58 protein-coding genes and 2 pseudogenes (2 of these 60 only partly in view) are annotated in these 57,671 nt (G+C 32.8%); 13 read left to right on the top strand and 47 right to left on the bottom strand.

Going from position 1 to position 57,671, the window contains the following annotated elements; genetic code table 11:
- The 5 genes from H9L18_RS06335 to H9L18_RS06315 all read right to left on the bottom strand — a co-directional run.
- Positions 1–263, bottom strand: the 5' end (the start) of a protein-coding gene (locus tag H9L18_RS06335) for an alpha/beta hydrolase (protein WP_126791751.1). It extends 469 nt beyond the left edge of the window; 263 of the gene's 732 nt are visible here — the first part of the coding sequence; the start codon lies at positions 261–263; its stop codon lies off the left edge, out of view.
- Entirely contained in the window at positions 260–1,282 is a 1,023-nt protein-coding gene (locus H9L18_RS06330; RefSeq protein ID WP_246433319.1) for a FecCD family ABC transporter permease, read from the bottom strand. Before H9L18_RS06330 ends, H9L18_RS06335 begins: the two co-directional genes overlap by 4 nt.
- Positions 1,275–2,273 (bottom strand): FecCD family ABC transporter permease, encoded by a 999-nt coding sequence (locus H9L18_RS06325; protein WP_246433318.1) that lies wholly within the window; start codon positions 2,271–2,273, stop codon positions 1,275–1,277. Before H9L18_RS06325 ends, H9L18_RS06330 begins: the two co-directional genes overlap by 8 nt.
- A 16-nt stretch (positions 2,274–2,289) precedes the next feature.
- Positions 2,290–3,261 carry an iron-siderophore ABC transporter substrate-binding protein gene (locus H9L18_RS06320; RefSeq protein WP_126791753.1) on the bottom strand — a complete coding sequence of 324 codons (972 nt, stop codon included), beginning with the start codon at positions 3,259–3,261 and terminating at the stop codon, positions 2,290–2,292.
- 113 nt (positions 3,262–3,374) lie between these two features.
- Positions 3,375–4,052 carry an AAA family ATPase gene (locus H9L18_RS06315; protein WP_185847402.1) on the bottom strand — a complete coding sequence of 226 codons (678 nt, stop codon included), beginning with the start codon at positions 4,050–4,052 and terminating at the stop codon, positions 3,375–3,377.
- A 45-nt stretch (positions 4,053–4,097) separates the two neighbouring features.
- Here H9L18_RS06315 and H9L18_RS06310 point away from each other — a divergent pair, with 45 nt between their 5' ends.
- On the top strand, positions 4,098–4,988 hold the full coding sequence (locus tag H9L18_RS06310; RefSeq protein ID WP_126791756.1) for a LysR family transcriptional regulator: 891 nt from the start codon (positions 4,098–4,100) through the stop codon (positions 4,986–4,988).
- A gap of 60 nt (positions 4,989–5,048) precedes the next feature.
- Here H9L18_RS06310 and H9L18_RS06305 read toward each other — a convergent pair whose 3' ends face one another.
- From H9L18_RS06305 to H9L18_RS06290, 4 genes are all read right to left on the bottom strand, one after another.
- Positions 5,049–6,605, bottom strand: a complete 1,557-nt coding sequence (locus H9L18_RS06305; RefSeq protein ID WP_126791759.1) for an acyl CoA:acetate/3-ketoacid CoA transferase — start codon at positions 6,603–6,605, stop codon at positions 5,049–5,051.
- An 11-nt stretch (positions 6,606–6,616) separates the two neighbouring features.
- Positions 6,617–7,810: an enoyl-ACP reductase FabV gene (gene fabV / locus H9L18_RS06300; RefSeq protein ID WP_126791761.1), complete on the bottom strand. Its 1,194-nt coding sequence runs from the start codon at positions 7,808–7,810 to the stop codon at positions 6,617–6,619.
- 8 nt (positions 7,811–7,818) lie between these two features.
- Entirely contained in the window at positions 7,819–8,259 is a 441-nt protein-coding gene (locus tag H9L18_RS06295; RefSeq protein WP_246433317.1) for a MaoC family dehydratase, read from the bottom strand.
- Positions 8,260–8,468: 209 nt separating this feature from the next.
- A complete protein-coding gene (locus tag H9L18_RS06290; protein WP_126791763.1) occupies positions 8,469–9,374 on the bottom strand; it encodes a LysR family transcriptional regulator in 906 nt (301 codons plus the stop codon).
- Between the two features lie 227 nt (positions 9,375–9,601).
- Between H9L18_RS06290 and H9L18_RS06285 the strand changes: the two genes are divergently transcribed.
- The 5 genes from H9L18_RS06285 (at position 9,602) to H9L18_RS06265 (ending at position 14,341) form a co-directional block, all read left to right on the top strand.
- Entirely contained in the window at positions 9,602–10,792 is a 1,191-nt protein-coding gene (locus H9L18_RS06285) for an acetyl-CoA C-acetyltransferase (RefSeq protein WP_126791765.1), read from the top strand.
- A 22-nt stretch (positions 10,793–10,814) separates the two neighbouring features.
- The gene (locus H9L18_RS06280; RefSeq protein WP_126791767.1) at positions 10,815–11,465 is read left to right on the top strand and encodes a CoA transferase subunit A; all 651 of its coding nucleotides are present in this window, start codon (positions 10,815–10,817) and stop codon (positions 11,463–11,465) included.
- 3 nt (positions 11,466–11,468) lie between these two features.
- On the top strand, positions 11,469–12,128 hold the full coding sequence (locus tag H9L18_RS06275; protein ID WP_126791769.1) for a 3-oxoacid CoA-transferase subunit B: 660 nt from the start codon (positions 11,469–11,471) through the stop codon (positions 12,126–12,128).
- A 25-nt stretch (positions 12,129–12,153) separates the two neighbouring features.
- Positions 12,154–12,933: a 3-hydroxybutyrate dehydrogenase gene (locus tag H9L18_RS06270; RefSeq protein WP_126791771.1), complete on the top strand. Its 780-nt coding sequence runs from the start codon at positions 12,154–12,156 to the stop codon at positions 12,931–12,933.
- A 76-nt stretch (positions 12,934–13,009) separates the two neighbouring features.
- Positions 13,010–14,341: a GntP family permease gene (locus H9L18_RS06265; RefSeq protein WP_126791773.1), complete on the top strand. Its 1,332-nt coding sequence runs from the start codon at positions 13,010–13,012 to the stop codon at positions 14,339–14,341.
- Positions 14,342–14,383: 42 nt separating this feature from the next.
- Here the strand turns inward: H9L18_RS06265 and H9L18_RS06260 are convergent, their stop codons facing one another.
- The 7 genes from H9L18_RS06260 to H9L18_RS06230 form a co-directional block, all read right to left on the bottom strand.
- Positions 14,384–17,227, bottom strand: a complete 2,844-nt coding sequence (locus H9L18_RS06260) for an endo-beta-N-acetylglucosaminidase (RefSeq protein WP_126791775.1) — start codon at positions 17,225–17,227, stop codon at positions 14,384–14,386.
- A 212-nt stretch (positions 17,228–17,439) separates the two neighbouring features.
- Positions 17,440–17,820, bottom strand: a complete 381-nt coding sequence (locus tag H9L18_RS06255) for a VOC family protein (RefSeq protein ID WP_126791777.1) — start codon at positions 17,818–17,820, stop codon at positions 17,440–17,442.
- Positions 17,817–18,452, bottom strand: coding sequence for a GyrI-like domain-containing protein (locus H9L18_RS06250; protein ID WP_126791779.1), 636 nt, complete (start codon positions 18,450–18,452; stop codon positions 17,817–17,819). The genes H9L18_RS06255 and H9L18_RS06250 overlap by 4 nt, the downstream gene beginning before the upstream one ends.
- 4 nt (positions 18,453–18,456) lie before the next feature.
- A complete protein-coding gene (locus H9L18_RS06245) occupies positions 18,457–18,834 on the bottom strand; it encodes a DUF3224 domain-containing protein (protein WP_185847403.1) in 378 nt (125 codons plus the stop codon).
- Between the two features lie 66 nt (positions 18,835–18,900).
- On the bottom strand, positions 18,901–19,146 hold the full coding sequence (locus H9L18_RS15585; protein WP_126791783.1) for a WCX domain-containing protein: 246 nt from the start codon (positions 19,144–19,146) through the stop codon (positions 18,901–18,903).
- Positions 19,147–19,170: 24 nt separating this feature from the next.
- Positions 19,171–19,824, bottom strand: coding sequence for a helix-turn-helix transcriptional regulator (locus H9L18_RS06235; RefSeq protein WP_126791785.1), 654 nt, complete (start codon positions 19,822–19,824; stop codon positions 19,171–19,173).
- Between the two features lie 21 nt (positions 19,825–19,845).
- Positions 19,846–21,564 carry a sensor histidine kinase gene (locus tag H9L18_RS06230; protein ID WP_185847405.1) on the bottom strand — a complete coding sequence of 573 codons (1,719 nt, stop codon included), beginning with the start codon at positions 21,562–21,564 and terminating at the stop codon, positions 19,846–19,848.
- A 114-nt stretch (positions 21,565–21,678) separates the two neighbouring features.
- Between H9L18_RS06230 and H9L18_RS06225 the strand changes: the two genes are divergently transcribed.
- Positions 21,679–22,380, top strand: coding sequence for a response regulator transcription factor (locus H9L18_RS06225; RefSeq protein WP_126791789.1), 702 nt, complete (start codon positions 21,679–21,681; stop codon positions 22,378–22,380).
- Here the strand turns inward: H9L18_RS06225 and citG are convergent.
- From citG to H9L18_RS06165, 12 genes are all read right to left on the bottom strand, one after another.
- Entirely contained in the window at positions 22,373–23,230 is an 858-nt protein-coding gene (citG, locus tag H9L18_RS06220) for a triphosphoribosyl-dephospho-CoA synthase CitG (RefSeq protein WP_126791791.1), read from the bottom strand. The two genes, H9L18_RS06225 and citG, sit on opposite strands and share 8 nt — an antisense overlap.
- Positions 23,217–23,924 (bottom strand): GntR family transcriptional regulator, encoded by a 708-nt coding sequence (locus tag H9L18_RS06215; protein WP_126791793.1) that lies wholly within the window; start codon positions 23,922–23,924, stop codon positions 23,217–23,219. Before H9L18_RS06215 ends, citG begins: the two co-directional genes overlap by 14 nt.
- 117 nt (positions 23,925–24,041) lie before the next feature.
- Positions 24,042–25,433, bottom strand: coding sequence for an oxaloacetate decarboxylase subunit alpha (locus H9L18_RS06210; RefSeq protein WP_126791795.1), 1,392 nt, complete (start codon positions 25,431–25,433; stop codon positions 24,042–24,044).
- Positions 25,426–25,977 (bottom strand): citrate lyase holo-[acyl-carrier protein] synthase, encoded by a 552-nt coding sequence (gene citX / locus H9L18_RS06205; protein WP_126791797.1) that lies wholly within the window; start codon positions 25,975–25,977, stop codon positions 25,426–25,428. Before citX ends, H9L18_RS06210 begins: the two co-directional genes overlap by 8 nt.
- Positions 25,970–27,502 (bottom strand): citrate lyase subunit alpha, encoded by a 1,533-nt coding sequence (gene citF / locus H9L18_RS06200; protein WP_126791799.1) that lies wholly within the window; start codon positions 27,500–27,502, stop codon positions 25,970–25,972. Before citF ends, citX begins: the two co-directional genes overlap by 8 nt.
- A 1-nt stretch (position 27,503) precedes the next feature.
- Positions 27,504–28,391, bottom strand: coding sequence for a citrate (pro-3S)-lyase subunit beta (gene citE / locus H9L18_RS06195; protein ID WP_126791802.1), 888 nt, complete (start codon positions 28,389–28,391; stop codon positions 27,504–27,506).
- Entirely contained in the window at positions 28,379–28,693 is a 315-nt protein-coding gene (citD, locus tag H9L18_RS06190; protein WP_126791804.1) for a citrate lyase acyl carrier protein, read from the bottom strand. The genes citE and citD overlap by 13 nt, the downstream gene beginning before the upstream one ends.
- Before the next feature lie 2 nt (positions 28,694–28,695).
- Positions 28,696–29,691: a [citrate (pro-3S)-lyase] ligase gene (gene citC, locus H9L18_RS06185; RefSeq protein WP_126791806.1), complete on the bottom strand. Its 996-nt coding sequence runs from the start codon at positions 29,689–29,691 to the stop codon at positions 28,696–28,698.
- A gap of 17 nt (positions 29,692–29,708) precedes the next feature.
- Complete coding sequence (locus H9L18_RS06180) at positions 29,709–29,852, bottom strand: OadG-related small transporter subunit (protein ID WP_126791808.1); 144 nt, start codon at positions 29,850–29,852, stop codon at positions 29,709–29,711.
- Between the two features lie 38 nt (positions 29,853–29,890).
- Entirely contained in the window at positions 29,891–31,012 is a 1,122-nt protein-coding gene (locus tag H9L18_RS06175; protein ID WP_126791810.1) for a sodium ion-translocating decarboxylase subunit beta, read from the bottom strand.
- 30 nt (positions 31,013–31,042) lie between these two features.
- Positions 31,043–31,441: an acetyl-CoA carboxylase biotin carboxyl carrier protein subunit gene (locus H9L18_RS06170; RefSeq protein WP_126791812.1), complete on the bottom strand. Its 399-nt coding sequence runs from the start codon at positions 31,439–31,441 to the stop codon at positions 31,043–31,045.
- Positions 31,435–31,770 (bottom strand): hypothetical protein, encoded by a 336-nt coding sequence (locus tag H9L18_RS06165; protein WP_126791814.1) that lies wholly within the window; start codon positions 31,768–31,770, stop codon positions 31,435–31,437. The genes H9L18_RS06170 and H9L18_RS06165 overlap by 7 nt, the downstream gene beginning before the upstream one ends.
- 348 nt (positions 31,771–32,118) lie before the next feature.
- Between H9L18_RS06165 and H9L18_RS06160 the strand changes: the two genes are divergently transcribed.
- Entirely contained in the window at positions 32,119–33,465 is a 1,347-nt protein-coding gene (locus H9L18_RS06160) for a CitMHS family transporter (RefSeq protein WP_126791816.1), read from the top strand.
- A gap of 68 nt (positions 33,466–33,533) precedes the next feature.
- Here the strand turns inward: H9L18_RS06160 and H9L18_RS06155 are convergent, their stop codons facing one another.
- From H9L18_RS06155 to H9L18_RS06130, 6 genes are all read right to left on the bottom strand, one after another.
- Positions 33,534–34,226, bottom strand: coding sequence for a putative ABC transporter permease (locus H9L18_RS06155; RefSeq protein ID WP_126791819.1), 693 nt, complete (start codon positions 34,224–34,226; stop codon positions 33,534–33,536).
- A 42-nt stretch (positions 34,227–34,268) separates the two neighbouring features.
- Positions 34,269–35,450 (bottom strand): iron-containing alcohol dehydrogenase, encoded by a 1,182-nt coding sequence (locus tag H9L18_RS06150; protein ID WP_126791821.1) that lies wholly within the window; start codon positions 35,448–35,450, stop codon positions 34,269–34,271.
- Positions 35,451–35,508: 58 nt separating this feature from the next.
- Positions 35,509–36,396: an oxamate carbamoyltransferase subunit AllH family protein gene (locus H9L18_RS06145; protein WP_126791823.1), complete on the bottom strand. Its 888-nt coding sequence runs from the start codon at positions 36,394–36,396 to the stop codon at positions 35,509–35,511.
- Positions 36,397–36,542: 146 nt separating this feature from the next.
- Entirely contained in the window at positions 36,543–37,481 is a 939-nt protein-coding gene (locus H9L18_RS06140) for a 2-dehydropantoate 2-reductase (RefSeq protein ID WP_126791825.1), read from the bottom strand.
- 36 nt (positions 37,482–37,517) lie between these two features.
- Positions 37,518–38,570 (bottom strand): PTS sugar transporter subunit IIC, encoded by a 1,053-nt coding sequence (locus H9L18_RS06135; protein ID WP_126791827.1) that lies wholly within the window; start codon positions 38,568–38,570, stop codon positions 37,518–37,520.
- A gap of 371 nt (positions 38,571–38,941) precedes the next feature.
- A complete protein-coding gene (locus H9L18_RS06130; protein ID WP_126791829.1) occupies positions 38,942–39,883 on the bottom strand; it encodes a 2-dehydropantoate 2-reductase in 942 nt (313 codons plus the stop codon).
- Positions 39,884–40,087: 204 nt separating this feature from the next.
- Here H9L18_RS06130 and H9L18_RS06125 point away from each other — a divergent pair, with 204 nt between their 5' ends.
- On the top strand, positions 40,088–40,984 hold the full coding sequence (locus H9L18_RS06125) for a LysR family transcriptional regulator (protein WP_126791831.1): 897 nt from the start codon (positions 40,088–40,090) through the stop codon (positions 40,982–40,984).
- Between the two features lie 17 nt (positions 40,985–41,001).
- On the opposite strand, the gene H9L18_RS06120 is transcribed toward H9L18_RS06125, so the two are convergent.
- The 11 genes and pseudogenes from H9L18_RS06120 to recQ all read right to left on the bottom strand — a co-directional run bounded on the left by H9L18_RS06120 (position 41,002) and on the right by recQ (position 52,758).
- Positions 41,002–42,054, bottom strand: a complete 1,053-nt coding sequence (locus H9L18_RS06120; RefSeq protein ID WP_126791833.1) for a PTS sugar transporter subunit IIC — start codon at positions 42,052–42,054, stop codon at positions 41,002–41,004.
- A 143-nt stretch (positions 42,055–42,197) separates the two neighbouring features.
- Positions 42,198–43,136 (bottom strand): annotated as a pseudogene (locus H9L18_RS06115) (dihydrolipoamide acetyltransferase family protein); the annotation flags it as partial.
- A 183-nt stretch (positions 43,137–43,319) separates the two neighbouring features.
- Positions 43,320–43,490, bottom strand: a pseudogene (locus H9L18_RS15560) (biotin/lipoyl-containing protein); the annotation flags it as partial.
- A gap of 29 nt (positions 43,491–43,519) precedes the next feature.
- Complete coding sequence (locus H9L18_RS06110) at positions 43,520–44,506, bottom strand: alpha-ketoacid dehydrogenase subunit beta (RefSeq protein WP_126791838.1); 987 nt, start codon at positions 44,504–44,506, stop codon at positions 43,520–43,522.
- Positions 44,507–44,536: 30 nt separating this feature from the next.
- Entirely contained in the window at positions 44,537–45,523 is a 987-nt protein-coding gene (locus H9L18_RS06105; RefSeq protein ID WP_126791840.1) for a thiamine pyrophosphate-dependent dehydrogenase E1 component subunit alpha, read from the bottom strand.
- Positions 45,524–45,540: 17 nt separating this feature from the next.
- The gene (lpdA, locus tag H9L18_RS06100; RefSeq protein ID WP_126791842.1) at positions 45,541–46,953 is read right to left on the bottom strand and encodes a dihydrolipoyl dehydrogenase; all 1,413 of its coding nucleotides are present in this window, start codon (positions 46,951–46,953) and stop codon (positions 45,541–45,543) included.
- Between the two features lie 14 nt (positions 46,954–46,967).
- A complete protein-coding gene (gene buk, locus H9L18_RS06095) occupies positions 46,968–48,050 on the bottom strand; it encodes a butyrate kinase (RefSeq protein ID WP_126791845.1) in 1,083 nt (360 codons plus the stop codon).
- Positions 48,051–48,068: 18 nt separating this feature from the next.
- Complete coding sequence (locus H9L18_RS06090) at positions 48,069–48,893, bottom strand: phosphate acyltransferase (RefSeq protein ID WP_126791847.1); 825 nt, start codon at positions 48,891–48,893, stop codon at positions 48,069–48,071.
- Between the two features lie 328 nt (positions 48,894–49,221).
- On the bottom strand, positions 49,222–49,899 hold the full coding sequence (gene deoC, locus H9L18_RS06085; protein ID WP_126791849.1) for a deoxyribose-phosphate aldolase: 678 nt from the start codon (positions 49,897–49,899) through the stop codon (positions 49,222–49,224).
- Positions 49,900–49,972: 73 nt separating this feature from the next.
- Positions 49,973–50,920, bottom strand: coding sequence for a DNA-binding transcriptional repressor DeoR (gene deoR, locus H9L18_RS06080; RefSeq protein WP_246433316.1), 948 nt, complete (start codon positions 50,918–50,920; stop codon positions 49,973–49,975).
- 80 nt (positions 50,921–51,000) lie between these two features.
- Positions 51,001–52,758 carry a DNA helicase RecQ gene (gene recQ, locus H9L18_RS06075; RefSeq protein ID WP_126791851.1) on the bottom strand — a complete coding sequence of 586 codons (1,758 nt, stop codon included), beginning with the start codon at positions 52,756–52,758 and terminating at the stop codon, positions 51,001–51,003.
- 153 nt (positions 52,759–52,911) lie between these two features.
- On the opposite strand from recQ, the gene H9L18_RS06070 reads away from it, so the two are divergent.
- Positions 52,912–54,441 (top strand): AMP-binding protein, encoded by a 1,530-nt coding sequence (locus H9L18_RS06070; RefSeq protein ID WP_126791853.1) that lies wholly within the window; start codon positions 52,912–52,914, stop codon positions 54,439–54,441.
- Positions 54,442–54,493: 52 nt separating this feature from the next.
- On the opposite strand, the gene H9L18_RS06065 is transcribed toward H9L18_RS06070, so the two are convergent.
- Positions 54,494–54,961, bottom strand: coding sequence for a YehS family protein (locus tag H9L18_RS06065; RefSeq protein WP_126791855.1), 468 nt, complete (start codon positions 54,959–54,961; stop codon positions 54,494–54,496).
- Positions 54,962–54,975: 14 nt separating this feature from the next.
- A complete protein-coding gene (locus H9L18_RS06060) occupies positions 54,976–55,425 on the bottom strand; it encodes a YaiI/YqxD family protein (protein ID WP_126791857.1) in 450 nt (149 codons plus the stop codon).
- Between the two features lie 130 nt (positions 55,426–55,555).
- Here H9L18_RS06060 and H9L18_RS06055 point away from each other — a divergent pair, with 130 nt between their 5' ends.
- The 3 genes from H9L18_RS06055 to H9L18_RS06045 all read left to right on the top strand — a co-directional run.
- Positions 55,556–55,759 carry a YwbE family protein gene (locus H9L18_RS06055; protein ID WP_126791859.1) on the top strand — a complete coding sequence of 68 codons (204 nt, stop codon included), beginning with the start codon at positions 55,556–55,558 and terminating at the stop codon, positions 55,757–55,759.
- 2 nt (positions 55,760–55,761) lie between these two features.
- Positions 55,762–56,181, top strand: coding sequence for a GNAT family N-acetyltransferase (locus H9L18_RS06050; protein WP_126791861.1), 420 nt, complete (start codon positions 55,762–55,764; stop codon positions 56,179–56,181).
- A gap of 532 nt (positions 56,182–56,713) precedes the next feature.
- Positions 56,714–57,671, top strand: the 5' end (the start) of a protein-coding gene (locus H9L18_RS06045; RefSeq protein ID WP_126791863.1) for a SpaA isopeptide-forming pilin-related protein. 1,820 nt of this gene lie beyond the right edge of the window; the window shows 958 of its 2,778 coding nt (coding positions 1–958); the start codon lies at positions 56,714–56,716; its stop codon lies beyond the right edge, outside the window.

Raw genomic sequence — 57,671 nt, 5'->3', positions numbered from 1 at the left:
GGTTTCTCCTTTTTAGGTGTAAAATCTAAGAAACGACGATCTCTTGAGAAGCTATCTTGACTATGATAAGAAATACCTACTATTAATGTTGGTTCTACACCTGTTTTTGGAGAATTTCTCATTTGAAGTTTCACAGCTTCAGCAATCATCGTTGAAAAAGCATCTCCATCTAAAACATAAAGTAAGTTAATTTTTTCATTCTCAGAAATACCCGATGGTTGGTGAATATCTAAAAAGATATTTTCAAATGGTACAGATTTCACGACTTAAGCACACCTTTCCTTGATTGATAAACGAGATAAATTAAATACGGTACACCAATAATACCTAACATGGCATTTAATGGTAACTCATTTGGAATGAACAATGTTCTAGCTAGTAAGTCACAGATAAGTAATAAACTCATTCCATTTAAACAAACACCTAATAGATAACCTTTACCCTCACTTTTAAAAAATATTTTAGTTAAAGCCGGAACAATTAAACCAACAAAACCAATCGTCCCTGCATTTAAAACACTCACACAGATTAATATAGCGGCAAAAAGAATAAAAATTAATCGCCACCATGTGGTTTGAAATCCAATTGATTCAAGGTGAGTATCTGAAAATTTTAATAAACTAAGTTTTGGAGAAAGAATAAAGAGCAATAATAAAATTGGTAGTATCCAATAACTCATTTTTTGAACACTTGACCAGTTGGATTGACTAATCGAACCTTGTAACCAGCTATTAACTTGTGAGAAATTATCTGCATTAATCTTTAACGAAAAGAAAGTAACTAGAGCAGAAAATCCGGAACTAATACCAATGCCATTTAAAATAAAACGGGACATATTCAGTTTTCCATGAGATACAGATAAAATTAAGTTTAAACTAAGAGCAAAGATGGCGCCTAACAGTCCAAAAAACATCAAACTCATCTCACCAATAACTGTTAAGTTTTCAACATAGTTCCCTAACAGAAAGAAATAGAACACACCACCAAAAGCAACACCAGAGCTGACACCTAGAATACCTGCATCAGCAATTTTATTTCTTGTGATTTTTTGAAGTATTTCCCCACTCATGGACAAACTAATTCCTACTAAGCAAGCAGTTAGTACTCGTGGAATTCTAAAGGTGTGAAAAATCAACTGATTTTCTTTTGTCCCTTGATTCCAAAAAAGAAGTTGTAAGGTTTCTGTTACGCTTAATTTAACAGTTCCCATCTTCAAACCTAGTAAAAAAGTTATTAGAAAAAGAATAATGCATACAAACAGTCCACGATATTTTTTAATCATATCTCATATTCGTCCCCTTTCTAACTAAATATAAAAAGATAGGAACACCTAAGAAGGCAATAACAACACTTATAGGTGTTTCAAAAGGATAGTTTAGAATACGAGATAAATAATCACTAACTAAAACCAGAAAACCTCCTAAAATAGGAGTGATAAGAAGCGTATCACCATAGCGTTTACCTACTAGTAGTTTAGACATGTGTGGAACAACTAATCCAATAAATGCCATTCTCCCTACAATAGCCACACTAATTCCTGTTAGTAAAACGACTACTAATGATAGGAGAGTATTTAACAACTTACGATTCATCCCTATCACAGTTGTCATTTCTGGACCAAAAGAAAAGACATTCATTTCTTTTCTAAGAATTAATAATAAAATAATTCCTATTATTAAAACTGGTAAAAAATAAATGACATCTGATAAAGAAACACGATATAACCGGCTAGCATACCAAGCAGTAACAGATTGAGCAATATCAAAATAAGTTACAATAAATGTTGTTACACTACTAATTAATAAACTTAGAATAATTCCTAACAACGGCAAACTTAGTTTATCTCTTTGACTAATCATTTTTTGATTAATGATAAATAACAAAAGATAAATAACCAAAGAACCTACTAATGAAATAATAATCCTCTCAAGCATTTTAGCTTCTGGATTAAAGATCATCAAAATCGAAATAGCTAAAGCAGAACCATCAGAAATTCCCATTAATGATGGATCTGCTAAATCGTTTTGATATTGAAGTTGCATCACTTGTCCACTTAAACTTAAACTAGCTCCAACGAGTAAAGCCACAATCACTCTTGATACTCTAGAAATAATTAAAACATGTTCAGTAGAGTCTGGATTAAAATGAGTTAATGCTTGCCAGATATCTGAATAATTAATAGATAAATCAAAGGTTAGTGAAAGCAAAATAACTGCAACTGTACAAATCATTAAAAGGTTAATAAGGATGAATTTTTTACTAATTCGTTTCACCTTCACTCCACCTTTTTTAGTTTAAAATTTGACCCGATAATTTTTCTAACATGATTTTTTTACTTAAATAAGTACCGCCTTGATAACCACCGTCGACAATATCAAAGTAAACTTTATCATTTTTAACAGCTTTCATGCTTTTAAAAACAGGATTACTTTTTAGTTCGTCTACAAAGTTTTCATGCCCTTTGTTTTCTCCAGCTGCAAATTGTACTAACAAAATATCTGGATTAATTTTTGAAAATTGTTCAACCGAAATTGTTTCTTGACCTTTTACTTTATCAATTTCTGCAGGTTTTTTAAATCCTACTTCATCGTAAAACATTGGGTTGTAGTAAACTTGATTACCATACATGCATAATTCTCCATCACGAACACGTAAAATGACAATAGATTGGTCACTGATTTCTTTATGATTTTCTTTTAACTTTTCAAGATCTTTCTCATATTCTTTAATCAATTCATCGGCCTTTTCCTTTTTACCTGAAAGTTCTCCAAGTAACACTAAGTTGTCTTTCCAACTTCCAGATAAGTGAGATACATTGATAGTTGGCGCAATTTTTTCTAAGTTAGCTGTTACACTATCATCAAACTTACTTGAACCTAAGATAACATCTGGTTTAAGACCTGTTAATAGCTCAACGTTTGGACTAAACTTATCTCCGACATTAACAACATCTTTACCTAAATCACTTGCCACGTACTCTGGAATATCATTTCCAACACTAACTGCTCCTGATGGTTTAACCCCTAATGCAACTGCATCTTCCATTGGTTCTAAACTAGCTGCTACAATATTTTTTGTTGGAAATTTCACTTGATACTCTTTATCTAAATAAGAAATTGTTTGTTCTTTCTTTTCTTGTTTTTCTTCTTTAACTGAACTTGTTGCAGTCTCTTTTGTTTCTTCTTTAGCTACTTGAGAAGTACAACCTGTCAGCGTTAAACCAAATAATAATAAACTAGATATTAATACCTTCTTTTTCATTATAATTCCCCCTTTGATGTTCGATAATGAAACTGATAATCATTATCACTTGGTTGAGTGTATCAAATAGTGAAATTGTTTTCAAGAGGTATTTTAATAATCACATTTTTATTTTAAATAACGTAATTAATTTGATGATTGGAATCTAAATTTACACAAAGATTGGCACACGACTTATGAGGAAGAATGTAGGTTTCGAAAGTTTTTAAATTTGTTATCTCCCAAATAGTTTTAATTAGTGGCTTTGCCCTGTTTTTTGTTAAGTGAGTATATTCTTTTTTTGTCTTTAAATTCTCTAGTGAGCGTTTCTCAAACCATCTATAATTAGTTGTTAAATCTACTTCTAAATAGATAGAATAGTCAATATACGAAGAGAATAGTTCTGTTAATGTCATCGTTCCCTCAATAATCAAAATTGTTGGAAAATCAATAAAATAGCATTCATCTTCTATGTCACCAGTTACTTGAGAATAACATCCCTTAATGCTTGCTTGATGGCTAATTTCTAAATCATTAAAAAATGTTATAATTTTTTCTTGATCATAACTAGATAGCCATCCTTTCTCATTAAATAGTTTCTTTTTTATTAAATATTGATTATTGAATAAAAAATCATCTGTTGAAATCACTTCAATTTTTTCATCTGGGAAAATTAATTTTAATTCATTTTTTAGTCGTTGAGCAAATGTTGATTTTCCCGAAGCTATATTTCCTGTAATTCCTATAGTAAAAAAATTGTTTTTTACCTTTATGTTTGGTGAGTATTTCGCTACAATGTCTTTAAGATACATTTTTATTTCTTTCCTTATCATTATATTTTTGGAGGCTTGTCTCATATGGATATTAAACATTTAGAGTATTTTACAACAATTGTTGAAAATAATTTTAATCTTTCTCAGTCAGCCAAGATTTTACTTATCTCTCAACCTGGACTAACTAAATTTATTAAAGAATTCGAGGACAAAGAAGATGTTGAACTTTTTGTCCGATCTAAAGGTCGATTGGTTGATTTAACACCTATTGGAAAAGAATTTTATCAAAATGCTCTACTTGTTTTAGAACAATATGATAAATTAATGCAAGATTTAAGAATCAATAAAGAAACTATTAAGGGAACTATTAAAGTCGGCATTCCTCCAGTTATACTGACAGTTTTATTTAAAAAAGCTATTCCGCAATTTATTCTAGAAAATCCTAATATTCAATTAGAAATAGTTGAAGCCGGAGCTTATGAATTACAAAAAATGTTATTACTTCAAGAGATTGATATTGCTTTTTTAATCGATCCAATTACAACTAACAATATACAAAGTAAAACAGTTGTTGAAGATCAAGCTGTAGTTGTTTTTAATACACAACACCCTTTTGCTGAAAGTAAAGAGCCTCTCACTTATAATGATTTAGCTAATGAAAGAATCATTCTACTAAACAGCACATTTATGATTCATCATCAAATAAAGAAAAATTTTCAAGTTGCTAGTATTACACCTCATATTTTTTTTGAGTCTGGTGCTTGGGATTTATTAGCAAGTATGTGTGAATCGCTTGATTTAGTGACAATCTTACCGGCTCCAATCGTGCCACACTACTCTGAAAATACTTTACTCTCTCGCCCAATCACCCCTCATTTTAGTTGGACTGTTAAAATTTGTCGGTTAGAAAATGTATACCATAATCATTTAGTTGAATTTGTTGAAGACTTTTTCATTCATTTTTTTAATAGTTAGTACATAAAAAGGTTGAAGCAAAACTGTTTTTTAGTTTTGTTTCAACCTTTACTTTTTAGTTTAATAAGCTAAATTCATTTTATTTTCAGAAAAAATACATTGATCCATCAATTTTAGTTCTTTTGAGATGATAGGTTTAAAAGACATATTTGCTAAAATATCTTCTTCTAAATCAATTCCTGGAGCAATCTCAATCAATTCTACACCTTCTGGTACCAATTTAAAGACTGCCCTTTCTGTCACATAAAAAACATTCTGCTTATTACTTATAGCAGTTTTTCCACTAAAAGTTATCTGCTCAACATTTTCAACGAATTTAGATTTTTTCCCTTCATTTTTAATGATGACTTCACCATTAACTACCTCCGTTTTTAGTCCTCCAGCAGTAAAGGTTCCACAAAAAATAACATTTTTAGTATTTTGAGTGATATTAATAAAACCACCAGCCCCAGCAATTTTAGGGCCAAATTTTGACACATTTATATTTCCATATTTATCACATTCAGCAAGGCCTAAAAAAGCAATATCAATTCCTCCACCATCATAAAAATCAAACATATATGATTGGTCAATAATTGATTCAGGTGATATTGCTGCACCAAAATCTAAGCCACCAACTGGTATTCCACCAAAACTACCTGGCTCAATAGTTGTCGTGAACTTCCCATTAGCCCCTTCTTCTTTTAAGACTGAAGAGATAACTTCTGGCATTCCAATACCATAGTTAACAATTTTCGCATCTGCTGGAATCAATTGAGCAGAGCGTCTTGCGATTACTTTTCTTTCATTTAGAGGTACATCGATAGCCCCTTCAGACTTAACGACATCAGACTTAATAAAATCTGAATTAAACTGAGTACCGAAAGTTTGCATATGCTTACTCTCATCTTCCACTTCAACTACATAATCAACTAATAGCCCTGGTATTTTAACTAATTTAGGATCTAAAGAACCTGAAAGAACACGTCGTTTTACTTGAACAATGACAATTCCCCCTGCATTCTTAACAGCCATTGCAAGCGAGGTTGCCTCTAACGTTAACGGTTCATCATCAAAAGCAATGTTTCCTTGATTATCTGCATAAGTTCCTTTCATAATAGCTACATTAGGTTGAAGGAGAGAATAAGCTAAATAATCTTCACCATTAAATGTCATTTTAGTTACCAAATCTTCTTTTGTTACTTCATTTAGTTTTCCTCCAGAAATATCTGGATCAACAAAAGTACCTAAACCAACTTTAGTTATTAAAAATGGCTTTTTGGCTGCTATGTCCCTAAACATTTGAGAAATTACACCTTGAGGAAAATTATATGCTTCTATTTTATTTTCTGAAACAAGAGGTTGTAATTTAGGTGCTAATCCCCAATGCCCCCCGATAACTCTTTTAACTAAACCTTCTTTTGCATAATGATTAAGTCCTCTATTTCCCCCGTCACCAATACCTGCTGCGTACATTAATGTGATATTTTTAGGGTGTTGATTTTTATCATAGTAATTTTCTACTGCTTCATGAATTTCTTCAGCCACTCCTGTTCCAATGAAACCTTCAACAGCTAGTGTGTCTCCATCCTTAATTAAAGATGGCACTTCACTTGATTTGATAAACTTAACAGTCATTTTTTCTCCTCCTATGGTTTCATTGCTTTTAATGTTTCAAAGTCAACTTCATTAATAGTATTTCCCTCGACTTCAAAGCCGTTTAAATTAAAGAATTCTTTTTTAAACAATTGATATTCTGTTAAATCAGATTTAAAATTCTGTGGAGTCAATTGTGCCATTAAATCATTTACTTTTCTTTGAACATCATCAGATAATTCCCAACTATCTGGACGTAGTCTACCTTTTTCATCATAATTAGCTTCATTTCCATAAAGCATTGTTCTAAAGATGCGATCTTTATGCATAATTGGTGTTTCATGAATTCCTTGTTCCTTCATAACCTTGTAAAGACAAATTAAATATTTAGGTAAAATAGGAATTACAACACTTGCTTTTGTTGTAACTGCTTTTGAAACACAAATTAAACTTTGTCCATTTAATTCTCTAATATTCTCGTTAATACGTTTAGAGGATTCTTCAGCTTGTTCTTTTGCAACACCTAATGAACCATCATGATAAAACGCATGAGTCACTTTAGGCCCAATATAAGAATAAAGAACGGTTTTAAATCCCTCTGCTAAACAATCTGCTTCTTTTAGCAATTCTATCCACCATTCCCAATCTTCACCGCCCATAACTTTTACAGTACCTTCAATTTCTTCCTCTGTAGCCGGTTCGACAACTTGAGTAAATAATTCTTCTTTTTCTAAATTAATATTTTCTCCTGAAACTTCTTGACCAATCGGTTTTAGAGCTGATGAATATGTGATACCTGTTTTATAATCTGTTCTTTTAGGTGCGGCTAAACTATAAACCAGCATATCAACCTTTCCACCAAAAGATTCTTTAATGTACTTAATAACTTCTTCTTTCATTTCTAAACTAAAGGCATCTCCGATGAAGTTTTTAGCAATTAAGCCCTCTTGTTCTGCAAATTCTCTAAAGAAAATATTATTATACCAACCTGCTGTTCCTAACATCGATTCATCTTTAGGTCCTCTTTCAAATGACACACCAATTGTATCCGCGTGACTACCAAATGCTGCTGTAATTCGACTTGCTAAGCCATAACTAGAAGAAGCACCTAATACAAGAACTTTTTTCGGACCTTCGTAGTCCCCTTCTGCTTTGACATAATTAATTTGATTTAATACTTCTTGTTTACAACCATATGGATTTACTGATCTTGCCATATTACCTTTTAATTTCATTTCTACTTTCATCTTACTTATTACTCTCCTTTTGGTGGGATAACAGTTGCTGTCCCGTCTATTATTAAATCACCGTCTTGATTTACAACAGTTGTTCTTAACTCCGCCATGATAAATTTCTTTTTATCAATCAAATTTACAACTTCTACTTTTGCTACAATCACATCATCAAAATAAATAGGATGAAGAAATTTTAAATCTTGTCCTAAATAAATAGTACCAGGTCCCGGTAAATCCATTCCTAAAGTGGCAGATATTAGCCCAGCTCCTAACATTCCATGAGCAATTTTAGTCTTAAATATACTTGTTTTAGCATATTCTTCATCCGTATGAGCTGGATTCATATCACCTGTTGTTTGAGCAAATAAATCCACATCTGATTCAGTAATACGCTTTGATTTTTCAGCTATTTGACCTAATTGAATATTGTCTTGAGTAACACTTTCATACATTTTTTGCATTGAAATCTCTCCTATTCTTATTTTGTTAACAATTGAGCAATATAGATTAAAAAAGCAATTAATATAACAAAAAAATATTATATTCGGATTGCTTGTTTCAACAACACGAATATAATACCTTTTTAAAATAATATCTAATACTGTTTAATCATATGAGATATAACTAAAAATTATAGGGTTAAAAATTTTGATTTTAAAATACTTCAAAATCATTGTTTGTTTTCAATAAACGATTGTATTAGCGAGTCTAGAATATACGACTCAATTCTTGAATAGTTTTCTTTTCTGAGCCTCGTTAAAACAACTCGCCATGAAACAGGTTGTGACATTGGAATACATGCAACATCAGTTACTTGGTATAAATCGTTAGTTGGTTTAGGTAAAATTGTAACTATATCGTGATTAATTTTAGTTGAATTCAACATAAAATCCCATGAACCAGATGTTAGTATCACATTCGGATGTACTTTATGCCTCTCAAACGCTTCAGTTAGTAAATGATTAATCATAAATGTATTATCAAATATAGCCAATTTTTCATTATCTAAATCTTCCCATTTGATTTCTTTCTTTTTAGCCAATTTATGTTTTGGAGAAACAAATACAGCTAGTTCCGAACGTTGAATTTCTACTGTCTCAATCAAATTATCCGCTAATCCTGTGGGAGACAGTAAAACAGCAATATCTACATTACCTAACAATAAATCATTTTTTAATTCATAGGCTCCTATTTCTTTAATATTAAATTTAATATCAGGATTTTCTAAAATCAATTTAGGCATTACTGTCGAAAAAACTACTGATAAAACTAAAGGAGGTATGCCAATATTTATAGTTCCTTTCACGCCCTTTGACTGATCATGTAAATTTTTTAACATTTCATTATAATCTTCTAAAACGATGCAAGCATCTTTGTAGTAATTCTCTCCTACATAAGTTAAGCCTGTCATGCGGCCTTTTTCTTTTTTAAAAAGTTTTATTCCTTCTTTTTTTTCAAAATCATTGATCATCATACTCAAGGTTGGTTGAGAAACGTAAAGTAATTCAGCTGCTCTACTCAAATTAAAATCATTTTCTACAATTGTCATAAAATATCTTAACTGTTTAATATCCAAAATAAGCACCTCGCTATATTTTTTAGTAATGGTCTCCATAACTATTATGTATACTTATACTTTTTTATATTCATAGTATCTCATAACCCTTATATCAATAGCAATTACGCATATAGTATAAATTAAATTTATACTATTCTAAAATTTATGTATTTTCAAAACAATAAGCAACTTGATATCTTGTGTGTGTGGAAACGTTTTACAAAAAAGAAAGGATTTAACATATTATGAAAAAAAATATTGTCATTGTTGAAGCTTTAAGGACTCCAATTGGTTCATTTGGAGGAGCATTTAAAAATATTTCTGCTGTAGATCTTGGAAGTACAGTCATGAAACGTATTTTAGAAACCACTCAAGTGAAACCAGATATGATCGATGAAATTATTTTAGGAAACGTGCTTCATGCAGGATTAGGACAAAATGTTGCACGACAAGTTGCCATTCACTCTGGTATACCAAGTGATAAAACCGCATTCACTTTAGACATGGTTTGTGGCTCTGGGTTAAAAGCGATTGAATTAGCAACTCAAAGTATCCTTTTAGGAGATGCAGAGATTGTGATAGCTGGTGGGGTTGAAAACATGTCGCAAGCAGCCTATGTTTTACAAAATCAACGTTTTGGCCAAAGATTAGGTAATGCCCAAGTGATTGATACTTTGGTAAACGATGGTTTAACGGATGCCTTTAATCACTATCATATGGGTATTACAGCTGAAAATGTTGCAAAAAAATATGGTATCACTCGTGAAGAACAAGATAAATTTGCTCAAGGTAGTCAAGAAAAAGCTGCTAAAGCTCTTGAAACTGAACGCTTCAAAGAAGAAATTGTTCCGGTTTCAATTCCTCAACGTAAAAAAGATCCTATTTTAATGGCACAAGATGAATACCCAAAACCTGGAACAACATTTGAAACACTACAAAAATTAAGACCTGCTTTTTTACCAGGCGAAGGAACCGTTACAGCTGGTAATGCTTCTGGAATTAATGACGGAGCTGCTATGGTGATGTTAATGACCGAAGAAAAAGCTAAAGAATTAGGTCTAAAAGTATTAGTATCTATTACCAGTTATGCAAGCGCTGGTGTGGCACCTGAGCTAATGGGAACTGGGCCAATTCCAGCTTCTAAAAAAGCTCTAAAAAAAGCCAATTTAACTGTGAACGATTTAGATTTAATTGAATCAAATGAGGCCTTTGCAGCTCAATCAATAGCAGTATTAAACGAACTAAAATTAAATAAAGATATTGTTAACGTTAACGGTGGAGCTATCGCACTGGGTCATCCAATTGGAGCTAGTGGAGCTAGAATCCTTGTTTCTTTAATCCATGAAATGAAAAAACGCAATGCAGAAAATGGTTTAGCGACATTATGCATTGGTGGGGGCCAAGGAACTGCTGTCGTTGTTAAAAATGAACAATAATAAATAGAAAGTAGGAACAAACATGTGTAAAACAATCACAATTAATGATGCTACAAAACTTATTAGTGATGGCGATACTATTATGGTGGGCGGTTTTATGGCAAATGGAACACCAGAAAAATTGATTGATGCTTTAGTTGAAAAGGGTGTTACAAATTTAACCCTCATTTGTAATGATGCTGGTTTTCCTGACAAGGGCGTTGGAAAAATGGTAGCTAATAAACAATTTTCAAAAATTATAGCTTCTCATATCGGTTTAAATAAAGAAGCTGGTCGACAAATGAATGAAAAAGAAACAATCATTGATCTTGTTCCTCAGGGTACTTTAGCTGAACAGATTCGTTCTGGAGGCTTTGGTCTGGGTGGATTTTTAACGCCAACTGGCATAGGAACTCTAGTTGAAGAAGGTAAAGAAATCATCTCTATAGATGGGAAAGATTATTTACTAGAAAAACCTATAAAAGCTGATGTTGCATTAATTTTTGCAGATAAAGCAGATGAAAATGGTAACCTTCAATATTTAGGTTCTGAAAATAACTTTAACCAAGTAATGGCAAGTAATGCTGATACTACAATCGTTGAAGCTAGAGAAATTGTCAGTGTAGGAGAAATTAATCCTAATTTTGTCCATACCCCTGGCATATTTGTTAACTATTTGGTGAAAGGAGAATAATCAATGTCAATAGAACAAGTTGTTTTATCAAAAGAGGAAGTTCAATCACGTATCGCTAAACGTGTCGCACAAGAATTAGAAAATAATACATTAGTCAATTTAGGAATTGGTTTACCAACTAAAGTAGCTAATTATATTCCAGAGGATGTTACTATTACTTTACAATCCGAAAATGGATTTGTTGGATTAACTGCAGGTACTGAAGATAATTATGATCCTTCAATTGTCAACGCGGGAGGGCAACCAGTCGGTATTTTACCAGGTGGTGCGTTTTTTGATAGCTCTACCTCATTTGGTATCATCAGAGGTGGACATGTGGCAGCGACTGTTTTAGGCGCTCTTCAAGTTGATCAACACGGAAATATTGCTAACTATTTAATTCCCGGAAAAATGGTGCCTGGTATGGGTGGTGCAATGGATTTATTAGTAGGAGCAAAAAAAGTTATTGTTGCTATGGAACATACAAATAAAGGAAAACATAAAATTTTAAATGAGTGTTCTCTTCCATTAACTGCTCAAAGTGTTGTTAGTATGATTATTACTGAGATGGGTGTTTTTGAATACCAAGAAGATGGACTATGCGCTATTGAAATTCATCCTGATTTCACTTTTGAAGAAGTCCAAGAAGCAACAGAAGCAATTTTAATTAATAAAACAAAATAAAATAATATATTGGAGGATTTTTATAATGACACATTCAAAAGAAGTTGCATTTGTAACAGGAGCAGCAAGTGGTATTGGTAAACAGATTGGTGAAACTTTCCTAAAAGAAGGTAAAACTGTGGTCTTTTCAGATATTAACAAAGAAAAATTAGATGAAGTTGTAGCAGATTACAATAAAGAAGGTTTTGATGCTTTTGGTGTTCTATGTGATGTAACAAGTGAAGATGCTATCAACAGTGCCATTGATACAGTCGTTGAAAAATATGGACGTATTGATATTTTAGTTAACAATGCTGGACTACAACACGTATCAATGATTGAAGACTTCCCTGCTGACAAATTTGAATTTATGGTTAAAATTATGTTGATTGCTCCTTTTATCGCTATCAAACGTGCCTTTCCAACTATGAAAGCTCAAAAACATGGACGTGTAATCAATATGGCTTCTATCAACGGAGTAATTGGATTTGCTGGAAAATCTGCTTACAACTCTTCAAAGCATGGTCTAATCGGCTTAACAAAAGTTGCTGCTTTAGAAGCTGCTGACTCTGGTATTACTGTTAATGCTATTTGTCCTGGCTACGTGGATACTCCACTTGTAAGAGGGCAATTTGAAGATTTATCTAAAACACGCAATATTCCATTAGAAAATGTTTTAGAAGAAGTATTGTACCCACTAGTTCCTCAAAAACGCTTAATTGATGTTCAAGAAATTGCTGATTACGTGTCATTCTTAGCAAGTGACAAAGCTAAAGGAGTAACAGGTCAAGCTTGTATCTTAGATGGCGGTTACACTGCTCAATAATTTAATTGCTAGACAAAGAGACTGACACTTTTAGTTCGTCTCTTTGTTTTCTCAAATAAGGAGGATAATTATTATTATGGAAATTATTGGTTCTATTGGTGTACTATTGGGTGTTATTGCCATCATATACTTTTCGTTAAAAGAAATTAACATTATTATTGCTGCACCACTTGCAACAGCAATCGTTATTTTATTTAATCAAATGGATCCTATCACTTCACTTTTAGGTAAAGAAGCAAATCAGTATATGGGGGCTTTATCAACTTATATTTTAAATTATTTTGCTATTTTTTTATTAGGTTCTATCTTAGCTAAATTAATGGAAGTTAGTGGAGCTACAACAGCTATAGCTGATTATATTTTAAAAAAAGTTGGTTATGATAGTCCATACAAAGTTCTTGTTGCGATTTTCGCTGTTAGTGCTATCTTAACTTATGGTGGTATTAGTTTATTTGTTGTTATGTTTGCTGTTTTACCTCTTGCAAGAAGCTTATTTAAAAAAATGGATTTATCTTGGAATCTGATTCAAGTTCCTCTTTGGTTAGGTATTGCCACATTTACAATGACAATCTTACCTGGTACACCTGCAATTCAAAACGTTATTCCTATTCAGTATTTAAACACTTCTCTAACTGCAGCTGCAATTCCTAGTATACTAGGTTCTATTGGCTGTATTACTTTTGGCTTATTTTATATGAAATATTGTTTAAATAAAAGTTTAGAAAAAGGAGAAACTTATTCTACTTATGTCCTAGATGCTAATGAAGTTGTTGAAGAAAAAGAACTCCCTAATTTTATCCCTAGTATCTCGCCACTTCTTTTACTAATCATACTTGCCTTATCCGGTAGTATTTTTGGAGGAGAGTTTTTAAAGAAAAATATCATTTACATTGCTTTACTTTCAGCTATTATCTTAGCATTCATTTTATTTAGAAATTTTATTCCTGAAAAAATTAAAACCTTTAACTTAGGAGCTAGTGGTTCTATTGCCCCTATTTTTGCGACAGCTTCTGCAGTTGCTTTTGGAGCAGTAGTTATGATTGCACCCGGTTTTAAATTTTTCTCTGATTTAATTTTAAATATCCCTGGAAATCCTTTAATTAGCCTGACTGTTTTAACTTCATCCATGTCTGCTATTACAGGTTCATCATCAGGAGCTTTAGGTATTGTAATGCCCAACTTTGCACAGTTTTATTTAGATAAAGGCGTTGATCCTGAAATGATCCATAGAGTCGCAGCAATTGCTTCTAATATATTAACAATTGTTCCTCAAAGTGGTGTTTTCTTAACATTTCTTGCTTTGACTGGCTTAAATCATAAAAATGCTTTTAAACAAACCTTTATTACCGTTTCAGTAGGAACATTAATTGCTGAAATAATCGTTATATTAACTGGTTTATTATTCTAATAAAAAGAACATGACTCATAATAAATGAATCATGTTCTTTTTCTATTTCAAACCATATACGCCTAAATCATAAATCCTCACAGCCGTATCTGATCCTTGTGTTGGTTTATCAGTCGTCAAACGAACGAAACGTGCTTTTGTAGCTGCAAAAGTATCTACAGTTTCTCCTAACTCATTACCTATAACCCGAGTTACTTGTTTAAAGTTTTTTCCATCTTCACTTACTTCAATCGTATAGGCTCTTGTATTCATATCTGCTCCTTCTCCACCTGCTTCGGCATGACCGATATGAACTTCACTAACTGTTTTTATACTTCCTAAATCAACTGTTATATGATGAGGTGGATTACCCGTGGCACACCATTTAGTATCTAGTTTACCATCTACAGCAAACTCAGGTGCTTCACCATCATTAACAAATGAGGAAGCTTCCGTCTTAGCACCTTTTGATAAAAGTTTTAAATCTCCAGATGCCTTATCATCGACTGTAATTAAGTCTTTCATCTCAACCTGAGTTTTTCCTGATTTGTTTTTAGCTGTTAATTTTACTTGATAAACGCCTGGATTCTTAAAGGTAACTGTTGGAGACTTCTCTTTACTCGTCTCGATGTTGGCTCCTTCAAATTCCCATGTGACACTATCTGTATTTTTGGAAGAAGTATTATTAAATGTTACAGATTCTCCTGGTGCAATGAGTGTTCTACTTGCTTTAAACGATGCTTTTGGCACTGTGTTATCAGGCCACTCCATAGTAACAGAATTTGAGGCTTTTCCTTCTTTTCCTTTAATTGAAACAGGAACCACTTCAAAATCTGTTTTTGTTTCTTCTTTTTGTCTTTCTAGTCCATTAATATAAAAATTATTTGCTGGAGTTGCGCCTAAGAAAGTTCGTGTTTTATCTTTATTAACTCTAAAAATCTCATAATGAGATAGATTAGATGATCTACTTTCTTCCCAAATTAATCTAACTCCTGCAAAATTGCTTTCTTCTTCGTCAAAAATGGTATCTTCAATCTTTAGATTTTTAACTAAAATTTTGTCATCTTTCATTTTTGGTAATACACTTATTTGACCAAACTTCATTTCATACGTATCTGATTTTGTTTGAGAAATAATCTCGTAATCAATTGAAGTAATTGTTTTATTTCCAATTTTTTTCATGTCGTATGTAACAGTCGTCCAGTCCTTATCAATCATTTTATCTGATTTAATCGTTTTATTTGAACCATCAACAAACCCTAAAATAAGATTTAATTCAGTTTCTTCAGATGCTTTAGCAGTTGTTGTAAATGTTACATCTTTAGATAAATTAACTTTTGTTTCATATAATTTCATCTTACTTGGAGTTTTTTTATCCATTTGCCCTCGAAGTTTTAATGAATTTCCACCTTGATAGGCTTCTGTATAATCCATTGTTGCATCAAGCTTATTTTCTTTTTCATGATCAAACTGCCAGCGATAAGTCGGTAAAATATCTTGCATACTTCGGTTATTCCATTCCATACTAGAAACTTTCTCTCCATCAATGAAATAATTATAACCATTTCCTAAATTAAAATTAGTGACAAAAGGCAACTCTGTAATAGCAGTCTGCTCAACAGAAAAAGTTGAAATACCAGGCCACTCTTCTCCTTTAGGTAGCTTGCCTTTTGATGAGTCTGACTCATCATTTACCCAAAACATGCTTTCTTTTTCTTCAAAATCAGTTGGGTTATCAGAAGAGGCATGCGTCCAACTAGGCACATATAATCCTAATGATGTATACGGATTGCCTTTGTCATCAGTTAAGAGACTCCAATTTACAGGAGTCATAAACCCATTTTCTTGTACGTCAATTCCTGCATACAAATCATAGGGATCTATTTTCAATTCTTTTGCCTTTTCATTCGATGATTTTAATAACTCTTTTTTAGCTAATTCTTCTGTATTCCACCAAAAATTTAAAAACATACTATCTGATAAAGGTTCCATATTAGCATCAACCATGTAGTCTTTATTTTTATCTGTTAAAGCATTTTGCCAATCCATTTTCCCGTCACTTGTCATAGAGTCATACCACATAATATCAAGTTTATCTTTGGATTTATTTTTAAATTCCTTAATTAGTTCTTGCATTAAATCAGCATGTTCTTTCCTTAATCCCTCTTCTTTTTTCTCTTTCTCTTCCGTTTTCTTTCCATTTTTCACTTCATCAAAGCTAGTCACTTCAGTATCAGTTTCTTGATTAATAAACCAGCCATCAAATCCATAAACTTCAGCAACCTCAATCATTTTATCAACAATTGGAAATTCACCTTTATCATCTTTTGTTAAAAATGTCTCTAACCATTCAATTTTTCCACCATGAGCTGTTTGAGGAAAGAAAATAGTACCCAAAACAGGAACACCATTTTTATGAGCTAAATCAATCACATCTGGACTTGGAGGAACAATAATCCCCTCACCTGATGAACCGCCCCAATAAACAAGTTGATCAATGTACTGCCAATAGGAAAAAACATTTGCATCAAAGTTATTAATTCCTCTTGGTGCATTACCACTTGTACTGCTGTTCATAATTGATAGTGCAACAACGTTCATCTCATCATTTTGCGTTTTGTTTGCTTTAGGTAACTCTTTTTTCTCAACTCGTTTAGCTAACGGAATAGTGCTCACATTGTATTTAGCATCTAAATCATTTTTAAAATTCCAAGCAAGTAAGTCTTCTGGAAACCAGTAAGAAGACTCTGGTTGATTTTCCATTCCTTTATCTACTTTAGCTTTTGGTGTTTCAGTAAATTTAATATCATTTCCTGCAGACTGACTTGTACTACATCCTGTTAAAATAACAGCAGTTGCTGTTGTCAATAATAAATAAGTCGAAAATTTCCCTGAATTTTTGTACATTATTTTGCTCCTCCTTAATTTTTTCAAACAAGTTTCCATTAAATGAATTTATCCATAGAATCACGCTTGTTCTTATATTAAACCATCCTACTTATACAGGATAACGTTTTCATTTTTCAATAAGAAGAAACAAATTAAAGATTTAAACAAACAAATTAAAGAAAAAAGCCTTCCTCGTTCTTTAAAATAAAAAAACAAAGAAGGCTTTTAATTTAGTTTTCATTAACAAATAGACTAATGATGTTTCGGTCCGCATCTCGAACAAGAGCGTAATATTGTTTCCAAGGAGCTAAGAAAGGTTCTTGGATTATCTCAAACTGATTCTGACGTATTTTTTCAACTAGTTCATTGACTTCTTTTTTACTTTCACATAAAAAAGCCAACTCAATTTTATCACCAGTTATTTCTGGTTTAAAGCCTAAAACTTCTGTTATCATCTCTATTTTATTAAGAGAGATTCTGACACCTTCATTATTAAGCTCTACATAACTAGCTGTTTCATCACCTTCCAAAAGTTGAAACCCAAGTAATTGATAAAAAGAGATTGATTCTTTCATATTCTCAACAATCAGTCCGACCATATCTAATTTCATGACTCATTCAACTCCTTTAACTTATAGCGAAGAACTGTTTTTCTTTTTTCTGGAGTAACCCTTCTTGCATCAGATAGATAGATTTCTCTGTGAGCATAGCTTTTCATTGTCCAATTCTTGGAATAACCTGCCTCTTTTAGAAACATATCCATTTTTTCAAAACTCATTTGTTCAGTATCAAAACTTCCTGTGTGAATAATTTGACTCACAAGGCCTTCTTCATAAGATTCAAAAACAAGATCATCTAAATAAGGATTTACTTTTTTTCCTTTGGTATTTTCAATCGCTTCTAACACCATTTCTTTTGTCGCTGATTCAGGTTGTCTAATCATTATCCGATAAACCAGTGCCTCTTTATTTAATGACTCATCTCTTGATCCGTCACTCGTTGTCCAGACTCCTTCTAATGGATAAACAGTATATTCGAAAGCTTCACAACCTATACCTTTCTTTAACTTCATCCTAATTGCATAGGAAACACTGTACAGGGCTTCTATTTGCTGACTGAACTCTGGTCTATTAGGATTACCTTCACCCTCTAAAATCAAAAAATTAAAAGCAGGTATTCTTGTTATTTCAATTTTTTTAGGTAAGTAGATGTCTTTTTCTTGTTTTCGCCATTCATGTTTCATCGTGCTACTCTCCTATATTAGTTTTTAATTCAAGAAGCATACCGTCATTTGCGGGATAATAAGTGCCTTCTCCTGAAATATCAAAAAATTCACCTGTTCCACTACCTTTAACAATCGAAACATTTGCTTCATATTGATTATTAATAAAACTTCCACGGTCATACAAAACAAAGCTTCCTTGTTTCTCTCCAATATTTCCTTCAAATAGCATAAATCCTTCAAATCGGCTAGAAGATGCATGAATTTCTTCTTTGTTATAATTTAAATAATAAATACTATAATCGACTTGAATTTGCCCTGTTAAAGCTCCTTCAATTTTATAAGTAGCTTTCGCATGTGCTATTTTTTCTTCAATTGTAAACTCTTCGTGCCAGTCTATCACCTTAAAAATACTTTTTCCACTAAATTCATCCTCTCCTGATAAATATAGTTTAACAAACCTTTTTGACTACCGTATGTCATATTGCTTCAAAATACTTTGAGCTTGTTGAATTATTTTTTGTCTAAGATTCAAAGGCTTGATCACCTTGAGTGTTCCTCCAAACCCTAACAACACTTCGATAAACCAATTTTCCATAGGCATTTCTTTTTCGACTATAAGTTTATTATCAACTTCTTTAATTTCTTCTTCTGAAAACATATCATAGACTCTGGCTCTAACTTCTAAATCAAACTCCAATGAAACGAAAATCATCTTAACTGAGTTAGAGATTCCTTCCTAAAACTGATTAATATCTTCTTTTTCAATCGGTTTAAATTTTTCTGGACTAAACCTTTCCCCAGATAAACACGTTTTTCTGATTCTACTAAGGCGAAATAATCTCATTTCTTGTCTTAGGCGACAAAAACCATATACGTACCATACTTGAGATTTACAAACTATATTAATCGGTTCAATTTCTCTTGTTGTTACTTCTCCTGAGTAAGAGACATAATCAAAACCAATCACACGGCTTTCTTCAATTGCTTTTTCAATTTCTGTTAAAGAGATATGTTTACTTTTCCAAAGGCTTAAATCAAAAAAATACGGTGATTGAGATTTATTTTTTTCAACAAGATAAGCCATTTTTTGATTTAATTCTTCTAATTTGGGATGATGAAAACTAGAAGTTAAACTCTGACTCATTTCATATACAGCCTTTTTTTCAACATCAGAAAATAGAAAAGAATTTAATTGGTAATCCTCATCTATATAAAAGCCTCCAGCATTTCCCTTCTTTGAATAAATTGGAATACCTGCTAAAGATAACGTATCAATATCTCGGTAAATCGTTCTAACCGAGACTTGGAAAATATCAGCTATTTCATTTGCTTTAATATATTTTTTAGAAAGTAGAGAGACCAAAATATACATTAGTCGTTCAATTTTCATTAGTTTTCCTCTCTCAAGTAGTTAGATAGGTATTCTGATAGAAAATGTTGTTCCATTTTCGTCAGAAAAAAGTTTAACTTCCCAACCATATTTTTTAGCTAAAGATGTCACAACAAACAAGCCTAGACCTGTTCCACCTGTTTCATCTTTTGTCGTGTAAAAAGGCGTCACAAGTACTTTATCTTGAATTTCTTTTGGTATCCCTGGACCATTATCCATAACTTTAATAACTATTATTTCTTTGTTTTTAAAATGGAACGGATTTTTTTTACTATCATCTGCTTTTTCTTTAGATACCGAGACAATTATCTTTCCTTGGCCCTTACCAATTGCTTGGTAGGCATTTGTGATTAAATTGAATAAAATATTTTGAATGTCTTGTGGTTCCATTGAAATACTTGGATAGTTAGTGTCAATAATCTGTAAATCCAATTCAATATTTTTAGGAATCAATGGACGAATTGTTTTAACACCCTCACTAACTGCCTCAACAATGTCAGAATCTCTTTTTTCTTTATTATCTAATTTAGCAAACCTTAAAATATTTCCAGATAATTCTTGTCCCTTTTTAGCAGATAAATAAATAGATTCTAAATCACTAAATAGTGCCTCATCTTCATTATTTTCTTCCATCATTAATTTTGTCATGCCAAGAAGTGGTGTTAATATATTATTTAAGTCATGAACTATGGTTGTCGAAACAATTCCAATTGTTTCAAGTTTAGACTCTTGTTGAATTTTTAAATCTAGATCATGTCTGATTCTTTCTTCTTCTCGTCTTTTTTCTGATTCTTTATATTTAATGTACACCTTATATTGATGTTGATACTGTCTTAAAATAAAAATAAATAAAATAAATACAATGACAATAATGATAAAAATTACCAATAATAGTAACAAGTTTTCAGCAGTTAATCCTTTTCTTTCTTTCACATCAGAATTAGTTGCTACTACCCAACGACTTTCACCAATGTTTACCCACTTAAAGACACTCATTTTAGCAGCCTCTGTCGGCTGTTCTTGATCCCACCAATAGGAATCATAGTAAATAGTTCCTTCTTCCTGATTTTGTTGAATTTTCTCAACTTTTTCTAAACCATGAAAATCAAAAGAAGGGTAGTTTTTTTTCCGATCTTTTGTAATATTTAAATTAATTTGATTCGTTGATGGATGCATAATAACAACAAAATCACTGTTTTTAATCATCGTATACCCTTGATAAACTTGTGAGCCATTCTTTATTTGATTTTTATAAAGTCGTTGTAAATTAATAGGTGCCACAATTGATTTTTGACTTTTTTTATCATAAATATATAGATTAATGTAGTACAATCCATTTAAAAAATATTCTTTGCCATTACGAATTTCCTTATTTTCTAAAAATTTATTTAAACTCTTATCTTTATCAAGATACTCTTCATCCAGTTGATTCACAGAAAATTCAGCTTGATCATTAAATCTAACTGAAACTTTGTGATTAAATGTTTCATCAAGTAAAAATAATCCCTCTACTTCATCTTTTGTAATCGCTGACAATGAAGCCAACTCTTTTTTATCAACATCATTGGAATCTAGGCTAGCAATTAATTCAGAAGACTGTTCTTGTAACAATACATAATATTTTTCAATATTTTGTTCTAAAATACTAATCGCATAATCATTTGTTTTTCCCAAATAATCTTCAGCACTCTTATTAATTCTTTTCTCAATACTGAAATAGCTATTTACTAATAAAACCATTGATAGTACTATTAAACTTAGTAAAGAAACAAACATTATTTTTATTCGCTTATCTGAAGGTTTAGAAAGCAACGACATCACCTTTTTTAATTTTTTAAGGAGGCAAAATAAAGAATGAAGAACCAAAAAATCCTTGTAGTTGACGACGATCCTATTATTAGAAAACTAACATGGAGAGCTTTTCAGTCTACAGGTCTTTTAATATATCAAGCAGACTCTATTGATTCAGCTATCGATATTTCATCTCGTATTTCTTTTGATTTATTTTTATTAGATGTTGGACTTACCTATGAAAACGATGGTTACTATTTAGCTCAACACTTACGTGAACACTTCCCCTTAACACCTATTATCTTCTTAAGTGGAAAAACAGAGGAACAAGACATTATTACGGGACTCGAAACTGGAGCAGACTATTACATCACCAAACCATTTTCTATCGATTATTTAAAAGCTCAAGTTACTAGTACTTTAAATCGTTATCAAACAATCAAAAAAGATTTAAAACCTGTAGCTGAAAAAGTCAACGTAGGACCATTTCAGTTTGATAAAAAAACCTTTAGCTTCTATAAAAATGAAGACAAAATAGAGATGTCATCAAAAGAAGCTAATCTTATGCTCTTCTTCATGGAGAATCCAAATCAAGTATTTTCAAAAGAACAAATTCTTTTAAACGTTTGGAATGATCAATCTGGAGAAGCTAATTTGGTTAAAGTCTATATTAATTATTTACGAAACAAAATAGAAGATGATCCTAAAAAACCTGAATTTCTCAAAACAATTTGGGGTATAGGTTACAGTTTTACAATTAATTAACCTTTTCTAATGAGAATAGAAAAATCCCCAATGCAAGTAAATCAGCCGAACCACCTGGGCTCAGATTTTTAGCAATCATTTTTTCATCTAATTCTTTTAAATGACTTATTAATTCAGCTTTAGAGATATCTAATTGCTGAATTTTTTTTGCTTCCGTCTTTAAATATAAAATTCCTTCTTCTCCACCACGATGGTAAATATTACTATCTTCAACATCACTCATTAAATCAACAAAACCTCTTAAGAAGCGCTCTTCTTCTTCTAAAAGGCGGTATTTTCTTAAACTTGGTAAAAGGTTATCTCTTAATGATTCATAACCAGATTCAGCCTCACCACGAACACCTTTAATCCCTTTTTTCAGAAACAATTTTTCCCCATTTGTTAGGTTCTCTTTTTTTTCTAACTGCTTAAAATCTCTTGAAGCAAGTCCCGCGCACATTTCTTTTGTGTAGTTCAAAATCTCTTCAATATCCGTTTCAAGTAGCTCTACTTTAGACGTTTTTTGATAGTAATTGCCAATTGAAGCTAAAATAACTGCAAAAGAAAAATTTGCTCCTTTGTGTGTATTAATATTTTGAGTAGCTTTCATCATTTCCTTTTCTGCTTTAGCTCCAAGATTCCTTACTTTTTCAAATAGTTCTAAGGCAGTTCCTTTATGATTTTGACCTAATAAAAAATACCCTTCAAAAAATGGGAAAATAGCTTCGGCGCTATCATAAAATGTTGTTAAAGTCATATCACTATGCGAACCATTATTTAACCGATCAACAAGACCTGGTTTGGGGCTCAAATTTACTTCTTTAAGTAACGCTTCAAAAGCCTTAATCGAAACCTCTTTACTCTTCTCCATACGCAATTTCTCTTTCTTCCATTTCTTTTACAATAAATTGTAATGATCTATCTAAGTGTTCATGTGTAATTAACGTTATTTGCTCTGTATCTTTATTTTTAATGCCACGATAGATTAACCAATGTTCCGCCATAGCATCATCACGACGATCGCTTGAGCGTATCGCTAAGTCCCTAAAATAAACAAGATAGGTTTGGAGTTTCGTTACAATAGATTTTAACCGTAACATGTCACTTTTTTCATAAATAAACGAATTAAAATCAGAAAAATTCTCTAATAATTCATCTACTCGATCTTCTGAGTTCAACTTATTTCCATACTCTAAAAGTTGCTTCATTTCCTCCAAGTCTTCATCTGTCATTAATTCCATCGCTTTAATTGTTGCTAATGTATCCAACGCTTTTCTAATATCATATATCTCATAAGCATCTTTAATTGAAATACCTTTAACAATTGTACCAATACCTTTTTGATGAACAACTAATTTTTCATCTAACAAACGCTGCAAAGCATACCTTATTGGCGTTCGACTAATATTAAATGCTTCTGAAAATTCCAATTCATTGATTCTCTCTCCAGCACCAATTTCCCCAAGAATAATTGTTTTTCTTAATGCTAAATAAATTGCTTCCTTTAAAGGTATATTTGTTGTTAAATCAATATTTTTCTTTACAATATCAACTGTTTTAACCAAGTTTATCACTCTCATCCATTATTTTATGATAACCCTATTTTATCTTCTTTTATCCATAATGTATATATATCGATAGACAAAAGAAGAGGTCGACTTATGTCATAACCTCTTCTATCTCTATAACTCTATACTTACTTCTACATTTTGAATAACAACATCATAAAACGGATCTTCACGTCTTCCTAAGAAATCTTTTCCTTGCTTAGGAAATAGAGCATAACTTAGAATGTCTTCTTCACTTTTAGCGTACTCTGAAATCTCTTCCTTGAAAAGATCAAAACTTGGCGCAAGTAAATCAGCTGGACGAACAGTTACACGTTCATCATCACCAATTATTTTTTCAATAATTTCTTGTTCAATTGGAACTGGTGAAGCTCCGTAAAGCCCTTTAACATAATCTTTTATCTCTGAAGGCACTAATTTGTATCTTTCTCCTGATAAGACATTCATCAAAGCTTGAGTTCCTACCATTTGTGATAAAGGGGTCACTAAAGGTGGATAGCCCATATCTTTTCTTACTTTTGGCACTTCTTCTAAAACTTGCTCGTACTTATCAGCATTTCCTTGTTCTGTTAACTGACTTAACAAGTTTGAAAGCATTCCACCAGGCACTTGATAAAGAAGTGTCTTAGGCTGTGTATCTTTTACTTTAGGATTAAGTGTGCCATCTTCTCTAAATTTATCTCGAATCACACCAAAGTAATCCGAAATTTCTTCTAATTTTGTCATATTAAGACCAGTATCATACCCTAAATTTTGTAAACCAAAGGCAACTGATTCTGTTGCTGGTTGACTTGTTCCACCACTAAACGGGGAGATTGCTGTATCAATAATATCTGCTCCAGCTTCAACAGCTTTTAAATAAGTCATTTCAGAAATACCACTTGTTGCATGTGTATGAACTTCAATTGGGATGTTAACATCTTGTTTAATTTTTGTTATTAATTCAAAAGCTGTTTCAGGTAGTAATACCCCAGCCATATCTTTAATACAAATTGAATCTGCACCAAGTTTAGCCATATCAATAGCAAGCTGATGAAAATACGTCACTGTATGAACATCACTTGTCGTATATGAAATAGCCATTTGACAATGTCCACCATATTTTTTAATAGCCTTAACTGAAGTTTCTAAATTTCTCAAATCATTAAGAGCATCAAAAACACGGATAATATCAATGCCATTTTTAATTGATTTTTCAATAAACTTTTCTACTACATCGTCAGAGTAGTTTTTATATCCTAAAAGGTTTTGTCCTCTTAATAGCATTTGAAGTTTAGTATTCTTTACTTCTTTTCTAATTGTACGTAGTCTCTCCCATGGATCCTCATCTAAAAATCGGAGACAAGAATCAAAAGTAGCACCACCCCAAACCTCTAAAGAATAAAAACCTGCTTCATCCATTGTTTTTAAAATGGGTAACATATCTTCAATAGGCATTCTTGTCGCGATTAAGCTTTGTTGACCATCACGAAGAACTGTTTCCATAAACTTTACTTTTTTAGTCATTTAGCATATCCCTTCTTTCTTCAATATATTCGGAAATGGCTAGTTGTAAGTCTTCAACCGAATGAGTTCGATTTCTCCCACAAGCTTTTGCATCTTCATTACAAATAAAACACTTTCTTGGAGTTAAATCAAAATCTTTTCTACTTATTAAAGTGATGTTTCCATCCACTAAATTTACTACATCTAAATCAAATAAACGGCCAAAATTTGCAGTTTCTTCTAGCATAATTAATTGCTTTTTAATAGATTCTTTTTCTTTTTCTAAAAGAAAATAACCTTCATGTCCAGTTTTATCATGAGATAACTCTTTCAAAAACAGACAATCTTTAAACAAAATCGTTAACTCTTCAAAAAGATGATCAAAAATTTGAGTTATCTCAGGAATTACTTTTACGCTTCCTGGAATATTCATTGTCATGCTCACTAAAGTTAGCGCGTCATGAGACGTTAACAAGCTCATTTGTTTTTCTTGGCGACGTTCTCGCGCTTCTAACATATCTAGAAGCACGACCTCTTCATCTGAAACAAATAAATTCTTAGACATTTTTTACCACATCAATAATAGTTCCGTCACGGTATTCAATTAAAGCAACTGTTTTTTCACCATATTCAATCTTATCTGGAACGCCAACAATGGCATACGCTTTTTCTTGTAATTCTTCAATCGTATATTGAGGAACATCCAAGTTCTTAAAGGCTTCAATTAAATCTTGACGAGCTGGATTAATGGCAATACCAATCTCTGTTACAACCACATCAACACTTGAACCTGGTGTAACAACTGTGTTGACTGCTTCAACTATTGTTGGAATTCTACCACGAACTAATGGTGAGATAATTAAGCTCATTTTACAAGCAGCACTTGTATCACTATGACCACCTGATGCGCCACGGATAACACCGTCTGAACCAGTAATAACATTAACATTAAAGTCTGTATCAATTTCTAAAGCAGAAAGAATAGCCACATCTAATTGATTAATAGCAGCTCCTTTACTTAATGGAGAAGCATAAAAATTAGCATCAATTTCGTAATGGTTTTCTGAATTACCTAAAGAAATACCTGATGGATGATCAAAATCTTGAACATCTATAATTTTCTTAACTAAACCTTCTTCTAATAATTCCACCATTGCATTAGTGATTCCACCAAGAGCAAAGTCTGCTGTAATATTTTCTTTAATCATGGTCTCTCTCATAAAACGAGACACAGCTAGTGACGCACCACCTGTACCTGTTTGGAAAGAAAATCCTTCTTTAAAATAAGGTGATTTAGTAATAACTTTTGACGCATATTCTGCAATCAATAACTCTTTAGGATTTTTTGTAAAACGTGTCGCTCCTTTAGCAATTCCATCTGGATCTCCAATTGCATCAACTTCAACAACATAATCAACATCTGTTTGAGGAATACTAATTGGTGTATTTGGGTAGTCTACAAGGTAATCTGTAATAATAACAACTTGTTCTGCATATTTGGCATCAATCATCGCGTAACCTAATGAACCACAAGTCGCTTTACCAACTGTTCCATTTACGTTTCCATAAGCATCAGAGCTTGGTGCACCTAAAAAGGCAACATCAATTTTAATATCTCCACGGGCAATCGCACGAGCACGTCCACCGTGAGAGCGAATAACAACAGGATTTTCCATAATGCCTTCTGAAATAGCAGCTCCAACTTTATCTCGTAAGCCACTAGAAGTGATATTGGTTACAACACCATTTTTAATGTGACCAATTAAAGGCTCATGAACATTGGCAATTGAGCTTGGTGCAATCGAAATATTTTTAATCCCCATCTCAGCGATAGTGTCCATAACCATGTTCATGACAAAGTCGCCTTCTCTAAAATGATGGTGGAATGAAATTGTCATACCATCTTTTAGCCCTGTTTTTTCAATTGCTTCTTTGATACTTCCTAATAATTTCGTATCTCTTGGTTTTACAGGATTAATTTGTCGGCTATGTTCTTGATAAGTTTTTATTTCTTCAAACTCTCCACCAAACACACCATATTGTTCTGCAAATTCTTGAGGGATATCTCTACCTAATTTATTTTGACCCATTTTATAAATCCTCCTCAGAAATTAATTTAGCTGCTTTAGCTAAAGCGATTACACGTTCAGCACGCTCTACGATTGGTTTGTCAATCATCTTACCATTTAAGGCAATAACACCTGAGCCTTTTTCTTCTGCTTCACGAATAGCCCAGATAACTTCTTTAGCATGTTGAATTTCTTTTTCAGTTGGTGCGTAAATATCATTGACCACTGGAATTTGTCTTGGGTTAATAACTGATTTACCATCAAAACCTAATTGTTTGATTCGGCGAACCTCATCAGCAAAACCTTCCATATTGTTAACATCAGAATAAACAGTATCAATTGCTGCAATCCCCGCTGCACGAGCTGCATGTAAAATATAGCTTCTAGCAAAGAATAATTCTTGTCCATCAGGATGTCTTTTTGTCTTCATGTTAGTAACATAATCTTCAGCACCTAAAGCGATACCAATTAGTCGATCAGAAGCAAGAGCAATTTCTCTAGCATTTAAAGTACCTTCTGCTGATTCAATTGCAGCCATCATTTTAGTACGGCCAACAGGAATATTGTTTTCCTTTTCAACTTTTTCAATAACCGCTTCAACATCAACAATGTCTTGTGCAGTCTCAGTTTTAGGTAAACGGATAACATTAACTCCTGCTAAAACCATTGCTTCAACATCTTGGGCTCCAACTGTGTCTAACCCATTAATTCTAACCACTGTCTCTACATTCGAATAATCAAATGTTTTTAAAGCAAAATGGACTAATGTTCTTGCTGAATCTTTTTCTTTTAAAGAAACCGCATCTTCTAAATCAAACATAATTGAATCTGCTCCATAAAGGGCAGCATCTCTTAACATTGCAGCGTTTGCACCAGGCACAAACATCATTGTTCTTCTTAAACGTTCCATGAGTCAATCTCCTTCCAATCGTATTGATTAATATCTTCTTTTGAAGCACGGTGAACAGCTGTAATTGTTCTTGCCATAACTGTACAATCCAAAGCTCCTTTATCAATAGCCACGACCTTAGCAGATGATACATTTAAATTTTCCAATGACTTGGTAATGACTTCTCTAATTCTTCGACCAAATTGTTTTTCTACACTACTTTCAAGATGTAAACTAATTCCTTCTGTTTCACTTTTTTGGATAGTTATCATAATATCACTAGATTCCAAAGTTCCAGCAGAAGCTGTTTTTTTGATTTCCATTTTCATTCTCCTCTAGTTAGTAAGTAATTGTAGGTTGTCTCAGGTACCATTTTTTTAATCTTAGACCAATTTTTTTCTTCATAAGCTTTTCTTACTTTAGTCGCACTGATTATTTCTGACTCAACTTCTTTTCTATTTAAAATAATCAATTCAATATCTGTTTGAAATTCAGTTTTCATCGCTTCATTATAGACATTAGTTACTTTCGAATAAGGCTCATCTCCAACAAAACGTTTTTTTATGTTCAACGCTTTGGCAATTTTTTCCTTAAATAACTTAGCATCTAGCGTTGCCTGAGTTTTGGCAACAGCTAATTCTGCTCTTTCTTTTAGAAAATAGCTTGGAAATGTTGCTGATGACACTTGATACGTCATGGTTGGTAAGATTGTTACATTAGTAAGAGAGGCACACCCCTGTTTTACAAGTTCCATTCTTTCATCAGAAGAAAATTCTGATGAGTCCTCTGAAACAACAAAGACATAGACCCATTCACTCTGTTTTGATGCTTCTTCTACTAAATAGAAGTGACCTAAAGTGAATGGATTAGCATTCATTACAATGCTACTTGCCGTTTTAAAAGATTGTTTGTTTTGTTTCAATATTTCTAAAAAACTATCAAAATTTGGTTGTCCAAATTCCATAAACACAACTTGGTCAGTTCTGATAATTTCTTCAAACCCTAGTCCTTTAAAAAGAATAGCTGATTCAGGTTTAGTATATAAAAAAGTATGAAAAATCATTTGTTCTTTCAAATACTCAAGAAGATGAGTTACCAGCTTAGCCAGCAAATCATTGCCTTGATAATCGGATGAGACAGAAACACACTTAATAATATTTTGATATAAAGAGGCCGTTCCAATTAATTGATTTTCATTAAAAATTCCAATTGTATAATCAACCTGAGTATCAACAGCTAGTTCATTTGATACAAGCAAATTTGACCATTCTTGAAACAATTTCTTATCTCGATTAAGCCAGATTCTTTTTATACTAAACACTGAATTCACCTGCTTCTTTATTTGTTTTCTTTATCTGCTGGAAAAGCTGCTAGCAATCCTTTTGATACTAAGAATAGGACGAATAAAACTAAAAATACGCCACCCATTCCAAACAACATTAACTCACCAGCCATTTTTAAGGCCTCCATATCTACACTCATTTATTTCACCTTCGCTTTCTTTTTCTAATCTATTTTTATTAGCTAAAGAATCCTAATAATAATCCACCTGCAATAACTGAAGCAATTTGTCCTGAAACATTCGCTCCAACAGCATACATTAAAACAAAGTTTTGAGGATCTTCATCTGTTGCCATTTTTTGGATAACACGACTTGACATTGGGAAGGCAGAAATACCAGCAGCCCCAATCATTGGATTGATTTTTTCTTTTCTAAACAAGTTAATTAATTTAGCAAATAAAACACCACCAACTGAGTCCATTACAAAGGCTACTAAACCAAAACAGATAATCATAAGTGTTTGAACATTTAAGAATAACTCAGCCTGCATTTTAACTGAAATTGTTAAACCTAATAAAATACTTACAATGTTCACTAATTCATTTTGGGCTGTCAATGATAATCTATCTAACACACCACATTCCCGTAACAAGTTACCAAACATTAGGAACCCAACTAATGGTAGAGAAATCGGTGAAATAAATCCAGCTACGATTGTAATAATAATTGGGAATAAAATCTTAGTCATTTTAGAAACACTTTCAGCTTTATAAGTCATTCTAATTTGACGTTCTTTTTTAGTTGTTACTGCCTTAATAGCTACCGGTTGAATAATAGGTACAAGAGCCATATAAGAATAGGCCGCTACTGTGATTGGTCCAAGTAGATTAGGTGCTAATTGGTTTGATACGAAAATAGCAGTCGGACCATCAGCAGCTCCAATAATACCTATAGAAGCAGCTTCTTTGATATCAAAACCAAAGAAAATAGCAACAATAATTGTAAAGAAAATACCAAATTGAGCCGCAGCTCCAAATAATAACATAAATGGATTTTGTAATAATGGACCAAAGTCAATCATGGCTCCAATACCAATAAATATTAAAAGTGGAAAAAGTTCTGTACTAATTCCTGCTTTAAATAGAATATCTAAAACACCTTCAGCTTCAGAACCGTTTACTGTTTGTGTTAAAACACCAGTTCCTGGGAAGTTAACAAGTAACGTTCCTAATCCCATTGGTACAAGCAATGTTGGCTCATACTCTTTCTTAATTCCTAAATACATTAAAATACATCCAATAAGCATCATGACAATTTGTCCCATTGTTATTGAAGTTATACCTTGGATCAATGATTCCACTTACTTCACTTCCTTTTTTTATTTAAATTTTTATTCAACTGTAATTAGTGCGTCTCCTGCATTAACTACCTGACCTTGTGGCACATGAATTGCTTTAACAACACCATTTTTCTTTGTTACAATTTCATTTTCCATTTTCATTGCTTCTAATATAAGTAACGGTTGGTTTTCTGTTACTGTATCCCCAACGTTTACTAATAATTTTAGAATAGTACCTGGCATCGGCGCATCTAATGTATTTTCTCCAGGAGCTACTGGTGCAGCAGATACAGCTGGTGCTGCTTGCTCGGCTGGTGCTTCTTGTACTGGAGCAGCAACTGGTGCGGCCTGTTGAACTGGTGCTGGTGCGGCTTGTGGTACTCCTCCAATTTCTTCCATTTCTACTAAGTACTCTTCGCCTTCTAATCTAATTTTAAATTTTCTTAACATTCTTTTTCTCCCTTTCTTTTTTGAATTCTCTTAACCACTAAAGGTGATCCATTTGATTCGATTGCGGCAATGCTTGCTGCAATCAATGAAATTTTTTTAGCTTCTGGGTTACGTTTTAAAACTTTTTTAACTACAAATGATGACTCTGGTGAATCACCAGTTGCAATTGAAGTAGCAATTAAACTAACTAACTTAGCTTCTTCTTTAGTTGCTTCTATATAAGGAGCAACATCAACGAAATCATCATTTTCTTCTTTTACTATTTTAGAAAGATGTTTTTCTTCTGATTCTTGCTTGTTACCCTTAAATAAAAAATCGAACAAACCCATTTTTGTACCTCCCTTTTAATTTTTTATTTAAGTCAATTATAGGTTGTTTTTTTCGATATTGTTGATATATCAGTGTTTTTTTGATGTTTTTTATTTTAGTAAATAGACTAAACCTGATCAAAACACTGATATATCAAGCTTTTATTTGATTTAACCTTTTTTTAACTTTTAATTAACATTTCATTAACATTCTATCTATCCAAGTGTTTTTTTTTTGTTTTTTAAAATAAAAAAGAACGATTATTTTAAAAAAAAGTTATAACATCTATGTAAGCATTACCAATCAAACGAATTAGTTTTTATTCATGATTTCACAATTGGTAATCAAAAAGAGAGGATGATAAAAGTATGTTATTAACAATTTTAGCCTATGCCATGATTATTGTATTTATGTACGTTATTATGAAGAAAAAAATGTCACCGTTTACTTCATTAGTAATTGTTCCATTAATCTTTACAATCATTGCAATGGTAACAGGGGTTGCTAAAAAAGGTAACATCGGCGACTTCGTTATGGAAGGTGTCAAAACAACTTCAAACACAGGTATCATGTTATTATTTGCTATTCTTTATTTCTCAATTATGTTGGATGCAGGTTTATTTGATCCAATCACTGAAAAAATGATTCGTTTTGCTAAAGGAGATCCAATGAAGGTCTTGGTCGCTACAGCAGTCGTTGCAGCAGCCGTATCATTAAATGGAGATGGAACAACTACTACTTTAATTACTTGTTCTGCATTCATTCCTATTTACAAAAAATTAGATATGAAATTAATGAACTTAGCAGTGTTGGTTATTTTACAAAATACAATTATGAACCTTTTACCATGGGGTGGACCTACAGCGCGTGCTATGGCTGTATTAGATGTTGGTCCTGAAATTTTATCTTACTTAATTCCTGGTATGATTCTATCTTTACTTTATGTTATTTGTTTTGTTGCCCCAAGAATGGGTAAAAAAGAACGTGCTCGTTTAGGAATTGTTAACTTAACTGAAGATGAAATTTTAACAATGACTAGTATTCAAGACCCTGAATTAATTGAAATTAGACGTCCTAAAAACTTTGCTTTTAACGGCATTTTGACAATTGTCTTAATCGCTTGGTTAGTAGCTGGCTCATTTATTCCTAAAATTGGAATGCCACCATTATTATTATTCTTAGTTGGTACTTGTATTGCTTTAATGGTAAATTATCCAAATCTTAAAGATCAATCTAAACGTATCGGTGCTAACGGTGGAGACGCTGTTCAAGTTGTTATTTTAGTATTTGCCGCTGGTATCTTTATGGGACTATTCCAAGGTTCTGGTATGGCTGATGCTTTAGCAATGAGCTTTACTAAGATTATTCCTCAACAATTGGCTGGATTCTGGGGATTAGTAGTTGCTTTAATTTCTGCTCCTGGTACATTCTTTATCTCAAATGATGGTTTCTACTTTGGTATCTTACCAGTCTTAGCAGAAGCTGGACGTTCATATGGTTTCTCAAATATGCACTTAGCTCTAGCTTCATTAATGGGACAAGCATTCCATTTACTAAGTCCATTAGTAGCTTTCATCTATTTACTATTAAGATTAACTGGATTAGATATGGGAGAATGGCAAAAAGAATCTGCTAAATACGCAGCAGGTATTTTCTTAATCTTTGTTGTGACTCTTATCGGTCTTGGCTTCATGCCTCTATACATTCCTCAATAAAAAGGAATAGAAAAACTAAAAAGACTTCTTATTAAATTCAATGACGAATTTGATAAGAAGTCTTCTTTTTATTTTTTTAATTTAAAATTTGGATAATTATTAACAATTCTATGCAAATTACGATGTTTCAATTGAGGTTTTTTACTATGGAGATGCTCTAATACACGCTGTCTGCTGTTAGATTCTTCATGATTAACAAATAAGTGTTTCAATCGATACTCTTTAATAACAGCATTTTCACTATCAGATGTATCTACAACAGCTTCCACTTCTTTCTTTGTCGTTAGTGTAAATAGCAATGTACTTAATACATCTGCACTAAAAATAACAAACAAGACAACAGGAAGCCAACCATTCGTCACCTGATTAACAGTATGAATCATTTCATCTACTCGAGGTTGAATGACTTGAACTAAAAATAGACAACCAAATCCCCAAAAGACCGAAACTGGAACAGCTACCCTTCCATGGATATTAAGAGGAACTTCTGAATAATCCCACAGCTGCATTTGAAAGAATTTTTCCAGTAGCCAACTTGTAATATATTCAACTATCGTCACAATGACTACAATATTAAAATATAAATTTAGCATTGTCCCATACTCTTTTGGAATTAGTAGTAACACTGCAACAACGCCAAACCCATAAACAGGACAATAAGGACCTAATAAGAAACCTCGATAAACAAAATGTTTTGCTTTAAATGAACAAAAAAAACTTTCCCATAGCCAACCGATAAAAGCATATACAATAAAAATCATAAATAGGTGCTGCAAAAAACCACTCCTTTAGATTTTTTCTTTTTAGAAGTTCATTTCTTCTAACGATGCTTCAAAAATCGCTAAGACATCTTCTTTGTCTAGTGACACATAAGCTTCAGTTGCTAAATCTTTATGTTTAATCGTTTGTTCTGCCATTTCTTCTAGTAATTTATTATCAATCCCTACTTCACCAAGAGTCATTGGAACACCCCACTCTTTAAAGGTTTCGTAAGTCAATTCAATCGCTTTTTGGGCTGTTTTCATCATGTCGTCATCTTTTTCAAGATCAAACACACGACGGCCGAACATCGCAAAACGCTCAGCTGTTTCTTCACTTAAAATATGTTGCATCCATCTTGGTGTAATAATTGCTAAACCAATACCATGAGTAATATCATAATAAGCACTTAATTCATGTTCCATTCCGTGGCATGACCAAATACCTGATTTTCCTGAACCCGTTAAACCATTTAAAGCAAGAGAACTTGCCCACATTAAATTGGCTCTTGCATCATAATCTTCTGGATTTTTCAAAGCAAGAGGTGTGTAATGATAGACTGTTCTCATCAAGCCTTCAGCAATTCCATCTTGAACCATTGTATTTGGTGTTTTGTTAAAATAATTTTCAAATAAATGACTTAAAATATCTGAGGAGCCTGCTAAAGTTTGATAGGTTGGAACAGAAAAAGTTAACGTTGGATCTAAAATAGATACTTTTGGAACAACTTTTCTTGAACCAAAACTTAATTTTTCTTTTGTCTCTACATTAGTTAAAACGGAACCACCGTTCATCTCAGAACCTGTTGCTGCAATCGTTAATATCGTTACAATTGGTAAAGCTTCTTTAACTAAACGACTATCCTGTGTAAAATCCCATGGATCACCTTGGTAAAATCTAGCAGCAGCAATTGCTTTGGTACAATCAATAGTAGAACCTCCGCCAACTGCTAAGCAGACATCAATATTATGTTCCTTACAAAGTGCTGCACCTTTTCTAACCGTTTCAATTCTTGGGTTAGGTTCTACTCCAGGTAACTCGAATAAATTAAAATCATCACCTAATAATTGATTAATTTTGTCATATAGGCCACTTCTTTTAATACTTCCTCCCCCATAAACGAGTAGTACATTCTTCCCAAAAGAACTTAATACATTTGGTAATTTATCTACTTGACCCTTACCAAACAAAATATTAGTTTCTGCTTTAAAATTAAAATTTTCCATAAACTCACCTGTCCTCTCAAAACTGGTACCTTAATTTTCCTCGTTTCTGCTAGACTTGTCAATTCTCACGGTCGATTATTTTTTGAAAAGTGACTTCTAGACCAAATAATATTCCAGCTAACATATCACTTCCAGAAGAAGAACCAATCGATATAACTTGATTAAGCGAGTTCTCTAATTGAATACTATCTATTTCTTCTTGATACAGTTCTCTTAAAAAAGTCATAACCGGTTCTAAAGCAATACCCTCTATGCCATGAAGTAATTGATGTTGACTGATATCATTTGTTCGTTTTAAATTACGACTGACTGCTCCATTTAGACTGTTCCTTAAAGTAACAAAAGGATAATTAACGCTATTTGCTACGAGTAAAAGACCTGTTAAAAAATCATCTCCAGAAGGTGTTAAGCCATTTCCGTACCCAATCAATTGAATGACTTCTTTTTCTAGCAGCTTTTTATTTTCTTCTTTAACAGCTGTATTCAATGCATTTTTACATGTTAATAATCTATCGTGCTGCTCTTTTTCAAGGTTATTTTGATATGTTTTTCTAAAAAAGCCCACAGTGTCTAACTGTTCTGATAACTTTTTTTCAAGTGCTGAAAAAACAGTAGTGTTTTTTCTATTTGGTTTACTAGGGAAAAATAAAGGTTGAATTTGATAGATCGCCGCAGTCGATAAATCCAGGCACACTTTATCAGCAATAACTAATCCTTCATCCACTTGTTTAACCATCATACCTCTTTCAAATACCAAACTTTCAAAATTAGATTCTTTAATTTTTAACATATTTGGGCCATCAAAAACACTATTCACAGCAACCGTAAAAAAATGATCTGATTCTGTCAAAACATTGAAAGTACGATTAAAAGAACTATGAATCTTGCCAGACAAGTTAAAGTTGTTTAAAGATTCATCATAACTTATGCTTTCTATTTTTTTCATACGGGTCACCTCTTTCAAACAAAATTATATCATTTTTTACTTTCATTTTATTAGATGACTCTATCCTAAAATAATTATTTGTTTAGTTAAAATAAACAAAAAGAAGCTAGTGACTAAACCAGCTTCTTAAACATTATTTTAATCGATTACTTAGCACCTAGAATTTGTTCTTTAGAATGAACTAATTGAGTTAGGAATGTACAGTAAGGTGTTACGACACCGTATGCTAATCCTTTACGAGCAATTGCCCCATTAATATAATCAATTTCTGTTAAACGATTACTTACAATTAAATCTTGATACATTGATGGATGGTGTAATCCAATTGTTTCGCGGTTATAACAAGTTTTGATTTGAGCTAACACTTCGGGTACATTTAGTTCTACTCCTTCATGTTTACCTACTGCAGCAAATTCATTCACAATTGTTTCTACAATATCGTCTGCGACACTTGTTTCACCAAAATCCGCCATATTTGAGTCTAAAATAGTACATAAACCGTTCATTGTACCGTTCACACAAGCTTTTTTATAGATAGAAGCACGGATATGGTGTGAATATTTAGCATTCAAATCTGCTGCATTTAACACTTCAATTACTTCAGTAGCCGCTTTTTCATCGTTACCTAAACTTTGTAATTCTAATGATCCATTACCAAATAATTTAACATGTCCAGGACCTTCTAAACCTGCTGTCCACATTGTATTCCCTAATAAAATATTACTTTCTGGGACATATTTTTTAACAACATCTTCATGTCCAATTCCATTTAGAAGACATAGAACTTGCGTTTTTTCTCCTACCATTTCTTTTAATGAATTCATCATGTTGTCTAATTGCATTGCTTTAGTAAATAAAATAACTAAGTCCGCTGAAAAATCAACATTGCCTAATTCATTTTGATTATAGATAGTCATTGACTCTTTAATTTCTTCTCCGTTAAATGAGCCTTGTAACCCATTTGCTTTAATCGAGTCAATATGGTCTTGCCATCCGTCTACTAAAACAACTTCATTACCTGCTTTGTGTAACATATATCCAAAACGACTTCCCATAGCTCCTGCGCCTGCAATAATAATATTCATTTATCATACACTCCTAAAATTTTTATTTTTTAATTTTTATCCTTGATATTTAAAGACAACATTGCTGTCATAAAGTTTAAACATTTTTTCAAATACGATTTTTGATACTAATCCAGCTACAATTGGTACTACAAACCAACAGATAAGCAATAAGACAAAGTTTAGTCCTGCATCAAGTGAGGCAAGCGGTCCTACTAATCCTACTAACCCAAATCCTGCTGAGTTTGGTGTTCCTGAAATATTAAACATTGAAACTGGAATAGCTGATATCGTTGCCGTTACTAAAATTGGTAATAAAATAATTGGATACTTGAAAAGATTCGGCATCATCATTTTCATTCCACCCAATGTTACTGCTAAAGTCACACCTGATTCATTAACTTTCCATGAATTAATTACTAATACAACAGTTGTAGCAGCAATTCCCATAGCGGCAGCTCCAGCTGAAACACCATTTAATTGAATGGCTAACCCAATTCCTACCGTTGTAATTGGTGAAATAATTAACATCGCAAAAGAGCACGCTATTAAAATACTCATCACAACTGGTTGGAATTCTGTAAAGTTGTTAATGACATTACCAATAGCTACTGTAATTTGGGTAACAAATGGATAGGCTAACATACCTAAAACTCCAGCTCCAACACCAACAACAATCGGTAAAGCAATAATTTCAACTGAACCAAATTTATTATCGATATAAATCATCATTAATACAGCAATCGCCGCAGTTAACATGATATTAATAATGTCGCCTGTTCCTGCTGCAACAAATCCTTTAACCTCAGGATTGAACTTAATCACTCCTGATCCGACAAATGCTGCACCTCCCACCATCATCATTTTTGGTGGTGTCAAATCAAATTGTTTAGCAATTAATGCTGCAATAATCAAAGGTGTCGCTAATTGGAAAATCAGACCTGCTTGAATAATTTTTTCGATAATAGCAACATCAGCAAAATATTTTAAAATAGCTCCCAATACAGCATTTGGTATTAATGCAATGATAGTTCCTTGCGCTGTACCTGCTAATAATTTATTAAAAAAGCTTTTAACGGTTAGTTTGTTTTCACTTACTTCTTTTGACATAACTCTTTTCCCCTATCCTTTTTATCGACTAGTCTCTTAAACTTAGTTTGCGAATTACTTCACTTAAGAGAGTACAAAAACTAATTTACTTAGAACCTCTTACTAATTCTCACCTCAATCTATTACTTATTTCACAATAACTATATCCGTCTGTGAAACTTTTTACAAATAATTAAAATTTATTTAACTATTAATTTTTTTAATACCTAGCCTGAAAGGTTGATTTTATAGGTTTTATGAAGTTGTTTTCAGAAATTATCATGATTTTTATTACATTTTATATAGGTTAAAAAAAGAGTCACTTAAAAAAGTTGGTGATATTATCTTGCTCAATTAAAGACTTAAAAAAATTATTTTAAGTCTTTATAATTTTATTTTGCTTTCATTATTTGTTCTTTAGCATGAACTAACTGAGTTAAGAAAGAACAATAGGGTGTTTCAATGCCATACACTTCACCTTTTCTTACAATTGCACCATTGATAAAGTCAATTTCAGTTAAACGATTATTAATCATCAAGTCTTGATACATTGATGGATGATGTAACCCAATCGTTTCACGGTTATAACAAGATTTTATTTGTGCTAACACAGCATCTATATCTAATGTTGCATTTTCTTTCTCTGCTACTTGGGCAAACTCAGAAACAATACTCTCTACAATTACATCAGCTACATCGGTTTCACCAAAATCAGCCATATTTGAGTCTAAGATAGTACAAAGACCATTCATCGTTCCATTCACACAGGCTTTCTTATAGATTGAAGATAAAATATTATCTGAATATTTTGCATTCAACTTGGCATCATTTAACACCGCAATGACCTCATCAGCTGATTCTTTTCCTTCATTTCCTAAGTTTTGAAGATCAATGGAGCCATTACCAAATAATTTTGCCTTTCCAGGTCCCTCAAGTCCAGCTGTCCACATTGTATTTCCTAAAAGAATATTACTTAATGGGACATACTTTTTGATGACATCTTCATGTCCAATACCATTTAAAAGACATAACACTTTTGTCTTTTCTCCGACCATATTTTTAATAGATTGCATCATACCATCTAATTGCATCGCTTTTGTAAATAAAATCACTAAGTCTGCTGAAAACTCAACTGATGAAATATCACTTTGATGATAAATTGGAATCATCTCTGTCACTTCTTCACCATTAAAATTGGCTTGAAGTCCATATTCTTTAATCGTATCAATATGTTCTTGCCAACCATCTATTAAAATGACGTCATTTTTAGCTTGATGTAACATTAAGCCAAAACGACTTCCCATAGCTCCTGCTCCTGCAATAATAATTTTCATTCTCAATCCACTCCTACTTTTATATTTTAATAAAAACTACTTAAATAGATTCTATTAAATTCAATTTTTTATAAATAATAAGCTTCGAATGCTTTAAAATCATGCTTTTTGTGTTAAAATCAATGGTAGAGTAAATCTTCTTGTTGTCTCTTTTTAAGTGACAATTGGAACCGTTTTTTTAAAACATTTTGAAAGGTGATTTTTATGAATATTCAACAGTTAAAATATTTTATTGAAATTGCAAACACAAATAACCTATCCGCAGCTGCTAGAAATCTTTTCGTAACGCAGCCTACATTATCCTTAGCTTTAAAAAAATTAGAAACCGAATTAAGAACTTCTCTTTTTACTCATACGGATAAACCTTTCCAATTAACACGAACTGGACTTTACCTTTATGAAGAAGGTCAAAAAATTGTTGATCAATTTGACCAATTAGTCGTTGATATTCACAATATGAATGAAAACCCTGATGAAAAGAAAAAACAAATAAAACTTGGTATTACCACTCTTTTCTCTGTTCAGTTTATGAAAGAAATTTCTCAGTATCTCTCAACTCATCCTCATATAGATTTAGTCATCAAACAAGATGGCTCACCATATCTACAAGGACTACTTAATCAAAATGAACTAGATATTGGCTTGATTTCATTTCCAAACCTCTATCCAGAAACTTTAACAATCGAAGCACTTGGTACATCAACAAAAGGCTATAATGTCCATGTTGTCGTTCCTGAAAGTAATCCCTTATCTCAAAAAGAAGAATTAACTTTTAAAGATTTAGAAGGACAACGCTTCTCATCATTAACTACCAATTTTATGCTTGGAAGACTTTTAATTGACCGAGCAAGTGATTGTGGCTATAAGCCAAACATTGTTTTACATAATGACGATTTGCAAGTATTACTTCACAGCGTAAATAAAAATGAATCCATTTGCATCTTACCAATCGAATACCGTGAAGTCGGCAAGAGTGATAATGTGAAATGGATTCCTTTAATAGATAAATATGATTACTTTCCAATTGGTATTGCTTTAAGAAAAGACTACCACATCACAAAAGATATCAAAGACTTTATCGAGATTATTAAGAACAATTAATAATCTCGATTTTTTTATTATCCTTGATAAGCAAAAACTACACTACTGTCATATAATTTTAAAACTTTTTCAAATAAGAATTTCGCAAAAAGTCCTGCTGCAATTGGGACAACAAACCAAGAAATGATTAATAGTAAAACGTTTAATCCTGCATCTAATGAAGCTAGTGGTCCTACAAGTCCTACTAAACCAAATCCTGCTGAGTTTGGAGTTCCTGAAATGTTGAATAAGGCAACTGGAATAGCTGAAACAATCGCTGTAAATAAACAAGGAACTAAAATGATTGGATATTTGAAAAGATTAGGCATCATCATTTTCATTCCACCTAAAGCAACCGCTAATGTTACACCAGATTCATTTACTTTCCATGAATTAATAACTAATACAACTGTTGTTGCTGCAATACCCATTGCTGCCGCTCCGGCTGATACCCCGTTTAATTGAATAGCCATACCAATAGCAACAGTTGTAATTGGTGAAATAATTAAAGCTGCAAACGAACAAGCAATTAAAATACTTGCCACAATCGGTTGGAAATCTGTAAATGTATTAATCACGTTACCGATAATAGCTGTAATTTGAGTTACATATGGATAAGTCAACATACCAATTAAACCAGCGCCGATACCAACAACGATTGGTAGCGCTATTATTTCGACAGAACCAAATTTACTCTTGATCCACATCATCATTAAAACAGCAACAGAGGCTGTGATCATAATATTAATAATATCACCAGTACCAGCAGCAATAAACGCTCCGGCTTTAGCATCAAATTTGATAACGCCAGAACCTGCAAATGCAGCTCCTCCGACAATCATCATTTTAGGTGGTGTTAAGTCAAATTGTTTTGCAACAAGCGCTGCAATAATTAATGGTGTTGCTACTTGAAAAATTTGAGCGGCATGGATAATCATTTGAATAATAGCAATATCTGCAAAATATTTTAGGATAGCTCCTAAAACAGCATTTGGTATTAACGCAATAATTGTACCTTGAGCAGTACCGGCCAATAATTTATTAAAAAATACTTTGGGTGTCATCTTTGTTTGTACGGCTTCATTTGTCATGATAATTTCCCCTAATTTTTAAAATTTTATTTAATAACAATCTTTGAGAATTAATGCACTTATAAGAATAAATATTAAGGAAGAAGATTTCCCGCAAAAATCGGGCAGGAAATCTTATTCCTAAATTAACAACTATTTAATGATTAATAGATATCTGATTCGCTTGAGAATCTTGCTAAGTTTTCTTTCACATCACGTAAGAATTGACCAGCTTGTTGACCATCCAAGATACGGTGATCAATTGATAGACATAAGTTAACCATGTCAGCTGTTTTAAATCCGCCATCTTTAGTAGGAACAATGCGTTTGTTAATTGATTCTACTTGTAAGATTGCAGCTTGTGGGTGGTTGATAATACCCATTGATTGAACTGAACCTAAGCTACCAGTGTTGTTTAATGTAAATGTTCCACCTTGCATATCGGCATTAGAAAGTGAACCACTACGAACATCTTTAGCTAAACGGTTAATTTCTTTTGTTAAACCAGCTAATGATAGATTATCAGCATTATGAATAACTGGTACAAATAGATTTTCATCTGTTGTCACAGCAATTGATAAGTTAATATCTTTATGGTATACAATGTTACCATCTTGCCATGATGTATTGATTTTCGGATTTTTCTTCATTGCTTGAACAACTGCTTTAGCAAAGAATGGGAAGAAGCTTAGAGAAATACCTTCTTGTTGTTTGAAATCATTTTTAACGCTGTTACGTAAGTTAACAATGTTAGTTACGTCAGCCTCAACCATGATCCATGCATGAGGAATTTCGTTAACACTTTGAACCATTTTCTTAGCAATTGCTTTTCTAACACCGTCAGCAGGTACGATTTCATCGTTTCCACTTGCTACAACTGGAGCTGCTGCTGCTTTTGGTGCAGCTGGTGCTGGTGTTGGAGCGGCTGCTGCTACTGGAGCTGCCGTTTCAACTGGTGCTGCTACTGCTTGTCCTGGTGTGAAGTTTAGAATATCTTTACGAGTGATTCTGCCTTCTTTTCCAGTACCAACAACTTGTGCTAAATCAATTCCTTTTTCTTGAGCTAATTTCATAACAGCTGGTGAATAACGGCCTGCATTTTTACCTGCTGGTTTTGCTGCTGGAGCTGCTGCTTTTTCTGCAACTGGAGCCGCTGGTGTTTCAGCTTTTGCTGGAGCTTCTTCAACTTCTGGTGCAGCTGGTGTTTCTTCTGCTCCTTCAACTTCCATTGTCATAAGAACTGTTCCGATTGGGTAATCTGTATCAAGTTCTACTAATAATTCTTTAACAACTCCATCAAAATCTGATGGTACTTCTGTTGTTACTTTATCTGAAACAACCTCCATTAATGGGCTGTATCTTTTTACTGAATCTCCTGGTTGAACCAACCATTGTACTACTGATGCTTCTGTAACACTTTCACCTAAACTAGGTAATAAAATCTCTTTAACTGCCATATCTATCATCATCCTCCTATAAACTTAAATTAAAACTCTGCTAATTCTCTCATTGCTTCGATTACTTGTTCTTCATTTACTAAGAACTCTCTTTCAAGTGGCAATGCATAACCCATAGCTGGAACATCTGGGCCTGCAAGACGTTGAATTGGAGCATCTAGATCAAATAAAGCATCTTCTGAAATCATAGCTGCGATTTCACTAATAATTGCTCCTTCTTTATTGTCTTCAGAAATTAGTAAAACTTTACCAGTTTTCTTAGCAGCATTTACTAAAGTTTCTCTATCTAAAGGATAAAGTGAACGTACGTCTACTACTTCTGCATCAATGCCTTCTTCAGCTAATTTGTCAGCTGCTGACATTGCGTATTGTAACATCATTCCGTAAGCAATAACTGTAATGTCACTACCTTCACGAACAACGTTAGCTTTATCAATTGGTACAATGTAATCATCTGTTGGAACGTCTGCTTTAAGTAAACGATATAAACGTTTGTGCTCATAGAAAATAACTGGATCATCAGATCTAATTGCTGCTTTAATCATTCCTTTAGCATCATATGGATTAGATGGCGTTACAATACGTAATCCTGGTTGTCCAAAGAATACTTTTTCAGTTGATTGTGAGTGATAAAGTCCACCACGAACTCCACCACCGTAAGGCGTACGGTAAACGATTGGAGCTGTCCAGTCACCTTTAGTACGGTAACGCATTGTACGAGCTTCTGATAAAATTTGGTTTGTTGCTGGTAAAATATAATCAGCAAATTGGAATTCACCAATTGCACGGTATCCTCTTAAACCAAGACCAATTGCTAACCCACCGATTAACCCTTCAGTCAGTGGTGTATTGAAACATCTGTCATCACCGTATTTTGCTGCTAAACCTTTAGTAACACCGAAAACGCCACCTTTATCTCCACCAACGTCTTCACCAAAGATTACAACTTTTTCGTCGCGACCCATTTCTTCAGATATTCCTAAGTTAATTGCCTCTAAATATGTCATTTCTGCCATTTTATTTCAATCCTCTCTTTGTCTGTCTGTTTATTTAGCGTAAACTTCTTCGTATAATGATTCTGCTGTTGGTTCTGGCATAGCTTCTGCTTCATCAGTTGCTGCATCTACTTCTGCACGAACTTCTTCATCAATTTTCGCTAACTCATCTTCTGTTAAATATTTTTCAGCGATCAATTGTTTCACCATTGCATCGATCGGATCTTTTTGTTTCATAGATTCGATTTCTTCTTTAGAACGATAGATTGTTTGATCATCATCAGCAGAGTGAGATGTTAAACGAGATACTCTAAGTTCGATTAATTTAGAGCCTTTACCAGCACGAGCGTCTTCTACAGCTTTTTTGAAAGTTAAGTAAACTTCTGTAAAGTCATTTCCGTCTACTGAGATACCTTCAAATCCGTATCCATGAGCACGATCAGACATATGCTCGTTTGCATATTGTTCTTCGATTGGAACTGAGATGGCATATTTATTGTTTTCTACTACGAAAATTAGAGGTAATTTTTTAACTCCTGCAAAGTTCATTGCTTCTTGAACTTCACCTTGGTTAGCTGATCCTTCACCTGTTGTTGTTAAAGTAACAAAATCAGATTTTTCTAATTGAGCTGAATAAGCAACACCTGTTGCAAGTGGCATTTGAGTACTTACTGTTGATGCAAATGACACAATATTATGCTCTTTAGAACCATAGTGGTTAGGCATTTGGCGAGCGTGTGATGATGGATCTGCGTCTTTACCAAATGAACCCATTAAAATATCTTTTGGTGTCATTCCCCATACAAGACAAGCTGTCATGTCACGGTAGTATGGTAAGAAATAGTCTTTTTCATGGTCAAAAGCCATAGCCATAGCTACTTGAGCTACCTCAGCACCTTGACCTGAAATGTTAAATGATGTTTTACCAATTCTTGTTAATTGCCATAAACGTTCGTCTAAACGACGTCCTCTTAACACCTCACGGTATGCTTGGATAATCTCTTCTTTACTTAGACCTGATTTTTTTAATGTTTTCATTTATATCAACCTTTCTATTATTTATGAATGGCTTTGCCATATGTATCTAATGCAGCTTCCTGAATCACTTCAGTCAACGTTGGATGAGGATGAATTGCTTCGCCAATTTCAATTGGAGAGGCATCCATGTAAATAGCTGTACTTGCTTCTGAAATTAAATCAGTTGCATGAGGTCCGATAATAGAAACTCCTAATAAATCATCTGTTTCTAAATCACGAATCACTTCTACAAAACCTTCATTTGCTCCGTATACTAATGATTTACCATTTCCAGCAAAGTTAAATGTACCAATCTTAACTTTCTTATCTGCAGGAACGTTTTCTTTTACATACCCAACACTTGCTACTTCTGGGTTAGTATAAACACCACGAGGAACATTGTTGTAGTTTAATGGTTGAACTTCTTCTTCTAAAATATGAGCTACTGCTAACTCGCCTTCTTTCATAGCAACGTGAGCTAATTGCATTGTGTCAATACAATCACCAATTGCATAAATATGGCTTTCAGTTGTTTGATAAAATTCGTTAACTTGGATTCCTTTAGGCTCATACTTAACTGAAGTGTTTTGTAAACCAATTCCTTCAACTTTTGGAGCGCGTCCAATAGCAACCATTACTTTATCAACTGTTAATTTATCTTTTCCTTCGATAGATACTTCTACGCTATCGCCTTTAATTTCAGCTGATTCAACTTTGCTGCTAAGTAAAACATTGATTCCTTTTTTAGTTAAGCTTTTCTTCAACTCACGAGAGATTTTAGAACTTTCATTGATTAATAAACGATCTAAGAATTCAACGATTGTTACTTCAACACCTAAACTATTTAAAAGAGATGCCCACTCAACACCGATAACACCACCACCAACAATCACGATTGATTTTGGTAATTCTTCAAGTTGTAACATACCATCTGAAGATAAAATATTTTTTTCATCTAAAGGTAAGTTTGGAAGAGTTCTTGGTGTTGAACCAGTTGCGATAATCACGTTTTTAGGAACGATGATTTCTTCTTCTTTACTCTTATCGTTAAATGTAACAGCTACTGCACCTGAAACTGGTGAGAAGATTGATGGGCCTAAAATAGCTCCTTCTCCTTCAAGAACTCGGATTTTATTTTTCTTACATAATCCTTCTACACCTGAGTGTAATTGATCAATAATTGATTGTTTACGTTCTTGAATTTTTTTGAAGTTGACTACATGGTCATTTTTACCTTCAATACCAAAAGTCTCAGCTTCTTTAATTGTGTCATAAACTTCAGCACTTCTTAGTAAAGCTTTTGTTGGGATACAACCTCTATGTAAACAAGTTCCTCCCAATTTGTATTTTTCAACGATTGTTACGTTTAAACCACTTTGTGCTGCTCTGATAGCTGCTACATAACCACCAGTACCGCCACCTAAAATTAGTAAATCTGTTTGTTCTGCCATCTTTTACATCACTCCTACTTTACAATCTCTACTGAACCATAATCTAAAGCTTTTTCTTCACCAGCTAATACACGTGCTGCACCTTCGTATAGCGCTTCCATTTCCATTTCTCCTGGATAAGCTTTAACTGGAGCAATCCATTCAACATATTGACTGATTTGACCAAGAATGTAGTCAGAATATATAGCGCCACCTGTTAAACAAATTGCATCTACTTTTCCTTCTAACACGACTGCCAATTCACCGATACTTTTTGCTACTTGGTAACACATACCGTCTAAGTAGTATTTCGCATCTTCCTCACCTTGGTCGATTCGCTTAATCACTTCTCGTAAATCAGTTTCGCCTAGGTAAGATTTCAAACCTGCATTTCCTGCAATAATCTTCTTCACATCACCTAATTCTAAATTTTCTGTAATAATTAAATTAGCAAAATCAATAAGTGGTAAAGAACCGCTTCTTTCTGGTGTGTATGGACCTTCACCATCTAAACCATTAATAACATCTACCATTTTTCCATTTTGGTGAGCACCGACACTAATGCCGCCACCTAAATGAGCAACAATGACTGAACTTGTTTCATATGTTTTGCCTAGTTCTTCAGTTGCTTTTCTTGAGACCGCTTTTTGGTTTAATGCATGTCCCACGCTACGACGATCAATTCCTTTTAAACCAGAAATGCGTGCTAGCGGTTTCATTTCATCTACAACAACTGGGTCAACAATGAATGCTGGAATGTTTAACGATTTAGCAAATTCATTGGCTAAAATGCCACCCAAGTTTGAAGCGTGTGTATTATATTTTTCTGTTTCTAAATCGTGTAACATCTCTTCTCCCACAGCGTATGTTCCGCCAGGAATTGGTTTTAATAAACCGCCACGACCAACGACTGCAACTAATTTGTCAGTCATTTCTAATTTTTCTACAAAGGATAAAATAATTTTATAACGAAATTCTGTTTGACTAATAACTCCATCAAATTGAGCAATCTCTTCTACACTGTGTCTCAATGTTTCTTCTGCTACTAATTTGTGATCAGCAAAAATTGCTGTCTTCGTGGATGTTGAACCTGGATTAATGACTAAGATTGCTTCCATTTAATCTCTCCTTATTACTTATACTTGCTTCATTGCAAATTTTAAAGAATGTAGTTTACTATCAGTTGAGTCACTTCTTGAAGTTAGTACAACTGGGACTTTCGTTCCAATGATTGTACCTCCCACTTTAGCACCACCAAAAATAGTTAAAGATTTGTAAAGACTGTTACCAGCATCAATTGCTGGAACTACAATCACATCAGCATCTCCCATAATAGGACCTTCATAACGTTTATGTTCAACCGCTTCTTTAGATAAAGCCAAATCAAGTGAGACTGGACCAAACACAATACTTTCTTGATCATCTTTAAAGACTTCAGTTACCTCAGTTGCTAAAACTGATGATGGCATTTTTGGGTTAAAGTTTTCAGCTGCACTTAGTAAAGCAATTTTTGGTTTTTCAATTCCTACTTTAATCGCTACTTGTTTCACATTTTCTACAATTTCAATCATAGCGTCTTTGCTTGGTGCGATATTCATTGCACAATCTGTTAATAAGAATGATTGATTGTGGTTTGGTAAATCTACCATAGCCACATGTGAAAGTACCTTTTGAGTTTTTAAGCCATGTTCTTTATTAAGTAACTCTTTTAATAAAGTATGGGTTTGAATAATTCCTTTTAAAAGGATTTGAGCCTTTCCTTCAGCAACAAAATTAACTGCTTGTTTTGCTACGTCCAACTCATCTTCACAGTGAAAATAATCCCACATACTCTCGTCTGCAATATTGTCATTTGTATCAAACACTACAAACTTAAGTCCCTCTGAATACTCTTTCTTTGCCTGTTTTACAAGTGCCAGAATCTCTGGTTGAGAACCTCCTGCAACAGAAATCGTTATCATTTCTTTCACCTCTTTTTATATTTCCTCTTGACACCTTTAATTTACATCTAAATGTAAGCGGAAACAAATTGTTAATTTTTATTCCTATATTAATAATTTTAATACCTCTTCAAAAGCTTGATATGACAGCGTTCCCATTTTTAGTTTTTGTTATTTAATTTCATTTTTAATCAAATTCTAATCTTGTTTTTTCACACATTTATTTTTAAACCTATCTTTTTTGTTCTTTTAGGACAATTTTGTTTTTGTGAAATTATGTTTTTAATAACAAAAAAAGACTTAAAATTAAGTCTTTACCTAATTTCAAGTCTTCAACAATTTTTAATTTTTAGTAATCACTTGCTGCTGTATCACCTGTTGCAGCACCAATAATTTTAACACCATCACTTGCACCAATACGTGACGCACCGGCAGCAATCATGTTTTCAGCATCTTCAGTTGTTCTAACTGCACCTGATGCTTTAACTAATGCTCTATCTCCAACAGTATCTTTCATTAATTTAACATTTTCAGCAGTTGCTCCTGCTGTAGAGAATCCTGTTGATGTTTTAACGTAATCAGCACCTGCTTCAACTGCTAACTCACATACTTTAACGATTTCTTCTTTTGTTAAAAGAGCTGTTTCAATAATAACTTTTACTAAAGCACGTCCCTTAGCTTCATTAACAACTGCTTTAATGTCTTCTAAAACAACATCGTATTGTGCTTGTTTTAATGCACCAACATTGATAACCATATCGACTTCATCAGCACCATCTTTGATAGCTTGATCTGTTTCGAATGCTTTTGTTTTTGAAGAATTTGCTCCTAAAGGGAATCCAATAACTGTACAAATTTTTACATCGCTTCCTGCTAATTCTTTTTTAGCGAAAGGAATCCATACTGGATTAATACATACTGACCAAAAACCATGTTCTTTTGCTTCACCTGTTAATGTTACGATATCTGCTTCTGTAGTGTCTGCCTTTAATTTTGTGTGGTCGATCATTTTTGCTAAATTTGTCATATTATACTTCCTCTCTATTTGTTTACAAATTTATTATAGCGCCCTTTTGAACAAATGTAAAGTATTTTTTGAACTAATTTTCATTCGCTAGTTTTTTTGCTAACCAATAGTCCGTTACAAGTGTATTCACGTAGTTTCCTCTTAGTGCTCCCTTGACAGCCTCAAACTTATGATTCCCTCCAGCAACTAAAATAGAAAGTCTTTTGTTAGGTAGATCAGATAACTCAATGCCAATTGTTCGAGCATTAATTTCTTCTGAAGCAATTTTACCTGATGCATCATAAAAGCGAGAACAGATATCTCCAACTGCTGTTTGTTGCAATTGATTCTTTTGTTCATCTGATAAATAACCTAGCTGAAACACAAGAGCTTCTTCTCTTGTTGTCCCGACCGTATAGATAGCTACACTTGAGTCTTCTTGTAGTTTCATCACATGTTGAATATGTCTATCTTTTTCAACGACAGTCTTTACTTCTTTATTATCAAAGATGACAGGTAAAGGAAGAGCAGTTCCTGTTGTATGATAATTATCAGCAAACATAGACAGCGTTTCGTGAGCGTACGTATTCACCTTTGAATGTGTAATACTACCCTTTAGTTGGACCACTTGAATATTTGGTAAGTTACTTGGCTGTAACTTTTTGGCCACTTCATAAATCGTTGTTCCCCAGCCAATACCAATAATATCACCTTCTATAATTGACTCACCTAACAAATTAGCTGCCTCTAAACTAATCTGTTCTATGATTAAATCATAATTATCACTGGGTGTTTGAGCAATCCTGACCTCTGATAAGCCATATTTTTCTTTAATTCTATTAGCCAATACGGCTGTTTCACTAAATGGATCTGTAATCGTAATTGTCACAAAGCCTCTATCTTTTGCGTGCTTCAATAATCTTGAAACAGTTGGTCTTGAAATATTTAATTCTGTCGCAATTTGCTGTTGCCCATATTCAAGTTGGTAATATAATTTTGCTACCTCAACACTTAGTTGATCTTTTGTCATACTCATAGTCATTGCCCTTTCCTTCTAACTTCTTAGAACTATCTTAACACAAAAAACAGATGTGAGACTAAGTTCCACATCCGTTTTCTTAACTATTTTGTTTGATTTTCTTTAATCAGTTTCATGAACATTTCACCATATTGATCCAATTTATTCTGACCAACACCTTTGATTTGGAGAAACTCAATTGAGTTTTTTGGTTGTTTCTCAACCATTTCTTGAAGTGTTTTATCAGAAAAGATAACATAAGGTGGTAGATTTTTCTCATCGGCGATATCTGAACGTAATTCACGTAATTGATTAAACAAAGCATCATCAACTACTAATTGTTTAACGACTAATTGTTTTCTAAAGACTTGTTTTTTACCCAACAGACAATCTATCCCCTTATCGGAAACAGATAATAACGGGTATTGTCCTTTGGAAGGAATCAAATATTCTTCAGCAGTTAAATAATCAATCAACTGAACAACTTCTTTTTGCGTCCATTCCTTCATCAATCCATAAGTCGTTAACCCTTCAAAATGCCATTGAGTTATTTTTTGATCTTTAGAGCCTGTTAAAACTTTCCCAACTAATGATTTTCCAAATTTCTCGCCCATTCGTTTAACACATGACAACACTTTTTGAGCGTCAATCGTAATATCAACAGACTCTCTATCATCTAGACAGTTGTTACAACGTCCACAATCTGAACCTGTTTCACCAAAGTATTTTAAAATATATTTTTGTAAACATCCTTCAGTATGAGCATATTGATTCATTTCTCTTAGCTTTAAGTATTCATTTTGCTGGTACTCAATATTAGCTTCTGACTGCTCGATGAAATATTGTTGAATTTGAGAATCTTGTGCGCTGTAAAGTAAGACAGCTTCACTAGGTAACCCATCTCTTCCAGCTCGTCCTGCTTCTTGATAGTAAGATTCGATATTACCAGGCATTTGAGCATGAATAACAAATCGAACGTTACTCTTATTAATTCCCATGCCAAAAGCATTAGTGGCTACCATGACATTAATTCTATCAAAAGCAAAGGCTTCTTGATTTCTAGATCTTTCTATTTCACTCATTCCGGCATGATACATACCTACAGAAAATTGACTATGATGAAGCAAGCGATAAATTCTCTCGACTTCTTTTCTAGTGCTAGCATAAATAATACCAGACTGACCTTTGTTCATTTTTAAATATTCTAATAAGAAAATATCTTTTTGGTCTTTCATTACTTGAAAAGCTAGGTTCTCACGAGAAAAGCCCGTTTTAATTTGATTTTCTAATGGAATTGATAATAATTCACAGATATCTTCTGCAACTTCTGGAGTAGCTGTCGCTGTTAATGCAATGATTCTAGGCCTTGGAGAAAATCCGCGAATCGTTTTTGCTAAGTTTAAATAACTGGGACGAAAATCATGTCCCCACTGAGAAATACAATGAGCTTCATCAACCGCGATTAAATCAACTTTGACATGTCGCAGTAATTCTGTAAAATCTGAGGTTTCAAGTCGCTCTGGAGCAACATAAAGTAGTTTCACTTCACCTCTTGCAGCAATTCCTAGTCTTCTTTGGATTTCTTGATAGTTCAACGTACTATTAATATAAGTAGCAGAGATGCCCATATCAACTAAAGCATCCACTTGATCTTTCATTAGAGAGATTAAAGGAGAAACAACCACAGTTAACCCATCAAACATTAGTGCTGGTAACTGATAACAAATAGATTTCCCTCCACCTGTTGGCATAATGCCAAGACAATCCTCGCTTCTCAAAATTTTATTGATGATTGTTTCTTGCCCTGTTCGGAAGGTTTGATAACCAAATTTTTCTTCTAATAATTCTAAAACTTGCGACATTTTATCCCTCTTTCCTTGGCTATTATAACCGAAAAATATGAATTTTTCATTCTTTCTTTAGATACTCGATTTAATTGTGAAACATTCTACAAAAATTCAAATCTTTTTGTTATAATAAACCAGTAAAAAAAATAAAACAGAGGAGCTTTTTAAATGATTTTTCCTGATAATCCGTATGAAGAGCTAAATCTTTATACTAATTTTTTAAATGCGGCTAAACAATTTCCAAAAGTTCCTATTTATTTCGATGAACCTTTAATTGGTTTTAAAGAACTAGGAACTAAAACGACTTATGAAGAAGCTTTGACTAGTATCAACAAGCAAGCGGCTAGACTAAGCTCATTAGGTATAAAAAAAAAGGATAAAGTTGTCATTTATAAGTCAGCTAATTTTGACACTTACTTACTTGCTGTTGCTGTTAGCTATCTTGGAGCAGTCCCTATTATGATTTCTTATCATTTACCTGCTGAAATTATGACTGTCATGTGCGAACGACTTGAGGATCCATGGCTAATTTACGACAGAATCACAAAAGACAGAGGAAAGAAAATCACTAGCGTTTCTTCTTCACGTTTAATTGAGTTGGAGAAATTAGTTCTATGTCAGAATAGTAAAGAAGTGAAACAAGAAATACTACCAATAGATGCTATATCTTATATGACACATACATCAGGAACAACTGGAATTCCTAAATTAATTGCTCATTCTGCCAGCTCAATGGGTTGGAGAACTAAATGGCAGAAAAATGTGTTTGATTTAATGCCTGAGAAAAAACTGGTTGCTTTTCATATTTCTCCAGTTCATTCTCGTTTTAATATCGGTATTTCTTCTTTAATGAGTAAAGGTTTTCCTATGCTTTGGGTTGGAAATAGTGAGCCAAAAGCTGTAGCTGATATTTTTTCAACTTTTAAACCTTACGCTCTAGAAACACATCCTAATAATTTCGTGCAGTGGAGTAAATTAGCCCAAGAAACACCTGAAGCATTTAAATCATTTCATTATTTCCACTCAACTTTTGATGCTATTAATAAAGGAACTATGAAGATTTTTCTAGAAGCTTCCGAGGCAAAAAAAGCAGTTTTCATGCAAGTTTATGGTCAAAGTGAGTGTGGACCAATGATTATGAGATTCCATACAAGAGAAAGTATCGAATCACTGGATGCTCGAAATATGGGAAGCGGTATGCCAAACTTAACTGAAGTTCGCATTGTTGATCCTTCTGGCGAAGAAACAGCTCCAAATACTTCTGGAAACATTCAGATGCTCTCAAAAGGGCGAGCTTTGACTTATTATAAAGAAGACAAACGATTTAAAGAGAATACATTTGATTTATGGTGGGATAGCGGAGACTTTGGTTATAAAAATGAGGCAGGAGAATTATTCCTACTAGATAGACAAATCGATTTAATTAATGACATTGAGAGTACATTAAAAATCGAGGACTTACTCCTTGATAAACTTGATTTCTTAGATGAAGTGATTATCGTTCGCGGAAAAGATAATTTACCTCAACCAATTATCGCACTACATCCTTCTAAACATATGGATTGGGATCGTTGGTTTCAAGCGATACTTGATTTCCCTCTTCTTAATAAACCACTTATTTGGGAGTATGACGCTATTCCAAGAACAGCAACCATGAAAGTTCAACGTTTAAAAATTGAAGAATTACTAAAACAATAAAAAAAGAGACCAAGACTAGTATTCATAAGAATAGGTCTTAGTCTCTTATTTTTTAGCGATACCACCCAATTAATCCTTTTAAAAAATTACGAGTATAGTTATCCCCACATGTTTTGTAGTTTTTATGTCCTTCTTTTCTAAAGAAAGCACTCATTTCACTTTTAGTGACTGTTACACCAACATCATCTAAAACATCAATCATGTCATCACTCGTCAATTTTAAAGCTATTTTTAATTTTTTTAACATGATGTTATTAGCATTTCCTTGACGTAATTCGAATACTGGTTCCGGTGCATCTTTTTTTACACCTCTTTGAGAAATAATCATGCCGTTTAAAAAACGTTCTAAACCTTCATCTGTTAATTCTTGTTCGTAATTTTCTTCATCAATTTTTTTTAGCATAGCTAAGATGTCTTCTCTTGTAACTTGCATGCCACCTAAGCGAAAAATTTCTATCATATCACTATCTTTAATATCTAAAGCATATCTTAACCGAGTTAAGCGATCGTTATGATTCATAATTGACTCCTTTTTTATTTTATTGATTCTTCTAAAACTTTAGTTAAAATCTTTGTAAAATGCTCTCTATCTGCTTTTGTAAATGGTTTTGGACCTTTAGTTCTTTTTCCTGCTTTTCTCATTTGTCCACCAATATATCTTTGAGTTAGTAGAGAGTCTATTGTTTCAGGTAAATATTCTTTTCCATTGTGGTGAAAAATCCTTACTTTTTTTCCTAAAAGTAAAGAAGCCAATCCGTAATCTTGGGTAATTACCATATCATTTTCTTTGATTTCTTTAACAATTCGATAATCAGCACCATCTGCACCTTTATCTACATAAATAAAAGTTAAAAAGTCTGGGTACTCTTTTGTTGTAAAGTGATCCACACTTGTAACAATCAAAACTGGTAAGCCATATTTTCGGCCCAATTCAACTACTTCATCTTTTACAGGAGAACCATCTCCATCGATTACTAAACGCATGTCCTATCTCCTTTTTATTCATTCATATAGTATGAAGTAAAAAAATAGTTTTAACAACTGTTATTCTTTATTTGAAGTATTTTTCTTTCTAAATATGCTATGATAAATAAAATAAGAAATGAGGAATAACATGAACGGTCAAAATAGAAAAAACATAATTATTGGTCAACTTGTTGATATTGTTTTAAAAAAAGATCAGCGAACTGGACAATTAACTCGCGGACACGTTAAAAGAATATTAACAAATAGTGCCACTCATCCCCATGGTATTAAAGTAATGCTAGAAGAAAATAATCAAGTAGGTAGAGTTCAACAAATTATTGAGGAGTCTTAAAAATGATAAACATTAGATATGCTGATTTCTCAGATAAACCTTTTTGGTTCAGCTTAGATAAACATTTAGCTGAAGAAGAGTTCATCCACAAAATCAATCTAAAGAGAGCATACATAATAGAACTAGATAATTCTCCTATTGGTATTTTACGCTACAATTTATTCTGGGATAGTATCCCTTTTTGTACCTTACTTTTTATTGATTTTTCTCATCATAAAAAAGGTTACGGAAAACAATTAATTGACTTTTGGGAAGCAGATATGAAAAATCAAGGCTTTGATTTGGTTATGACTTCTACCCAAGTTGATGAAGACGCACAACATTTTTACCGTTATTTAGGTTATGAAGATGCAGGTGGTCTTCTTTTAAACAGCCCTAAATATAAGCAACCAATGGAGTTATTTTTAATCAAAGAACTTTAATTTAGCTCAATAATTGACGATAGCCACCTAACATGTTAGGTGGCTATCTGATTAATTCATTATTTATATTTTAAAGTGTTACCAATACTATTACTAAATTACTATATATTTCTCGTCTAAACAATGCAATCCCAACCTCTAAAGCATCTTATGTAGCTCTTCTAACTACGCCTAAATAGAATAAACTTCCTAAAAATAAATCTTAATGTTGCCTATAAATATAATTAACGTGAGAATAGTATATCATGTTTAAATAAAAATGCAACTTTTTATTCTGAAAATTCCCCATTCTGTTTTTCACGAACTATAAAGTATCTTATTTAAAAATAATTATGTATTCAACTAATAAACGTACCGTTACTTGTATTTTTTTTCAAATTAACCCATTAAGATACGAATTTGAGTTAAAATAGACTTATATAGTGAAAGTGTTAACATGTTTACGAGTAACCAATAGTTTATGATCAAACTATTTTTAGGAGGTGAATATAATTTTCAACTGTTTGCTTTCACCTTAAAGAGGAGGATTCAAATGAAAAAGAAAATTTTAACTGGACTTATATTATTTTTTATCGGTTTATTTGTTTCAGTGAACAATGTATCCTACGGAGAAGCTCTTGAAAAATCTCCAACAGGAACAGTAAAAATTACAACAGACTTAAAAAGCAATGAAAATACTAAATTATCTGATCTTAATTCTATTACGACACGTTTAGCTTATATTGAAGACGAAGCTGGGAAAAAATACTTTTGCTTAGATGCTGATAAATGGTACCCTTACGGAAATTATTATAGCGCTAGTGAAATATTAAAAAATCCCGTTACTTCTTGGTTACTAAAAAATTATTATCATAGTAAAAATATTATTAGTGATCAAAATGCTGAGACTCAATACGCTGTTACCCAACTTGCTATTTGGGCAAAAACAAATCCTGATAAATATAATGATTCACCTGTTATTAAGAACAATCAAATTATTTTAAATTTAATGGCTGAAGCTGATACTCATGCAAATGATTTATCTGCTGAAGATATCATGAAAAATGCTAATTTAAGCCTAAATCCACTCAGTCAAAAATTTAAACTCAGTGAAGATAGACTTAACTATGTTGCTCAACTAAACAAGGTTCCTAATGAGTTTCTGGCAATGGCTGACTATACATCTGAAGATTCCCTTGTTTTTACTTATAATAATCAGAATATTACTGAGCATGTTAAAGTAAACGGTGATAATTTAGTTAAAAATATCACTGTTGAAAAGCAATTTTTTGATTCTATTTACGAAAAAGGAGTTCCTTTAAAAATTGATTTAGCAGCTGCTATTAAAGCTTCTTTATTTGTTGGAGTTGCCTATTACACAGAGAACTCTAGTTTCCAACCTCTTGGTTCAGTAGAAAATTTAGTGTTGGATAAAAAATTAGAGGCTCATGCTGAAGTTCTACTTGATAAAGGTGCTGTCAAAATCAAAAAAATTGATAAAGCTAACAAGC

Origin of the sequence: Vagococcus carniphilus, assembly GCF_014397115.1 — a bacterium.
Classification (GTDB): domain Bacteria; phylum Bacillota; class Bacilli; order Lactobacillales; family Vagococcaceae; genus Vagococcus; species Vagococcus carniphilus.
Note: the sequence above shows the minus strand (reverse complement) of the source record. Positions and strands in the feature narration are given on the sequence as shown.

What these genes read in the sequence shown, in the direction of transcription:
- H9L18_RS06330 (WP_246433319.1), bottom strand. Translation starts at nt 1,282, where the DNA reads ATGATTAAAAAATATCGTGGACTGTTTGTATGCATTATTCTTTTTCTA.
- H9L18_RS06320 (WP_126791753.1), bottom strand. Translation starts at nt 3,261, where the DNA reads ATGAAAAAGAAGGTATTAATATCTAGTTTATTATTATTTGGTTTAACG.
- H9L18_RS06315 (WP_185847402.1), bottom strand. Translation starts at nt 4,052, where the DNA reads ATGTATCTTAAAGACATTGTAGCGAAATACTCACCAAACATAAAGGTA.
- H9L18_RS06310 (WP_126791756.1), top strand. Translation starts at nt 4,098, where the DNA reads ATGGATATTAAACATTTAGAGTATTTTACAACAATTGTTGAAAATAAT.
- H9L18_RS06305 (WP_126791759.1), bottom strand. Translation starts at nt 6,605, where the DNA reads ATGACTGTTAAGTTTATCAAATCAAGTGAAGTGCCATCTTTAATTAAG.
- fabV (WP_126791761.1), bottom strand. Translation starts at nt 7,810, where the DNA reads ATGAAAGTAGAAATGAAATTAAAAGGTAATATGGCAAGATCAGTAAAT.
- H9L18_RS06295 (WP_246433317.1), bottom strand. Translation starts at nt 8,259, where the DNA reads ATGCAAAAAATGTATGAAAGTGTTACTCAAGACAATATTCAATTAGGT.
- H9L18_RS06285 (WP_126791765.1), top strand. Translation starts at nt 9,602, where the DNA reads ATGAAAAAAAATATTGTCATTGTTGAAGCTTTAAGGACTCCAATTGGT.
- H9L18_RS06280 (WP_126791767.1), top strand. Translation starts at nt 10,815, where the DNA reads ATGTGTAAAACAATCACAATTAATGATGCTACAAAACTTATTAGTGAT.
- H9L18_RS06275 (WP_126791769.1), top strand. Translation starts at nt 11,469, where the DNA reads ATGTCAATAGAACAAGTTGTTTTATCAAAAGAGGAAGTTCAATCACGT.
- H9L18_RS06270 (WP_126791771.1), top strand. Translation starts at nt 12,154, where the DNA reads ATGACACATTCAAAAGAAGTTGCATTTGTAACAGGAGCAGCAAGTGGT.
- H9L18_RS06265 (WP_126791773.1), top strand. Translation starts at nt 13,010, where the DNA reads ATGGAAATTATTGGTTCTATTGGTGTACTATTGGGTGTTATTGCCATC.
- H9L18_RS06260 (WP_126791775.1), bottom strand. Translation starts at nt 17,227, where the DNA reads ATGTACAAAAATTCAGGGAAATTTTCGACTTATTTATTATTGACAACA.
- H9L18_RS06255 (WP_126791777.1), bottom strand. Translation starts at nt 17,820, where the DNA reads ATGAAATTAGATATGGTCGGACTGATTGTTGAGAATATGAAAGAATCA.
- H9L18_RS06250 (WP_126791779.1), bottom strand. Translation starts at nt 18,452, where the DNA reads ATGAAACATGAATGGCGAAAACAAGAAAAAGACATCTACTTACCTAAA.
- H9L18_RS15585 (WP_126791783.1), bottom strand. Translation starts at nt 19,146, where the DNA reads ATGATTTTCGTTTCATTGGAGTTTGATTTAGAAGTTAGAGCCAGAGTC.
- H9L18_RS06235 (WP_126791785.1), bottom strand. Translation starts at nt 19,824, where the DNA reads ATGAAAATTGAACGACTAATGTATATTTTGGTCTCTCTACTTTCTAAA.
- H9L18_RS06230 (WP_185847405.1), bottom strand. Translation starts at nt 21,564, where the DNA reads ATGGTTTTATTAGTAAATAGCTATTTCAGTATTGAGAAAAGAATTAAT.
- H9L18_RS06225 (WP_126791789.1), top strand. Translation starts at nt 21,679, where the DNA reads ATGAAGAACCAAAAAATCCTTGTAGTTGACGACGATCCTATTATTAGA.
- citG (WP_126791791.1), bottom strand. Translation starts at nt 23,230, where the DNA reads ATGGAGAAGAGTAAAGAGGTTTCGATTAAGGCTTTTGAAGCGTTACTT.
- H9L18_RS06210 (WP_126791795.1), bottom strand. Translation starts at nt 25,433, where the DNA reads ATGACTAAAAAAGTAAAGTTTATGGAAACAGTTCTTCGTGATGGTCAA.
- citX (WP_126791797.1), bottom strand. Translation starts at nt 25,977, where the DNA reads ATGTCTAAGAATTTATTTGTTTCAGATGAAGAGGTCGTGCTTCTAGAT.
- citF (WP_126791799.1), bottom strand. Translation starts at nt 27,502, where the DNA reads ATGGGTCAAAATAAATTAGGTAGAGATATCCCTCAAGAATTTGCAGAA.
- citE (WP_126791802.1), bottom strand. Translation starts at nt 28,391, where the DNA reads ATGGAACGTTTAAGAAGAACAATGATGTTTGTGCCTGGTGCAAACGCT.
- citD (WP_126791804.1), bottom strand. Translation starts at nt 28,693, where the DNA reads ATGGAAATCAAAAAAACAGCTTCTGCTGGAACTTTGGAATCTAGTGAT.
- H9L18_RS06180 (WP_126791808.1), bottom strand. Translation starts at nt 29,852, where the DNA reads ATGAGTGTAGATATGGAGGCCTTAAAAATGGCTGGTGAGTTAATGTTG.
- H9L18_RS06170 (WP_126791812.1), bottom strand. Translation starts at nt 31,441, where the DNA reads ATGTTAAGAAAATTTAAAATTAGATTAGAAGGCGAAGAGTACTTAGTA.
- H9L18_RS06165 (WP_126791814.1), bottom strand. Translation starts at nt 31,770, where the DNA reads ATGGGTTTGTTCGATTTTTTATTTAAGGGTAACAAGCAAGAATCAGAA.
- H9L18_RS06160 (WP_126791816.1), top strand. Translation starts at nt 32,119, where the DNA reads ATGTTATTAACAATTTTAGCCTATGCCATGATTATTGTATTTATGTAC.
- H9L18_RS06155 (WP_126791819.1), bottom strand. Translation starts at nt 34,226, where the DNA reads ATGATTTTTATTGTATATGCTTTTATCGGTTGGCTATGGGAAAGTTTT.
- H9L18_RS06150 (WP_126791821.1), bottom strand. Translation starts at nt 35,450, where the DNA reads ATGGAAAATTTTAATTTTAAAGCAGAAACTAATATTTTGTTTGGTAAG.
- H9L18_RS06145 (WP_126791823.1), bottom strand. Translation starts at nt 36,396, where the DNA reads ATGAAAAAAATAGAAAGCATAAGTTATGATGAATCTTTAAACAACTTT.
- H9L18_RS06140 (WP_126791825.1), bottom strand. Translation starts at nt 37,481, where the DNA reads ATGAATATTATTATTGCAGGCGCAGGAGCTATGGGAAGTCGTTTTGGA.
- H9L18_RS06135 (WP_126791827.1), bottom strand. Translation starts at nt 38,570, where the DNA reads ATGTCAAAAGAAGTAAGTGAAAACAAACTAACCGTTAAAAGCTTTTTT.
- H9L18_RS06130 (WP_126791829.1), bottom strand. Translation starts at nt 39,883, where the DNA reads ATGAAAATTATTATTGCAGGAGCAGGAGCTATGGGAAGTCGTTTTGGC.
- H9L18_RS06125 (WP_126791831.1), top strand. Translation starts at nt 40,088, where the DNA reads ATGAATATTCAACAGTTAAAATATTTTATTGAAATTGCAAACACAAAT.
- H9L18_RS06120 (WP_126791833.1), bottom strand. Translation starts at nt 42,054, where the DNA reads ATGACAAATGAAGCCGTACAAACAAAGATGACACCCAAAGTATTTTTT.
- H9L18_RS06110 (WP_126791838.1), bottom strand. Translation starts at nt 44,506, where the DNA reads ATGGCAGAAATGACATATTTAGAGGCAATTAACTTAGGAATATCTGAA.
- H9L18_RS06105 (WP_126791840.1), bottom strand. Translation starts at nt 45,523, where the DNA reads ATGAAAACATTAAAAAAATCAGGTCTAAGTAAAGAAGAGATTATCCAA.
- lpdA (WP_126791842.1), bottom strand. Translation starts at nt 46,953, where the DNA reads ATGGCAGAACAAACAGATTTACTAATTTTAGGTGGCGGTACTGGTGGT.
- buk (WP_126791845.1), bottom strand. Translation starts at nt 48,050, where the DNA reads ATGGAAGCAATCTTAGTCATTAATCCAGGTTCAACATCCACGAAGACA.
- H9L18_RS06090 (WP_126791847.1), bottom strand. Translation starts at nt 48,893, where the DNA reads ATGATAACGATTTCTGTTGCAGGAGGTTCTCAACCAGAGATTCTGGCA.
- deoC (WP_126791849.1), bottom strand. Translation starts at nt 49,899, where the DNA reads ATGACAAATTTAGCAAAAATGATCGACCACACAAAATTAAAGGCAGAC.
- deoR (WP_246433316.1), bottom strand. Translation starts at nt 50,920, where the DNA reads ATGACTATGAGTATGACAAAAGATCAACTAAGTGTTGAGGTAGCAAAA.
- recQ (WP_126791851.1), bottom strand. Translation starts at nt 52,758, where the DNA reads ATGTCGCAAGTTTTAGAATTATTAGAAGAAAAATTTGGTTATCAAACC.
- H9L18_RS06070 (WP_126791853.1), top strand. Translation starts at nt 52,912, where the DNA reads ATGATTTTTCCTGATAATCCGTATGAAGAGCTAAATCTTTATACTAAT.
- H9L18_RS06065 (WP_126791855.1), bottom strand. Translation starts at nt 54,961, where the DNA reads ATGAATCATAACGATCGCTTAACTCGGTTAAGATATGCTTTAGATATT.
- H9L18_RS06060 (WP_126791857.1), bottom strand. Translation starts at nt 55,425, where the DNA reads ATGCGTTTAGTAATCGATGGAGATGGTTCTCCTGTAAAAGATGAAGTA.
- H9L18_RS06055 (WP_126791859.1), top strand. Translation starts at nt 55,556, where the DNA reads ATGAACGGTCAAAATAGAAAAAACATAATTATTGGTCAACTTGTTGAT.
- H9L18_RS06050 (WP_126791861.1), top strand. Translation starts at nt 55,762, where the DNA reads ATGATAAACATTAGATATGCTGATTTCTCAGATAAACCTTTTTGGTTC.